The 57671-nt window shown below is 36.0% G+C and carries 29 protein-coding genes (2 of these 29 cut by a window edge); 21 read left to right on the top strand and 8 right to left on the bottom strand.

Annotated elements, in window-relative coordinates; translation table 11 throughout:
- On the bottom strand, window positions 1-8333 hold the 5' portion of the coding sequence (locus FND99_RS00490; protein ID WP_144336042.1) for a PKD domain-containing protein. 4465 nt of this gene lie to the left of the window's left edge; the window shows 8333 of its 12798 coding nt (coding positions 1-8333); the start codon lies at window positions 8331-8333; the stop codon falls past the left edge of the window.
- Window positions 8334-8940: 607 nt separating this feature from the next.
- On the opposite strand from FND99_RS00490, the gene FND99_RS00495 reads away from it, so the two are divergent.
- The 9 genes from FND99_RS00495 (at window position 8941) to FND99_RS00535 (ending at window position 20459) form a co-directional block, all read left to right on the top strand.
- Window positions 8941-9276 carry a hypothetical protein gene (locus tag FND99_RS00495; protein WP_246074141.1) on the top strand — a complete coding sequence of 112 codons (336 nt, stop codon included), beginning with the start codon at window positions 8941-8943 and terminating at the stop codon, window positions 9274-9276.
- Between the two features lie 105 nt (window positions 9277-9381).
- Window positions 9382-11037, top strand: coding sequence for a peptidase domain-containing ABC transporter (locus tag FND99_RS00500; RefSeq protein ID WP_144336044.1), 1656 nt, complete (start codon window positions 9382-9384; stop codon window positions 11035-11037).
- A 2-nt stretch (window positions 11038-11039) separates the two neighbouring features.
- Entirely contained in the window at window positions 11040-12395 is a 1356-nt protein-coding gene (locus tag FND99_RS00505) for an HlyD family secretion protein (RefSeq protein WP_144336045.1), read from the top strand.
- Window positions 12376-13794 (top strand): TolC family protein, encoded by a 1419-nt coding sequence (locus FND99_RS00510; RefSeq protein ID WP_144336046.1) that lies wholly within the window; start codon window positions 12376-12378, stop codon window positions 13792-13794. The genes FND99_RS00505 and FND99_RS00510 overlap by 20 nt, the downstream gene beginning before the upstream one ends.
- A 758-nt stretch (window positions 13795-14552) precedes the next feature.
- The gene (locus FND99_RS00515) at window positions 14553-16538 is read left to right on the top strand and encodes a GAF domain-containing hybrid sensor histidine kinase/response regulator (RefSeq protein ID WP_144336047.1); all 1986 of its coding nucleotides are present in this window, start codon (window positions 14553-14555) and stop codon (window positions 16536-16538) included.
- 73 nt (window positions 16539-16611) lie between these two features.
- Window positions 16612-16977 (top strand): response regulator transcription factor, encoded by a 366-nt coding sequence (locus FND99_RS00520; protein ID WP_144336048.1) that lies wholly within the window; start codon window positions 16612-16614, stop codon window positions 16975-16977.
- Window positions 16977-18191, top strand: a complete 1215-nt coding sequence (locus FND99_RS00525; RefSeq protein WP_144336049.1) for a YaiO family outer membrane beta-barrel protein — start codon at window positions 16977-16979, stop codon at window positions 18189-18191. Before FND99_RS00520 ends, FND99_RS00525 begins: the two co-directional genes overlap by 1 nt.
- Window position 18192: 1 nt before the next feature.
- A complete protein-coding gene (locus FND99_RS00530; RefSeq protein ID WP_144336050.1) occupies window positions 18193-19014 on the top strand; it encodes a hypothetical protein in 822 nt (273 codons plus the stop codon).
- 11 nt (window positions 19015-19025) lie between these two features.
- Window positions 19026-20459 (top strand): glycosyltransferase family 2 protein, encoded by a 1434-nt coding sequence (locus FND99_RS00535; RefSeq protein ID WP_144336051.1) that lies wholly within the window; start codon window positions 19026-19028, stop codon window positions 20457-20459.
- A gap of 286 nt (window positions 20460-20745) precedes the next feature.
- Here the strand turns inward: FND99_RS00535 and FND99_RS00540 are convergent, their stop codons facing one another.
- The 7 genes from FND99_RS00540 to FND99_RS20135 all read right to left on the bottom strand — a co-directional run bounded on the left by FND99_RS00540 (window position 20746) and on the right by FND99_RS20135 (window position 33513).
- On the bottom strand, window positions 20746-22689 hold the full coding sequence (locus FND99_RS00540; RefSeq protein WP_144336052.1) for a glycoside hydrolase family 97 protein: 1944 nt from the start codon (window positions 22687-22689) through the stop codon (window positions 20746-20748).
- Window positions 22690-23163: 474 nt separating this feature from the next.
- The gene (locus tag FND99_RS00545) at window positions 23164-24387 is read right to left on the bottom strand and encodes a sensor histidine kinase (RefSeq protein WP_144336053.1); all 1224 of its coding nucleotides are present in this window, start codon (window positions 24385-24387) and stop codon (window positions 23164-23166) included.
- A 20-nt stretch (window positions 24388-24407) separates the two neighbouring features.
- Window positions 24408-30782 (bottom strand): HAMP domain-containing protein, encoded by a 6375-nt coding sequence (locus FND99_RS00550; protein WP_211356610.1) that lies wholly within the window; start codon window positions 30780-30782, stop codon window positions 24408-24410.
- 134 nt (window positions 30783-30916) lie between these two features.
- A complete protein-coding gene (locus FND99_RS00555; protein WP_144336054.1) occupies window positions 30917-31348 on the bottom strand; it encodes a response regulator in 432 nt (143 codons plus the stop codon).
- Window positions 31335-32795: an ATP-binding protein gene (locus FND99_RS00560; RefSeq protein ID WP_144336055.1), complete on the bottom strand. Its 1461-nt coding sequence runs from the start codon at window positions 32793-32795 to the stop codon at window positions 31335-31337. Before FND99_RS00560 ends, FND99_RS00555 begins: the two co-directional genes overlap by 14 nt.
- A 76-nt stretch (window positions 32796-32871) precedes the next feature.
- Window positions 32872-33249 (bottom strand): response regulator, encoded by a 378-nt coding sequence (locus FND99_RS00565; RefSeq protein WP_144336056.1) that lies wholly within the window; start codon window positions 33247-33249, stop codon window positions 32872-32874.
- 105 nt (window positions 33250-33354) lie between these two features.
- Entirely contained in the window at window positions 33355-33513 is a 159-nt protein-coding gene (locus tag FND99_RS20135) for a hypothetical protein (protein ID WP_162615519.1), read from the bottom strand.
- Window positions 33514-34012: 499 nt separating this feature from the next.
- On the opposite strand from FND99_RS20135, the gene FND99_RS00570 reads away from it, so the two are divergent.
- The 12 genes from FND99_RS00570 to FND99_RS00625 form a co-directional block, all read left to right on the top strand.
- The gene (locus FND99_RS00570) at window positions 34013-36208 is read left to right on the top strand and encodes an alpha-N-acetylglucosaminidase (RefSeq protein ID WP_144336057.1); all 2196 of its coding nucleotides are present in this window, start codon (window positions 34013-34015) and stop codon (window positions 36206-36208) included.
- Between the two features lie 251 nt (window positions 36209-36459).
- Window positions 36460-39468, top strand: a complete 3009-nt coding sequence (locus FND99_RS00575) for a SusC/RagA family TonB-linked outer membrane protein (RefSeq protein WP_144336058.1) — start codon at window positions 36460-36462, stop codon at window positions 39466-39468.
- A gap of 19 nt (window positions 39469-39487) precedes the next feature.
- Window positions 39488-41098, top strand: coding sequence for a RagB/SusD family nutrient uptake outer membrane protein (locus FND99_RS00580; RefSeq protein ID WP_144336059.1), 1611 nt, complete (start codon window positions 39488-39490; stop codon window positions 41096-41098).
- 115 nt (window positions 41099-41213) lie between these two features.
- On the top strand, window positions 41214-43520 hold the full coding sequence (locus FND99_RS00585; RefSeq protein WP_144336060.1) for a GH92 family glycosyl hydrolase: 2307 nt from the start codon (window positions 41214-41216) through the stop codon (window positions 43518-43520).
- A gap of 46 nt (window positions 43521-43566) precedes the next feature.
- Entirely contained in the window at window positions 43567-45843 is a 2277-nt protein-coding gene (locus FND99_RS00590) for a GH92 family glycosyl hydrolase (protein ID WP_144336061.1), read from the top strand.
- A gap of 210 nt (window positions 45844-46053) precedes the next feature.
- On the top strand, window positions 46054-46617 hold the full coding sequence (locus tag FND99_RS00595; RefSeq protein WP_144336062.1) for a hypothetical protein: 564 nt from the start codon (window positions 46054-46056) through the stop codon (window positions 46615-46617).
- A gap of 84 nt (window positions 46618-46701) precedes the next feature.
- Window positions 46702-48498 (top strand): hypothetical protein, encoded by a 1797-nt coding sequence (locus FND99_RS00600; RefSeq protein ID WP_144336063.1) that lies wholly within the window; start codon window positions 46702-46704, stop codon window positions 48496-48498.
- 163 nt (window positions 48499-48661) lie between these two features.
- A complete protein-coding gene (locus tag FND99_RS00605) occupies window positions 48662-49432 on the top strand; it encodes a DUF4861 family protein (protein WP_246074142.1) in 771 nt (256 codons plus the stop codon).
- A 212-nt stretch (window positions 49433-49644) separates the two neighbouring features.
- On the top strand, window positions 49645-51474 hold the full coding sequence (locus FND99_RS00610) for a metallophosphoesterase family protein (protein ID WP_144336065.1): 1830 nt from the start codon (window positions 49645-49647) through the stop codon (window positions 51472-51474).
- Window positions 51475-51532: 58 nt separating this feature from the next.
- Window positions 51533-55570: a hybrid sensor histidine kinase/response regulator gene (locus tag FND99_RS00615; RefSeq protein ID WP_144336066.1), complete on the top strand. Its 4038-nt coding sequence runs from the start codon at window positions 51533-51535 to the stop codon at window positions 55568-55570.
- Window positions 55571-55853: 283 nt separating this feature from the next.
- Window positions 55854-56726 carry an inositol oxygenase family protein gene (locus tag FND99_RS00620; RefSeq protein ID WP_144336067.1) on the top strand — a complete coding sequence of 291 codons (873 nt, stop codon included), beginning with the start codon at window positions 55854-55856 and terminating at the stop codon, window positions 56724-56726.
- A 99-nt stretch (window positions 56727-56825) separates the two neighbouring features.
- A protein-coding gene (locus FND99_RS00625; protein WP_144336068.1) for a glycoside hydrolase family 2 TIM barrel-domain containing protein crosses the window boundary here: on the top strand, window positions 56826-57671 show its 5' portion. Its footprint extends 2292 nt past the window's final position; 846 of the gene's 3138 nt are visible here — the first part of the coding sequence; its start codon is at window positions 56826-56828; the stop codon falls past the right edge of the window.

The following is a 57671-nucleotide window of genomic DNA, read 5'->3' on the forward strand; positions in this document are numbered from 1 at the left end:
ACCTGAACACCAGTATTATTCTGCGGACCGTTATTAGTGATTACAATTTCAAAAGTAACAGGATCACCAATAACTTGGGTTGTGTTTTTAAATATTTTGGTTATCGATAAATCAGAACTTTGAGCCGTTGGAGTAACTGTAGCCGTAGCATAATCATCTTCGGTTGTAACACCATTATTTGGCGTAGAGTCAGGGTCATCAAAGTCTGCAGCCGTCACTTCAGCAACATTAACATAATTTCCAGTTCCATTTACAATTGCTGTTATTTGCAACGTTTCAGATTTGCCATTAGCAATGTCGCCAACAGTCCATATACCGGTTGCAGGTACATAAGTTCCTGTTGAAAGAGTATATCCTGAGAAAGTATAACCTGATGGAAGCAAATCGGTAACCTGAACATTTTTATTGTCATCTTTTCCGCCATTTGAAATCACAACTTCAAAAGTAACCTGAGAACCCACTAACGGAGTAGCATTATTTACTGTTTTAGTCAGAGATAAATCAGACACCGGAGGTGGAGGAGGCGTTTCTGCTCTAGTTCCTACTAATGCAGTTGCAAAATCATCTTCTAATATGGCTCCATTGTTTGGCGTTGAATCTGGATCAGGAAGATCTGCTGCAGTAACTTCGGCTCTATTAATAAAGTTTCCAATGGCATTGGCTATAGCCGAAATTTGCAAGCTTTCAGATTGTCCATTTCTTAAGTTTCCAATATTCCATAATCCAGTAGTTGCATTATAAGTTCCTGTTGAAACAGTGTATCTTGTAAAAGCAAAACCAGCAGGAAGCAAATCGGTTACTTGTACGCCAGTATTGTCCTGTGGACCACTATTGGTAACTATTAACTCAAATGTGATCTCTGTATTTACAATTGGATTAGAATCACTAACCGTTTTAGTCAATGACAAATCAGACTGAAGTGGAACAGGCGTAACAGTTGCCGATGCATAATCATCTTCTGTTGTGCTGCCGTTATTCGGAGTCGAATCTGGATCAGCAACACTGCTTGCGGTTACCTCAGCAAAATTAAGATAATCACCAGTCGGATTTACCGTTGCTGTGATCTGTAAAGTTTGAGAAGCGCCATTTGATAAATTTCCAATTGTCCATAATCCTGTTGCCGAATCGTAGCTTCCGGCTGTTGAACTGTAAGAAGCATAAGTATACCCGGTCGGAAGAAGATCTGTCACCGTTACACCACTAGTATCTTGAGGTCCAGCATTGCTTATCTGAACGCTGAAAATTACTTGCGAGCCTACGAGCGGAGTCGCATTGTTTACTGTTTTAGTTACAGATAAATCAGCTGATTGAGCAACAGGAACTGTTGATACAGTTGCATAATCATCTTCGGTGGTAACACCATTATTTGGAGTAGAATCAGAATCTGGCTGATCGCTGGCAGTTACTTCAGCAATGTTGGTATAATTGCCAGAAGCATTTACTGTTGCTCTAATTTGTATAGTAAACAGATCGTTTGCCTCCATTCTGTTTATATACCATTTCCCTAAAACAGGATCGTAAAGACCATCTGTTGCGCTATATGAAGAGTAGGTGTAACCAGATGGAAGTAAATCAGTAACTACTACGTTCTGTGTTTCAATTGGACCATCATTGTGTATTGCGATGGTAAAAGTGACTTGAGAGCCTACAACTGGTGTTGCATTATCGACAAGTTTAGTAATTGCTAAATCGGCTGTTAAATTAGGCGGAACAGGAACAGTCGTAGCTTCTGAATAATCATCCTCTGAAACATTTCCGTTTCCAGGCGTTGAATCGGGATCGAAGACATCACTAGATGTTATTTCGGCGCTATTTGTATAATTTCCTGTATTATTAACGGTAGCCGTAATCTGCAAGGATTCTACCTGATTGAGACCCATACTGCCTACATACCACAATCCAGTTAATTCATTATAAACTCCTGTTGTTGAGGTATAACTGTTGAAAGTATATCCAGACGGAAGCAAATCAGTAACGGTAACGCCTGTTGTATTTTGAGGTCCCTCGTTTGCGATCGCAATTTCAAATTTTACTTGTGTACCCATTATAGGGTTCGTATTATTTACTGTTTTAACCAAACTTAAATCAGCGGCTTGCTGTACAGGAACTGTGGTTGCCGTTGCATAATCATCTTCCGTAGCAATTCCGTTATTAGGAGTTGAATCAGGATCTGGGATATCGCTGCTGCTTACTTCGGCAACATTGGTATAATCTCCCGTCGGATTTACTTCTGCAATAATCTGCAAGGTTTCAGATTCGCTGCTTTGTAATATATCCAATGACCAAATACCTGTTGCGCTGTCATAAGTACCGCTGGTTGCATTGAAACTTCTAAAAGTATATCCAGAAGGAAGTAAATCGGTTACGGTTACATGCGCTGTATTTTGAGGTCCGCTGTTTGTTGTAATGATTTTAAAAGTTACCAAAGAACCCACTAATGGAGTCGCATTATCAACTGTTTTAGTCAATGACAAATCGGCTAGAGGAGAAATAGGGGTTGTTACCGCGTTATCTTCATCATCTTCGCTTTGGTCGCCGTCATCATTATTAGGAGCTGAATCAGGATCAGGAAGATCACTTGCTGTTACCTGTGCTGTATTAAGATAATTTCCTGTCGGAAGCACTTTGGCATCAAGAATCAATGATTCCGCTACTCCTACATCAACAGTTCCAACATTCCATACTCCGGTAGTTTCATTGTATAATCCCGCAGATGAACTGAAATTCACAAATTGATAACCCGATGGAAGCAGATCTGTCACTTGAACTCCTGTTGCATTATTTGGACCATCATTTTTGATAACAAGTTCAAAGGAAACTTGGCTTCCCACAACTGGACTCGTATTTCCTGCGACGACACTTTTAGTCAAAGACAAATCGGCTGTAGGGCCAATGAAAGTAAAAGGAGCATTCGATTCATCATCTTCACTTTGATCGCCATCATCATTGTTTGGCGTACTGTCAGGATCACGAAGATCACTGGCTGTAACTTGCGCAATATTCAAATAACCGCCTAACGGCGTTACGATTGCTTTAAAAGTTAAATTTAAAGTCGCTCCATTTGTTATGGTTAAATTTTGCCAAGTCAGATTAGCATTTGCAATATTATAAAAGCCTCCATTTGACACAGAGCCAGGAATCAAACTAAATCCAGGCGGAATAACATCTTGTACGCTAACTCCTGTTGAATTTCCGGGACCTTTATTAAGAACGGCAAGGGTGAAATTCACTTCATCTCCAGAAGCTCCTGTAGTTGGCGATACGGTTTTGGTTAATTCTAAATCGGCTGTTTTCAAAGTGATATTGGCACTTGCTTTATCATCTTCCGCTAATCCGTTGCCAGGCGTACTGTCTGGATCAAATTGATGCGAAGTTTGTACTTCGGCAGTATTTACATAATTCGCAGTGGTTGCTACATTTACTTTGGCAGTAATCTGCAAAGCAAGAGAGTTTCCGTTATTAAGATTGCCGATATTCCAAATACCAGTCGTATTATTATATTTTCCTCCGCCATTATCACTTACATATGTATAGCCGGGAGGCAAATGATCTGAAACTGTAACGCCAGTTGCATTATTTGGCCCACTGTTTGTAACTCTGATAGTGAAAATTACATTATCATTGATACTTACAGAAGTAGGGGAAACTGTTTTTTGAAGCGATAAATCGGCTGCATCAAGAATTACCGTAGCAGAATCTTGATCATCTTCAGAGGCAATCCCATTATTTGGTGCACTATCTGGGTCAAATTGATCAGAAGCAATAACTTCTGCAGAATTCACATAGGATCCTCCAGCTCGAATTGTAGCTTTAAAAGTCAGGTTCAAGATACTTCCACTCGGAATCGTAAGACCGGTCCAAGTAACAGTATTGTCTCCAACATTGTATTGTCCCGCAGAGTTTACAGATCCGGGTACAATTACAAATCCTTGCGGAATATAATCTCGTACGGCAACATTCGTCGCTGTAACAGTTCCGCCTTGAGAATTGTTATTATTGAAGACATTTATATTGAAGGTTACAACATCGCCAACACTTCCTGTAGTTGGTGTAACCGTTTTTGTCAATTCAAGATCGGCAACAGAAAGAATAGTAAGATTCATAGTATCTGTGGATGGTGCACAGTTTCCATTGTTGACATTCCATTGCAATGTATAAATTCCCGGTATGGTTCCGGTAACGGCAGTAGTTGGGCTCGAAGGATCTGTAAAACCTATCGTGCTAGGGCCCGAAACCTGAGTCCAAGAACCAGTACCAACAGTTGGCGCAACGGCATTTAAATTGATTGGCGTGAATTGTGGCACAATTTTATTTGGTCCCGCATCCGCTGTTGATGGATTTTGGTAGATGGTAACCAGAACTGTATCTTGTGAAGTACAGCCATTATTGCCAGGAGTCGTTGTTGTCCAACGAAATTCGTAAACGCCCGGAATAAGATTGAACATTAAAGAATTTCGAGTGTTTGGTGAGGCAATATTGGCAGTATTTGGTCCCGAAACCTGAGTCCATGTTCCTACTCCTGATGTAACTGGTACTGCATCCATTGTTGTACTTGTCACATTACACAATTCCTGATCTGGTCCTGCATTTGCAATAGAAGGAGGATCGGCATTAAATGTTATTGTAACAGTGTCTGATGATGGTTGACACAACGACGGATTTGTAAAAGGGCCATTCGTTACGGTCCATTGTAAAGTATAAGATCCTAAAACATTTATGTTAGATAATGTAGTAACCGGACTATTTGGATTGTCGATTACGGCACTTCCACCAGGTGGCTGCGATACAAATGTCCAAGTTCCAATACCAACTGTTGGCGGAACTGCGGCCGTTTTATACGTAGTCTGACAAGCAACAGTATCATCAGGCCCTGCATTTGCGGTACTTGGTGGCGCATTCATTTGAATACGAACAATATCCGACAGCGTTCGGCAATTATTGCTTTCAAACACCCATTCAAGAATATAAAGTCCGGGAACTGTCAAATTTGTAACCGTTGTCAATGGCGCCGATGGAGTAGTAATAACAGCGACACTTCCTGCGGGCTGATACACAAAGCGCCATTCAGCAGTTGTAACATCAGGAGGAGGAGTATTTCCGCTCATTGTCGTGGTTCCGCCAACGTCACTAATACATAAAGTTTGATCAGGTCCCGCATTTGGATCAATGCTTGCCCCGCTATAAATTGTAACATTTACATCATCTGATGTTCCAGGACAGGTGTTTCCACCTGAAGATGTTGCGGGAGTGGTAAAAGTGAAAACATAAGTATTTCCGGGCACGACCGTAGCATTTGCAATATAACTGTCTGCCGGCGATTGCGTAATGACTACATCATTGACATTGCCACTTGTGCTTTTAAGGGTCCAAGTTCCTTTTGAGTTTTCTCCTGCTTTAAGCTGTACGCTGGTAACGTCACAATTCGTTTGATCAGGACCAGCATCGGCCGCCGGATTTACAACTACTACCATATCATCAAAAGTGCCTTGGCACAAAAAGATGCTTTTTGCAGTGATTGTCCATCTAAAAGTATAAGTACCGGCAACAAGGCCCGTAATAAGCGTATTTGGATTAGAAGGATCAACAATCGTAGGCTGATTAGGAGCGCCAGTCAGTACAGACCATTGTCCGAGTTCAAAGAAGCTGTCATAGGTACTTCCGGCCATTGTAACTGTATTGTTGTTGCAAATATTTTGATCTGGTCCAGCCACTGCCTGATGAGGCGGAATTCCGATAGTTAAATTGATGTCATCAAATGCTTGACCGCAGACACTAGCATCTACCGTCCATCTAAAAATATAATATCCGCTATAATTAAAGGTAAAAACGGCGTGAGGATCGTGTATATCGCTTACAGTGTAATTTCCAACACCTGAAATTCTTGTCCAAGTTCCTACTGAACCTCCACTTTGCGTAGCAGCCATTGTAATTGTATTGCCGCAAATTTCTTGGTCGGGACCTGCATCTGCCACCGGAGGAGTTTCTGCCACCGTTACAGAAACACTGCTCTGACTCGGAATACAAGTTCGTATTCTGGCAATAATTGACCAAGTAAATACGTAGGTTCCGTTTCCGGGAACCGTAACCATTGTATTAGGGTCGTTTTCATCCGCGATCACAACTCCTGCAGACGGCACTACTGTCCATGTTCCTACATCTGTGATTCCGGGTGTATTACCGCTAAGGTTAAATGTGGTTGTACCCGAGGAATAACATGCATCGGGCCCTGCATCTGATTGCGTTGGAGCAAGAAGATTGCTGGTGTCTATGGTGACATTATCTGAAACAGCTCCACCACAAGAAGGGCCAGGATGTGTGTAGGTGACTGTCCATCGTAATTGATATGATGAATTTGTAGTCAAGAAACCAGTAGCAATGGCATTGGGATCATTGACATTTGAAAACACAACCGTATCAGGGCCCGAGACTTGGCTCCAAGTACCTATTTCGCCGGGATCTGGCTGGTTAGCCGAGAGCGGCACCTGAGAATTGGTACAAATTAATTGATCCGGTCCTGCATTTACATTCGTAATAGCACTATCAGAAACATAAACGGTAACAGTCGATACGGAAAATCCGCAGGTTGCTCCACCGCCCTTTGTAATATACTGAAATACATAAGTACCAGAAATAAGTCCGCTTACTTGTGTGTCAACAGCAAAATTATCGGCAATTACTGCTGTATTGGGCCCGCTGAGCTGACTCCAAAAATGCAAACCATCAGCTGTACTCACACCCGAAAGCATTGTTGAGGTATCACCGCAGGGCAAACTGACATCGGTTCCTGCGTTAGAAGGCGTCGGTTCACCGGAAACTAAAATATTTAAGGTATCAAAACCATAATCACATTCAACAGCTAATGATCCGGTTTGTCTTCTTATAAATTCTACCGTATAATCACCCGGTGCTGTAAGTGTCAAGGTCAAAGAATTGCCAACATCTTGCAAAGCTGTAGGGAATGGACCAAGCGGAGAAAGAGCAGGACCACTTACAATTCGGTATTGATTAGATCCTGTTCCTGTAACTGTCAGCGGAATTGTGAATACTGTTGCGTTACAGCTTCCCACAATATCATCGCCATTATTTGCTACTATGGTTCGGGTTGCGCCATTATATTGTACAATATAATCTTTAGTGAAAACGCAGCCCGTATTATTGTTGGTAAGCGTATAGCGGAAGCGGTATGGAGCTCCAGTTGAAGAAATACCAGTTACTAATGTTGTCGGGTTTGTTGGAGAATGGATAACAGCGCCCGCTCCGCCAGAAACTTGCGTCCAAAGAACTGTTTCACCTGCATATAAAGGCGTTTGTGCAACAAGAGTTACCTGATTTATGGTATTATCGCAAAAGAAAATATTTTCGTCTCCGCCCGGAAGTTGTGTTACATCCTGCGTTGCGGCTGGCACATTAATGACAACTAAATCATTGCCAGATGCGCAAGCACCAGTAACGGTCCATCTAAAAGTATACGTTCCTTGAACTAAATTAGAAATGCCTGTATTATTTGAATTGGGACTGGCAATTGTTGGTGTATTTGGCCCCGAAACAAATGTCCATGTTCCATTTTGACCATTAAGTCCGCAACCGCCATAGGTAGCGTTGAGGTTTGTTGATTGTGTAGTAGTATAACAATTGCTTAAAGTTTGGTCTGGACCAGCATTAACTGGTTTAACACCACCATAATTAGTAACTGTAATTTGAGAAGTTGTTCTACAACGTTGTCCCGGCGCAAATTCGGGACCTTCAATAACCCATTGCAGCGTTGTAACACCACAACTTGTGTCAGGTAAGGTAATTGTTGAGGTTGCCGAGTTTGGGAAATTGATGACTACTCCTGCATTATTTGCGCCCACTATTTCCCAATAACCATTTTCTCCAGTATTTTGAGGCGTGTTCCCAATAATTGCCAATGTACCGTTATTATTAGGACAGCTTGCAATATTTCCTCCTGCGTTGGCGATTGTTATAGGCTTAACATTGACCACTTTATCTTGATAGGACAAGATTCCATCAGTACAGGTGGCGCTGTATCTAAATGTATAAGTATTTCCACCGGTATACCCAGATATAGTAGTGCTAGGGCTTGTAGGAGAATTAATAACAACAGCAGGCCCTGAAATCTGTGTCCAATGCACAGTCCCTGTAATAGGAGAAGGAGTATTACCTGTCAAAACTAAAGCATCAGTTTCGCAAATTGTAACATTTAGCACTCCGGCATTTACAGTACAATTTTGGGCATTTAAGTTTACTGTACTTACGAGTATCAGAAGAATTGGCAAATACAGTTTTTTAAATAAATTGGTGACCGCAGAATAAAAATAAAATTGTGGCATAAGCAATCAGAATTTTAAAGGCGGCATAACGATATATGGCCACCTTAAATTATTAATTACGTTGTACGAATAAAATATTGAGCCGTATGATTTACAGCTTTGAGATTGAAATGTATTGGTGGGTATCCAAAGTTAAAAAAAGTAAAAGAGCAAACGGTCTCTTTTAATGTTTCAAATTATAAAATGAAACAATAAACTCGATGTTGCAACATGAAAAACGGCAATATTTTGCTCTTTTCTTAAATTTATGCATCCAATTGAGCTTTTTATTCAACAAAATCAGATGGCAGAAATATGCGTTCTGATTATGCTGAAATGTTAATTTTTTTATAAAAAAAGTCACTTAAAATTTAAAATTGAAAGAAAAAGCAACTGTTCAAATTTGATAGAAAAACATAAATAAAAGCAGTTTGAAGCAACGAATGTGAAGTGATTTTCCTTTAAGAAAAAAATAACAGCTGCAATTTCAATTCTAATGTTATTTTAATGTAGCACCAAAAATTTCGTCCTAACTTGCGCCCTAATAAATAGCAGAAAAATGTTGAGTAAAATTAAAAATAGTATTCTTTGCAAATGCGTTCACGCGTTGCTGATCGGCTATTTTTTAATGAATAGTGCAAACATTTCTGGAACACTTTCAAGAATCATAAACAACAATACAGAACAGTATTCTGTAAAAGGAATGACTTGCAATTTTTTGAAGAAAATATTCAAATGTGACAGAATTTCTGGGGAATTAGACGATTACGAAACCAAAGAAAACAAATCAACAAAACTAGGAAAAGGAATGCCTTTGTTTGAATATATTATTCCTTTTGATGCTGCAATTTCAAGCCTTTATTTTCAGGTAGATGCTAAGGGTAAAAAGTATCTAAATAATCCTATTTCTTCACTTGGATTTCACGGCAAAATTCATTTGCGCCCTCCACAAAATATTTCATAGACAGCATTTTTCTTTTTCTGAAGAAAATCACATACTAAAATCTATAGTATAGGTTTTTTCGTATGTAAACAATTATCTGTTAATGTAATATTTATAAATCATTTCATGACACCTTTAAAACGTTTTTACAATTTGCTCACGCTGGACAAGCGCGATGTCTATCAAATTATATTTTATGCGGCATTTGCCGGTTTAGTAAATCTTTCGCTTCCTTTAGGAATTCAAGCCATTATCAATTTTATTCAAAGCGGACAATTGAGTGTTTCTTGGATTGTATTGGTAATTCTGGTAACAATTGGAGTTGGTTTTGGTGGGGTTCTTACCATTTTGCAACTAAGAATTGTTGAGAATCTCCAACAGCGAATTTTTGTGCGTTCTTCGTTTGAATTCGCCTACAGAATGCCTTTAATCAAATTCAAAGAAATGTATTCAGAATACGCGCCCGAAAAAGCAAACCGTTTTTTCGATACGCTTATGGTTCAAAAAGGAACTGCAAAACTGCTTCTTGATTTTTGTACTGCTTTCTTGCAAGTAGGACTCGGAATCATATTATTAGTCTTGTATCATTCCTTTTTTATGGTAATTGGGCTTTTGTTCATGGTCATTTTATACATCATTTTTAAATTCTCCTATAAAGATGGTTTGGAAACGAGTCTTAACGAATCAAAATTCAAATATAAAGTAGCAGCTTGGCTTCAGGAAATAGCGCGAAATCGCGAAAGCTTTCGCAAAAAAAGCGGTTTTGAATATGCCTTGAAACGCAATGACGGCTATGTGACAAAATATGTTGATTACCGAGAAAAACACTTTCAGGTAATGAAAAAACAATACATTCAGCTTACTGTTTTTAAAGTAATTGTTACAGCTGCCTTATTGTCGATTGGTGGTTTTCTGGTAATTCACCATCAAATGAACATTGGGCAGTTTGTGGCAGCTGAGATTGTTATCGTTTTGCTAATCAATTCGGTAGAGAAAATCATTTTCGGATTAGAATCTTTTTATGATGTTTTGACTTCTGTAGAAAAAATTGGTCAAGTTACCGATATGGAAACGTCTTGTATTCCAGAAAAGTCTGCAATAAGTGAGGCCGGAATTACTATTGAAACCGAAAGTGTTGCCTACAATTATCCGGAACACAACAAAAAATCGCTTAAAAATATTAATCTGAAAATTAATCAAGGCGAAAAAATAATATTGCGAGGAACAAACGGTGCTGGAAAAAGTACATTGCTTCGAATGCTTGCTGGATTATTAGAACCAGAAAGCGGCGAAATGTATGTAACCGACAGTTTCATGAATCGTCTTGATGAAGACAGCTACAGAGCGCAGGCAGGAACTTATTTGCAAGGCGATACTCTTTTTGCAGGAACAATTCGAGAGAATATTCTTTTTGGAAATGAAGCACTTAACAACGACGATTTAAAATGGGCTTTAGACAGCGTGGGTCTTACGCCAGATATTAAAACGTTCCCAAATGGTCTAGATCATCAGGTTCATCCGGGCGGACATGAACTTTCGGCTTCTGATATTCAGAAGATTTTGCTAGCAAGAAGTATCGTTCATAAACCGAATATTTTATTTCTTGAAGATCCTGTTGATAAAATGGACGAACTGACTTCTGGAAAAATTGTTGATTTTCTACTTTCTGATGAAAATGACTGGACGGTAATCGTAACTTCTAAAAATGATATTTGGAAGAATAAATGCGGTCGTATGATCACCATCGACGACGGGAAAATTATTAACGACCTAAAGCTATAATCATGCTCAATATATCTAAAGATAATAACATACTTATAACTCCGGGAAAATACACGTCGATTACAAATGTGGCCCGAAGACCTCATTATAAATTTTTAAATAAAGTCATCATCGGATTTTTAGTGTTTGCTGTTGGATGCCTTTTTCTGCCATGGACGCAAAATATTTCTGGAAGCGGTGCTGTTACGACATTAAAACCGGACCAAAGACCACAAACTGTTCATAACGCCATTGCCGGAAGAATAGAAAAATGGTACGTGCAAGAAGGTGATTATGTCAAAAAAGGCGATACAATTGTTTTTATTTCTGAAGTAAAAGAGGATTATTTAGATCCAAATCTTGTTGGGAATACAAAACAACAAGTCGATGCTAAAAAAATGGCCGTCGAATCGTATGGCGACAAAGTAAATTCGCTTGAAGTTCAAGCAAAATCGCTTTCTACAGAAAGAGAATTAAAATTACAACAGGCGCAGAATAAAATAAGACAGTCACAGCTTAAAATCAAAAGTGACAGCATGGATTTAGAAGCTGTAAAAACGCAGTTGCGAATCGCTAAAACACAATTTGATCGTTCGACGGCTTTAAACAAAGAGGGCTTAAAACCAATGACTGATGTGGAGCAGAAAAGATTAAAACTTCAGGAATCTGAAGCATATATCATTACACAGCAAAACAAGCTTTTAAGCAGCAAAAACGAATTGATTAATGCAAAAGTAGAAATCAACCGAATCATCGCCGAATATTCAGAGAAGATTTCGAAATCAAACAGCGATAAATTCACCGCTTTGAGTACGCAATATGATACAGAAGCTCAGGTAAACAAGCTTCAAAATCAGTATGTAAATTACAGTCTGAGAAACGGTTTGTACTACATTACAGCACCACAAAGCGGATACGTAAACCGTGCTTTGTTGGCAGGTCTTGGAGAAACAATTAAAGAAGGAACTCCAATTGTGAGCATCATGCCGTCAAGTTATGACATTGCAGTTGAAACTTATGTTGATCCAATCGATCTTCCATTAGTGCATCGCGGTGCAAAAGTCCGCGTTTGGTTTGACGGTTGGCCCCGAATCGTATTTTCTGGATGGCCAGGATTATCTTATGGAACTTATGGTGGAAGAATCGTGGCAATCGAAAATTTCATTAGCTCCAATGGAAAATACCGAGTACTGATTTCGCCTGACGGAGAAGACAACAAATGGCCAAAAGAATTAAGTATTGGAGCAGGAGCACAGAGTATTGCTTTATTAGAAACCGTTTCTGTATGGTATGAAATATGGCGAAACCTGAATGGTTTTCCGCCAAATTATTATAAGGCAGATGAAAAAGAAGCAAAAAATGGAAAGGACAAAAAATAAATTGAAAAATGTTGTAATACTGTTTTCTTTCTTGTTTTTATTCGGGTTTTCGGTTTCGTACAGTCAGGATTTTCATAAAGAAGAATTGAGTTACAGCGAGTTTTTAGGATATGTAAAAAAGTATCATCCGTTGGTAAAACAAGCGAATCTTGAAATCAGCAATGCACAAGCTGCGCTGATGGTGGCGCGAGGCGGATTTGATCCAAAAATTGAAGTTGATTACAGTAAAAAAGAGTTTAAGGGAACCGAATATTATTCGCTTTTAAACAGCAGTTTTAAAATCCCGACTTGGTACGGAATCGAAATAAAAGCGGGTTTTGATGATACGGATGGACAATATTACAATCCGCAGAACAAAACTCCTGATGCAGGTTTGACTTCACTTGGCGTAAGCGTTGCTCTTGGACAAGGAATGTTTATTAATCAGCGAATGGCGGATGTTAGAGAAGGAAAATTGCAATTGAAATTAAGTGATGCACAACGAAAACTGAAAGCAATCGAGGTTTTATACAAAGCCAGCGAAGCGTATTTTGAATGGAGAAAAAGCTATAACGAAGCTGCACTTTATAATCGATATTTAGGTTTTGCAAGTACACGTTTTGCCGGTGTAAAAAAACTGATCGAATTGGGCGACGCTCCAGCAATTGACAGCGTGGAAGCTGGAATTACAGTCAGAAACAGACAGCTGAATGTTGAAAATGGAAATTTGAAATTGGCTAAAGCCAAATTGTATCTGTCCAATTATTTATGGATTGAGAATGTTCCGGTGGAATTAGACGAAATGGTAAAACCGGAAGAAAATCTGATTCAGACATTGGAACTAACTTTAAAAACAGATGCTATGATGGTCAATGTTGAAAGTTTAGAATCGCATCCAAAACTTCAAGCTTTGGAAACAAAAATGGATATGCTGGAAATAAACAGAAAATTGAAGGCAAATTCCTTGCTTCCTAAGTTGAATGTGGGTTACAATTATATTTCAGAACCTTCGTATTTCAGTTCTTTCAATGCTGATGATTATAAGTTTAACGTCGATTTCAGCATTCCGATTTTCTTGAGAAAAGAAAGAGGAAGCTTGAAAATAGCAAAATTTAAAATCCAGGATATAAAGTTTGATATTGAACAGCAAAAATTGGAACTTAAAAACAAAATTAAAGCACAACAGACAGAAATTGCGTCCTTGAAAAAGCAAAAAAATGTCATTGATAATTTGGTAAAAGATTATTTGACCATGCTGACATCAGAGGAAAAACTGTTTTCATTTGGCGAAAGCTCGATTTTCTTGATTAATTCCAGAGAAAATAATTTGGTTAGTGCAAAACTGTCACAAATCAGCATCGAAAATCAATTCTATATTTCAAATGCTGAATTGTATAAAATACTGGCGAATCCAGATTAAAAAAGTTTTTTTTGGTTGCTTAGTTGTTTGGTTATATTGAGGAAACAGCAGTAATTTATTTACTGCTGTTTTTGTTTTTTTATCCGTTGCGTGAAATTTAAACACATAGAAACATAGTTGCAGAATGCTTAAAAAAGGCGTTTCACTTCATCACAACAAACATAGTTGTCTATGTGTGAGAAACTTGTTTCTTTCCCAACTCTTTTTTTTTTAGATAAAGAAATGCTATGTTTCTATGTGTTTAAATTAATTTTTCACTTTTGAGAATGGCATACGGATCACACCGATTAAACGGATTTTATATAATATCAGTGAAAACCCGATTAACCCGCGTCATCTGTGTGCTTTATTCCGCTTAAGCCAATTTAAACACATAGAAACATAGTTCTGGAACGCTTAAAAAAGGTGTTTCACTTCATCATAACAAACATAGGTTTATTTGTTTCTCGCAGATTAGGCAGATGAGCAGATTTTTTATTTTTTATATCTCTTTTTTTTAAAGTTTCGTCTATGTGTTAGAAACTAGTTTCTTTCCCAACTCTTTTTTTTTTAGATAAAGAAATGCTATGTTTCTATGTGTTTAAATTAATTTAACCTTTGCCTATGTCACACAAATGGCACGGATGAAACGGATTCTATATAATATCAGTGAAAACCCGATTAACCCGCGTCATCAGTGTGCTTTATTATGCTTAAGCTAGAATTTATGCGGAATTTTGATCGAAATACAGTAACTTTATAGCCCTTACCATTAAGAAATGAGCATAGAAAACCCAGTTCCAGACAACGAATTTGAACGTTTAGCAGCCTTAAAACGTTATAACATATTAGACACACTTCCAGATCATGCTTTTGATGATGCAACAAAACTTGTTTCGTACATATGTGGTGTTCCAATTGCACATATTTCGTTTATTGACGAAAGCAGGCAATGGTTTAAATCTGAAATAGGAATAGGAGTTTCAGAAGTGCCGCGCGAAATCAGTTTTTGTAAATACACCATATTGGAATCAGAAATGGTCGAGATAAACGACACATTTTTGAATGAACGTTTAAAAGATGATCCAAATGTTACTGGCGGTTTCAAAGTACGATTTTACGCTGGAGTACCACTGACAACCCCAGACGGATTCAATATTGGAACTATCTGTGCGATAGACCACGTAACGAAAACACTTGATGAAAATCAGCGAAATGCGCTTTCGATTATTGCAAAGCACGTTATCAATCAATTAGAAATTCAGACAAAAAATATTGAGTTGGCAGCTCAGAAAAAAATCGCCGAAAGAGCCGTTTTTGCCAAAGACAGTTTTTTGGCCAATATGAGTCATGAAATCAGAACGCCATTAAATGCCATTATTGGTTTTACAGATCTTTTGGCACAAACTGAACTCGACGAAACACAACGCGATTATATTGACAGCGTGCAGATTGCGGGCGAAAACTTGCTTTTGATTGTCAACGATATTCTGGATTTGTCAAAAATCGAATCGGGAAATTTAGCTATTGATTCGGAGCCTTTTAATTTAAAAAAGACATTGAAACATGTTTATAATTTATTAAAAGTAAAAGTTCCGAAAGAGGTAGAATTTAATCTCTTTCTGGATGCAGATATGCCTGAAACTGTTGTAGGCGACCAAGTGCGATTAAATCAGATTTTGGTCAACTTGATAGGCAACGCATTGAAGTTCACGCACGATGGCGAAGTTACCGTTTCTGTCAAAAAAGTAGAGGAAACAGAGGATCATTATTCACTTCGATTTTCTGTAAAAGATACCGGAATTGGTATTCCGGAAGACAAACTCAAAACTATTTTTGAACGTTTTACACAAGCCGAAGAAAGTACAACTCGAAGATTTGGCGGCACCGGACTCGGATTAAATATCGTAAAACAGCTAGTTGAATTGCAAAATGCTCAAATTCAAGTAAAAAGCAAAGAGGGAAGAGGTTCAGAATTTTTCTTTATTTTAAATTATAAAAAAGCTTCGGCAATAGTTGCGCCTGTAAAACCTTTGTCAAAAAATGAACTTGGCAATCTAAAGATATTGCTTTGCGAAGACAATATTTTGAACCAAAAGTTAGTGCGAAGCGTAATTCAAAATTTTGGATTTGAATTGGATATTGCTGAAAATGGGGAAGAAGGAATTGAACTTTTATCTCAAAATAAATATGATTTGATTCTGATGGATTTGCAGATGCCAGTCAAAGATGGTTATCAGACAACGGAATATATCAGAAACGAAATGAATTTGAATATCCCAATTATTGCAATGACAGCACATTCGCTTGTTGGTGAGCAGGAACGCTGTTATAAAGTTGGGATGAACGCTTATGTGCCAAAACCGTTTAAACAGGCCGTACTTTTAAAAACAATAAAAACGGTAATGAGCCAAGATTTGGAACAGGAAAAAAAGCGAATTATTGATTTTTCTATTTTGGACGAAATGGCTTGCGATGATCCAAATTTCAGGAAAGAAATGATCAATCTGTTTATAGAAAAAATTCCGGCTCAAACAGAGCAATTGGCAGAAGCATTCAAAAACAACGAACACGATACGGTAAAAAAAATGGCGCATAACATGAAATCAAGTTTGGATATTTTCATGCTGAGCGATTTGACGAATTGTTTGTCGATTATTGAAGATGAAGCTGCAAGAGGTGAATTTACATCTGAAACGCCCGATAAGCTAAATATTTTAAAATGTGGGATCGAGGAGACCGTTAAAATCTTAAAGGAACTTTGATAAAAAAGAAATAAGCCTTAGCTTTACATATACGCCTATATAAATCGAATTTTGCCTCCAAATACAAGTACCAATGAGAATAGTTTTAGCCGAAGATAATGATATCCTACGCAAATCATTGTCTTTTTTTCTAGAGTCTAAAGGATTTACTGTTGACCAGTTTTCTGACGGAAAAGATGCGCTTGAAGCCATCGAAAAAAATAATTACGACCTAGTTTTAACCGATATAAATATGCCCGGCATCAGCGGAATGGAAATTACGCAACATGTCAGGGAAACCATCAATTCTGATGTTCCTATCATTATACTTACTTCTTCCGGCGTTGAGCAGACAGAGCTGGATTCTTTTGACATTGGTGCAAATGAATTTATTGCAAAACCAATAAGTCCCGCTGTTCTTTTAGTCCGAATTAATAAGCTGTTAAAAATCAAAGCTTAATGAAGTATTTATATTATTCAATTCTGATGCTTTTTGTTTCCGCCATTTCTTTTGGACAGGAAATAAATATTGACGCCGTTATGGCTCAAGCAAGGCAAGAAACCGAAAAAGGCAATTTTGATAAAGCTTTATCATTAATTGAGCCTTTGCGCGCAAAATTCCCTGAAAACGAAGATATTCAAGTTTTTGAAGGCCGAATTTACAGTTGGAAAAAAGAGTATCCCACGTCTATAAAAGTTTTATCGCCATTAGTCGATAAAACAAAGCCAAATCCGGATGCGCTTTTGGCAATTATCAATACGTATTTTTGGTCGGAACAATATGAGAAATGCATTTCGTACTGCGATAAATATTTAGCAATTGATTCAAAAGCAACAGAAGTTATAAAAATAAAAGCTTCTTGTTTAGAGAAACTTAATCGCGACCAAGAAGCTTTGGAAGTTATAGAAAAAGCGTCATTGGCAGACAACAGTACACAACCTTTTAGAAGCATTAGAACGCTTATTGGCAAAAAAGCTAAAAATGCCGTTTCGGTTTCTTATCTTAATATTTCGACTTCAAATCCTGGGCAATCACCTTTTCATTATGGTTATGTCGAATATTCGCATAAATTCAGCACTTCTGCAATTGTTGGTCGAGCCAATATCGGAAATGCGTACAATGATACAGAAGCGCTTTTTGAAACCGATTTTTATCAGACTTTCAAAAATAAAAGCTACTTGTACGCAAACGCGGGAGTTTCAACAGGCCAAACGGTTTTTCCTGTCGCAAAAACGGGTTTAGAATATTATTTTGCTCCGGTTAAAAAATTTGACTTTGCATTAGGAGTGAGATTTATGCATTTTGATTCTGATGATATCACATTGCTAACAGGGCAAGTAGCTTATAATTATGGCAATTATACATTTGCGTACCGACCTTATTATGACACCGGAAATGCCTTGTTTTCGCATGTTTTGAGTGTTCAAAAAATCAATGAAGAAAAAGAAAATTTGATCCGATTTGAACTTCAATATGGAACCGTTCCTTATTTATATCTCTACAATGGTTTTACACAGCCTTTAAAAGCGTATCGAGCAGGTTTGCAATATCAGCAGCGAATTGGCGAATCGTTTTTTGTACGACCTGTTTTTCTGTATGAATACGAAGAATATTTGCCAGATGAATACAGAAACCGATTCAATGTCCAGCTAATTGTAACAAAACGCTTTTAAGATGACAAAAGTTTGGGAACTTTATGAAAAAGGCGACTGGGTCGTTCCATTTCTGATTTTTTCGATCGGCTTGTTTGTCGTGGCTTCTTTTGTGCTGTATGTGATTATCATTTGGAGCCGAAATAAAAAAATCAAAAGAGACAGACTTAAAGCAAAATACGGTTTGTTGATTGAAAAAATGATGTCCGCTGTGGTTTTTGAAAATGTTGTGTTCGCTACTATTGCGAAAGATAATGAAGCCAATTTTCTCTTTAAAAAAGCTTTTTTTAGAGAAACAGTAATGGAAACGCTTATCAATTTGCATAAAAATTACGATGGAATTTATGCGCAAAAACTAGAACAGTTTTATAAAGATTCAGGTTTGATAAACGATTCTTTCAAAAAACTGAAAAGTCTGAGATGGGAAATAAAATGCAAAGGAATTACAGAACTTTCAGAATTTAATATAAGCGAAGCATTCGAAAAAATCATCACATTTTCTAAAGCCAGAAAGAAAACATTGAAAATCACGGCCTTAAATGCCGCTATCAAACTTGCCGGAACAAAAGGCATTGTAAACCTTGCAGAACATCAAGATCCTATTGACGATTGGACGCAGGTAAATATTATCAGCGCTTTCAAAAAACATGAAATTGGCGATACAAAAGGTGTTGAGCTTTTATTGGAATCAAAAAATACGACCGTTGTTGCACTCGGACTGAAGCTTATTAAAGAACTCAAGTTGACGCAGAAAATTCCGTATGTAGAAAAGTTGGCAGATCGTGCTCCGAATACAGCAATTCAATACGAAGCGCAGAATGTAGTGAAAGCATTAACCGTTTAATTACAAGAAAAATGGATTTTTTAAACAACGAATTGACATGGTTTCTGGATTTGTATATTGTCCTGATTTTGGGCTATGCGATCTTGATCATGTCTTCGTATCTAATATTGGCCTATCTTTCTTCAAAAGCGCTTACAAGTTATCTCAAAAAAAATAGTTTTGTTGATTATGATGTGCTTCTTGCCAGTGAATTTGCTCCTAAACTTTCCTTGATCGCTCCGGCTTATAATGAAGGTTTTACCATTGAAGAAAATGTAAAATCGTTGCTTTCTTTGAATTACAATAATTATGAAGTTATTGTTGTAATTGATGGAAGCAAGGATAACTCAATGGAAATCCTGATTAAAAAATACGATCTTGTTTTGACGGAACTTGATTTTCATGAACAGATCGAAACCAAGAAATTAAAAGGAATTTATACCTCTAGAAACGCTGCTTTCAAAAAATTAATTGTTGCCGACAAGGAAAATGGAGGCAAAGCCGATGCTTTGAATGTCGGTCTGAATATTGCGCAAAATCCGTATGTGGTTTGTATTGATGTAGATTGTATTCTTGATAAAGATTCTCTTTTAAAACTGGCAAAACCATTTTTAGAATCGCATGGAAAACGAATAATTGCGACTGGAGGTGTGGTGAGAATTGCCAATCAGTGTGTTATTAAAAACGGACGTTTGGTCGAAGTCAATATTCCGGATAATATGATTGCAAGAATTCAGGTTTTGGAATATTTGCGTGCATTTTTGTTAGGAAGAATGGCGTGGGGGAGACTTGACGGACTTTTGCTCATTAGTGGTGCGTTTGGTGCTTTTGATAAAGAAATTGCACTGCTTGCCGGCGGTTACAGCACAAAAACGGTAGGCGAGGACATGGAACTTGTTGTGCGAATGCGCCGTTATATGCTAAAAAACAAACTGCCATATTCCGTAAGTTATATTCCGGATCCGCTTTGTTGGACAGAAGCGCCAGAAGATTTCAAAATTTTCAAAAAACAAAGAAGCCGTTGGATGAGAGGAACGATAGAAACACTGAGTTTTTATAAAGGAATGTTTCTTAACCCTAAATATAAATTGTTGGGAATGTTGAGTATTCCGTATTGGACGCTGTTTGAATTTCTAGCGCCAGGAATTGAATTTATCGGACTTGTAATTACGCTTGTATTTATAATTTTTGGTTTGCTGAACTGGCATTTTTTCCTTTTGTTGGTGCTTTTTGTATATACTTTTGCGGTTTTTTTCTCGGTTTTGGCGCTTTTCAGCGAAGAACGTACTTTTCACAAATACCCAAAACACGCCGATTTTTTCAAATTGCTTATTGCTGCCTTTATTGAACCGCTTTATTTTCACCCGTTAACGGTTTATTCGGCATTAGTGGGGTATAAAGAAAAAGTAATGGGAACCAAAGGCTGGGGCGATATGACCAGAAAAGGATTTACTAAGAAAGAATAAGTCTTGAAGTTCTTTTTTTGAGAAAGGGCTTTTAAAGATTAAGATAAGCCTTTGGGCACAATATTGTCATTTCGACGAAGGAGAAATCTCCGCAAGTAACTCCGCAACGAATGTCCAATCTTTGTCGAGCTTCTTGCGGAGATTTCTCCTTCGTCGAAATGACAAACCTTTGTGGTTTTGTATCTTAGGAAGAGATTTGTAGTCATAAAATTGTAAATCTTCCCTTAATCAATGATGATATTTCTAAGTGTTAAAATGAATTTTTGCTTAAATCAAATCGAGAAATTTAAGGCATAAATAAAACCGTTCCGCCATTTGCAGAGAGTTCCAGATTATAAGAACTATTTTCCAGTTTTCTAGTGCTGAATTTTGATTCCTGACCTTCGCCATCACTAATTATAGAAATATCTTTACCTTTCAGCATTGGTAAATTTACTGTAATATTTTTCGTTTTATTTTCACCATTAATCGCAGCAACATACCATTTTGTATTTTTTCTTCTAGCAATTACACAATATTTTCCTGGGTAGCCGTCAATAAAAAGTGTTTCATCCCAAACTGTTGGGACATTTTTTAAGTACTCAAATAAATAAGACGGTTTTTCGGTTAGGTTTTCCGGAGTTAATCCCCAATGTTGTACAGCAGAAAAGAAAACCACTGCCGTAGCCATTTCGAAAGCATCTGTTGTTTTTCTAAAATTTCCCTTGTTTGGTTCACGATTAAGGCGTTTGTTTAGAAAAACAGGTCCAAAATCCATTGAAGCCACCGCATTTCTTGTAAAAGGATAAATTGTTGCCGTTGAAGGATATCGGTCACAAAATGCTTGTTGAAAAACTAAATTTTCAGAAGCTAGAACTGCTTCACTAGTCATATAATTGGGATACATGCGTTCCCAGCCACGTGGAAGCGTAGTGCCATGAAAATTGATATTCAAACCAAATTCTGCCGCATCTGTAAGGATATCATGATAGAGTTTCATCGTTTCCTGTTTATCGCCGCCAAAGAAATCAATTTTCAAACCTTTTACCCCAATTTGCTGCAGCCATTGCATTTCTGCTCTTCTTGTTTCTTGGGTGTTCATTTTGTTTTTTGGCGTTTGCGGAGCGGTATTCCAGTTTCCATTAGAATTGTACCAAAGTAAAACGCTCACATTTTTCGTTTTGGCATAATCAACTAATTCGGCCATTTTTTCTTTTCCAATATTTACATCCCAAAGTGCATCAATTAAAATATATTCACATTTCATGTCAGATGCAAGATCAATAAACGTTTTTTGATCTTTATAGTTGCAACTTTCGTCCTGCCAAACAATCCAGCTCCAGCTTGCTCGGCCTGGATTGAATATTTTTGATGTTTTCACAAGCGGTTTTACCACATCTGTTGATGCCGTTGATTCGACAATTGGTTTTAGAGTTGTTCCTAATGTTATGGTTTTCCACGAAGTCTGCATTGGCAATATTCCAGATGCTGTTACGGATCCGTTATGATTGTTTTCGCCTTCTTGCGGAAAAGCAACAGTATAAATTCCGTCTGAACTTGCGTCGCTCAATCGAGTTCCCGGATAATTACCACTGATTCCAGTTTCAGAAATTAAAAGCCAGCCTTTATCTTCGACATGAAAAAGTGCCGGAAATGTATATCCTAACCCATATTGCGATTTTGTTGCTACAGGCGTTTCTCTAGTATATTCTTCTTCATAAGATGGTTTTGTTTTCTCCCAGCCACTTAGCGGAGGAGCTTGTGGTGTAATAAAAGCGGTCGATTTTAATGGAAGTTTAAAACCTGTAATTTCTTTTTCGATAATACAATTTCCAGTATTTTTTTTGCTTTTTGGAATCAGATAACTGAAAGTGATATCTGTATTCGTAATTCTGAAAATAATATGCAATGTGTCATTAGCAGCATTAGTAAAAACGCATTTTGTTTCATTGGCTTTGTAATTCACCGAACTCACTTTTGAACGCTCTAATTTGTACGATTCCTGAATTGTATTTTTTGTATTTCCAACTAATTTAAGTCCTTTTGTAAAATCTCCAACAGAACTTAATAATCCTAAAGGTGATTGGTCTAGAAATTTATTTTCTTTATAAAATACTTGGTAAAAAGCATTCCCATTTAAGACAGAAACTTCAAGTTTAATGTTTTTATCAGGACTTGATGCGATATTTTTTTGTGCGTGTAGCGAATTCGAAAAGATAAACAGAAGAAAACTAAGAAAGAAATATCTCATTTTTTGCGGTTTTTTGGTCGGTTAGTAAAGTTTGTGGTCAAAAAAACAGTAATAAGTGTAAAAATAACACTATTTTTGGAAAGAAAAATTTTGAAAAGAAAAGTATTTGTGAAGTTTCAAATATTTAGAATGGAAAAGGAGGGAAATAGAGGGATAAAAGCTTAAGACAAACTTTTTATTTTAATAAAATACATCTTTTTAGCGTATTTTTTAAATCTGTAATTGAGCTATTTACGTATATACTAGTGAGTTAGGTTTTCTTTTCGAAATTTAAAAAGATAAATATGATGATAAATTATATACCAGAAAACAGTTTACTACTAGAGATCATTTTAATATCCCTTATTTTTTTAGGATTTTCGGTCTGCTTATTTATTGTAAAAAGTAAAGTCTTAACTTTTAAGAAAGAAAAAATAACAGACGAAGAAAATGAGAAAATTGGCGATACGCCAATATCAAATTTGAGAAAATAAGTTATTGAGGAATAAAAATGTCAAAAGTTGCACCTTTCATAGGTTGCGCCGAAGCCATAATAATTCCGTTATGATTTTCCACTATTTTTTTGACAATGGCAAGCCCAATTCCGGTTCCGTCATAAATATCTCGTGTGTGCAGACGCTGAAAAACACCAAATATTTTTTCGCTGTGTTCAGGTTCAAAACCTATTCCGTTGTCCTGAAAACTAATATGGCAATACGTGTCTAGCGGCACTAATTTGTCATTATGCAAATCTTTTCCAGTCGCAATTCGGCTTTTGATTGTAATTTGAAGCGGCACTTCTTTTTGAGAAAACTTAAGCGAATTATTTATCAAATTTTCAAGCAGCTGAATAAACAAAAACGGAATAATATTGACTTTTCCATGTAAATCAGTTGTAATATTCGCATTTTTCTCCTTAATATTTTCCTTCAGCGCTTCTTTTACATTATCAACAATAATTTCTAAATCTGTATTTTCATAAATACGATCAATGATATTAGTTCGTGAAAAAGCCAAAAGATCATTAATCAATTCACGCATTCTATTTGTCGAATATAAAATTCGGTCAAATTTCAATCTTCCGTCGGGACTTAAATTCTCGTATTCTTTCGCAAGAATAATGTTCGAAAAAGTCTGAATTTTTCGCAGCGGTTCTTGAAGATCATGACTAGAAATGTGCGTAAAAGCATCAAGTTCTGTGTTTTTTCGTTTTAGTTCATTTGCATATTTTTCAATTGCAAGATATTGTGATGCCAAGTCTTCATTGGCTTTTGTAATCTTGGCGTTCAGCGCATTAGTTTCTTCTTCTTTAAGCTGCAGTTCTCGGTTCTTTTTATACAAATCAGTAAAAACCATCACTTTTGCTTTCAGAATTTCAGCAGATAAAGGCTTGATCATATAATCAACAGCACCAGACTGATAGCCTTTAAAAATATAGTCTGAAGTGCTCATATTTGCCGTCAGGAAAATAATTGGGACATGTTTGAGTTTTTCGCTTTGCCTAATCATTTCTGCAGTTTCAAATCCGTCCATAAGAGGCATCTGCACATCCATCAAGATGATAGCAAAATCCTGATTTTTCAGCAAAATTCGCAATGCATCTTTTCCGGAAGTCGCCTCGACAAACTGATAACCCAAATCAGCAAGAACAACCTGCAGCGAAAGCAGATTTTCCTTTTTATCATCCACTAATAATATTTTAACAGGAGCTTGTTCCATTTTGTTTTTTATTTAAAATATTATTTTAACCAAACCCTCATTAATGAAGATAATTGTTCAACATTGACAGGCTTCGTGATATAATCTGATGCGCCAGATTCTATGCATCTTTGTCTGTCGCCTTTCATGGCTTTTGCAGTAACGGCAATAATGGTCAAATCTTTATGTCTGGCGTTTTGTCTAATGATTTTCATGGTTTCGTAACCGTCCATTTCCGGCATCATGATATCCATCAAAACAATATCCATTTTCGTATTTTGATTTAGAATTTCGATAGCTTCATGACCGCTTTCGGCACTTATAACATCTAATCCAAAACGTTCCAGAGCTGTTGTCAGCGCAAATAAATTACGCACATCATCATCTACCAAAAGCACCTTTTTATTAATGAGTACATCTTCTTTCAAATAATAAGTTTCAATTCGTTTTCGCATGTTTTCCGGCAAATCCTTGTGTACGCGATGAAGGAAAAGTGCCGTTTGATCAACCAATTCGTCTATTGAACTCGAACTTTTTGTAATAATACTGTGTGCAAAACGACTGAGTCTGCTGCGTTGTTTTTTGTTTACATCGCCTGCAGAATGAATGATGATTGCAGTTTCTTGTCCGCTGATATTGTTTTCCAAATCACTGATCAAATCCAATCCGTCAGCATCTGGAAGCACTAAATCTAAGATAATACAATCAAATGATTTTTCTTCAATAAGTTTAACAGCGTCTTTTGCAGTCAGCGCTGTTGCTATCGAAATATCATCAGCTTTCACAGCCTCGACAATGCGTCTTAATTCTGCTGGATTATCGTCAACCACCAATAAATTTTTCTCTTTTTTGTTTTTGAAATCATGAATATCATTAAAAAGAGCCGTCAATACATCATTTTTGACTGGTTTTACTAGGAAGTTTCGAGCACCGCGTTTTAATCCTTTATTTCGTTCGTCTTCGCCCGAAATAATGTAAACAGGAATATGTCGAAGTGTAAAATCCGTTTTTAGTCGATCTAGAATTTTCCATCCGCTTGTATCTGGCATATTGAGATCCATTGTAATGGCATGAGGCTGAAACTGATTGATGTAGTCAATTACATCATTTCCTTTAGTCGTCACAACGGCTTTAATATCATGCTGATGCGCTTTTTCAAGTAATATTTTGGCAAAAGTCAAATTGTCTTCGGCAATCAACAGAATTTTGTCATCGGGTTTGATGATGGCTCGGTCGTCGCCAACTTCATCAGCAAAATACAAATTAATATCCGATTTATTGAAGCTTGACGATGGAAGCGATTTTAAACGGCTTTTTCCCGCATGAAGTACATTTGTTTCTTCATTGACGTTCATGTCTTCAATTTCGGCAATATGAACAAATTTCAAAGGTAAGAACAAGGTGAATTTACTTCCAATATTGGTATCACTTTCCAATTCGATGCTTCCGCCCAATAAATCTGAAAGTCCGCGGCTAATAGACAAGCCTAAACCAGTTCCGCCATATTTACGGCTTGTAGAACCTTCCGCCTGTTGGAAAGCTTCAAAAATGATGTTTTGTTTTTCTTTTGAAATCCCGATTCCAGTATCTGAAATTTCAAAAGCAACTACAGCTTCAGCATTTTCTAAGCTAACATTTTTAGTTTTCCAATTATTATCTGCTTTATAAATATTCAATTTTACAGAACCTTTTTCAGTGAATTTGAAGGAGTTGGATAAAAGATTTTTCAGAATTTGATTCAATCGTTGCGAATCGGTTTCCATTACTTCTGGAAGATTCGCATCCATAAAAATCTCAAAATTAAGATGTTTTGCCTGCGAAATAGGATTGAAGGTAGATTCGACAAATCGGCTGATTTCTTCAAAGCTAATTGGATTATAATCGACAGAAATATAGCCAGATTCAATTTTAGAAAGATCCAGAATGTCATTGATCAACTGAATTAAGTCATCACCGCAAGAATTGATTGTTTTGGCAAATTGAATTTGTTTTTCAGATAAATTTCCGTCGCGGTTGGCAATCAATTCGTTCGCTAGAATCTGTAAACTGTTCAGCGGTGTACGCAACTCATGCGACATATTCGCAAGGAATTCCGATTTGTATTTTGAAGTCAGCGTCAACTGATCGGCTTTTTCTTCCAACGCTTTTCGGGCAACCTCGACCTCTTGGTTTTTAAGTTCCACTTCTTCTTTTTGATTGGCCAATAAAATTGCTTTTTCTTCCAATTCTTCGTTCGTATTTTTTAGCACTTCTTGTTGACTTTTTAGCTCACTTGCCAGAGATTGTGACTGAACCAATAATTCCTCAGTTCTTGAATTCGATTCAATCGTATTCAATACAATTCCTATACTTTCTGTCAAACCTTCAAGGAAATCTAAATGCGTCTGATTAAAGGTGTCAAGAGAAGCCAATTCAATAACCGCTTTAAGTCGACCTTCAAAAAGAACCGGCAGAATAATAACATCTTTTGGTTTTGCGTCGCCTAGTCCTGAATTAATTCGGATATAATCTTTTGGAACATTGCTCAAAATAATTCGTTCTTTTTCAATAGCCACCTGACCAATAAGTCCTTCGCCCATTGCATATGACGTAATAGAATCTTTGCGTTTGATGTAAGCATAAGAAGCGATTAAATTCAGTTTTGAATCCATGAATTCTTCGCCTTCTTCCAAAATATAGAAAAGTCCGTGCTGTGCTGTAACCACCGTTGCAAGCTCCGAAAGGATTTTTTTAGTAACGGCATTCAGCTCTTTTTGACCTTGAAGCATCTGCGTAAATTTGGCTAAATTCGATTTCAGCCAGTCTTGTTCCTGATTACGTAGCGTTGTAGCTTTAAGATTTGAAATCATCTGGTTGATAGTATCTTTAAGCGCTTCAACTTCGCCTTTAGCTTCAACACCAATAGTTCGCGTTAAATCTCCCTGCGTTACAGCAGAAGCCACCTCAGAAATCGCACGAACCTGCGTAGTAAGATTCGCTGCCAATTGATTTACGTTTTCTGTTAAGTTTTTCCAGGTTCCCGATGCTCCCGGAACGTTCGCTTGTCCACCCAGTTTTCCTTCGGCACCTACTTCTCGGGCAACCGTTGTAACCTGATCAGAGAAAGTAGCCAGCGTGTCAATCATTTCATTGATAGTATCTGTAAGTTGTGCAACTTCACCTTTTGCATCAATAGAAAGTTTTTGTTTTAAGTTTCCTTTTGCAACCGATGTTACCACCTTTGCAATTCCACGAACCTGACCCGTCAAATTGGACGCCATTACGTTAACAGAATCCGTTAAATCTTTCCAAGTTCCCGCAACACCTTTCACTTCAGATTGTCCGCCAAGTTTTCCTTCGGTACCCACTTCACGCGCCACACGAGTAACCTCAGATGCAAACGAATTCAGCTGTTCCACCATGGTATTGAACGTATTTTTCAAATCAAGGATTTCACCTTTTACGTCAACGGTAATTTGTTTTGAAAGGTCGCCATTTGCCACGGCTTTGGTTACATCGGCAATATTACGAACCTGTCCGGTTAAGTTCGATGCCATTTGGTTCACCGAATCCGTTAAATCTTTCCAAGTTCCCGCAACACCCGGTACAAAGGCCTGACCGCCCAGTTTTCCGTCCGTTCCAACCTCACGCGCCACACGCGTAACCTCAGAGGCAAAAGCACGAAGCTGATCCACCATGGTATTTACGGTTTCTTTCAATTGCAGAATTTCCCCACGAACGTCAGCTGTAATTTTTTTCGACATATCTCCGTTGGCCACAGCAATTGTAACTTCGGCAATATTACGAACCTGAGTGGTCAAGTTACCCGCCATTTGATTCACCGAATCGGTCAAATCTTTCCAAGTTCCGGCAACTCCGGGCACATTGGCTTGACCTCCTAATTTTCCTTCGGTACCCACTTCACGCGCCACACGAGTCACCTCAGAGGCAAATTCACGAAGCTGATCCACCATTGTATTTAAAGTTTCTTTTAATTGCAGAATTTCCCCGCGAACGTCAACCGTAATTTTTCTGGACATATCTCCATTCGCCACGGCAATCGCCACATCGGCAATATTACGAACCTGCGCAGTAAGGTTTCCTGCCATTTGGTTCACGGAATCTGTTAAATCTTTCCAAGTTCCGGCGACTCCGGGAACATTCGCTTGTCCTCCCAATTTACCTTCAGTTCCTACTTCTCGCGAAACCCTCGTAACCTCCGAAGCAAAGCCTCGAAGCTGATCCACCATTGTATTGATGGTATTTTTTAACTCTAAAATTTCTCCTTTTACGTCAACGGTAATTTGGAGCGATAAATCGCCTTTTGCCACTGCGGTTGTAACTTCGGCGATATTACGAACTTGTCCTGTTAAGTTGGATGCCATTTGGTTTACCGAATCCGTTAAGTCTTTCCAAGTTCCGCCAACACCTTCAACCTGAGCCTGACCACCAAGTTTTCCTTCGGTACCAACCTCACGCGCCACACGAGTTACCTCAGAGGCAAAGGAATTCAGCTGACCCACCATTGTATTGATTGTGTTTTTCAGCTCTAAGATTTCTCCTTTGGTATCAACCGTAATCTGGCGTGATAAATCGCCTTTTGCTACGGCGGTTGTAACTTCGGCAATGTTACGAACCTGACCGGTTAAGTTAGATGCCATTTGGTTTACAGAATCCGTTAAATCTTTCCATGTTCCGCCGACACCTTTTACTTTGGCTTGACCGCCGAGTTTTCCTTCGGTTCCCACCTCAAGCGCCACACGCGTTACCTCAGAGGAGAAAGAGTTCAGCTGATCCACCATGGTATTGATGGTTTTTTTCAACTCTAAGATTTCTCCTTCGGCTACAGCCGTAATTTTTTTCGATAAATCTCCATTTGCTACCGCCGTTGTTACCTCGGCGATATTTCTAACTTGTCCGGTTAAGTTGGATGCCATTTGGTTCACCGAATCGGTTAAATCTTTCCATGTTCCACCAACACCTTTTACTTTGGCTTGACCACCGAGTTTTCCTTCAGAACCAACCTCACGCGCCACACGCGTTACCTCGGCACCAAAAGAGTTCAGCTGATCCACCATGGTATTGATGGTATTTTTTAATTCGAGGATTTCGCCCTCTACGTTTACAGTAATTTTTTTAGATAAATCTCCTTTTGCTACGGCTGTTGTAACCTCGGCAATATTACGAACCTGACCTGTTAAATTGGATGCCATTTGGTTTACCGAATCGGTCAAATCTTTCCAAACCCCTCCGACACCTCGAACGCGCGCTTGTCCTCCCAATTTTCCTTCAGAACCAACCTCACGCGCCACACGCGTAACCTCAGAAGAAAAGGAATTCAGCTGATCTACCATCGTGTTGATCGTGTCTTTCAACTCTAGAATTTCTCCTTTTACGTCAACCGTAATTTTTTTCGAAAGATCTCCTTTTGCCACGGCCGTTGTTACATCGGCAATATTTCGAACTTGTCCGGTAAGATTGGATGCCATTTGGTTCACCGAATCGGTTAAATCTTTCCAAGTTCCACCAACACCTTTTACTTGTGCTTGACCTCCTAATTTTCCTTCGGTACCAACCTCACGCGCCACACGTGTTACCTCCGAAGAAAACGAGTTCAGCTGATCCACCATGGTATTGATGGTATTTTTTAATTCCTGAATTTCTCCTTTTACGTCAACCGTAATTTTTTTCGATAAATCTCCTTTTGCAACAGCGGTTGTCACATCTGCAATATTTCTAACTTGCCCGGTAAGATTCGATGCCATTTTATTTACAGAGTCGGTCAAATCTTTCCAAACCCCGCCAACACCACGAACTTTTGCTTGACCGCCTAATTTTCCTTCGGTACCAACTTCACGCGCCACACGTGTAACTTCCATAGAAAAAAGGTTCAGCTGTTTTACCATTCCGTTTACCTCTTTTGCAATTCGGAGAAATTCCCCTTGAAGCGGATTTCCCTCAATAGACAAAGGCATTTCCTGCGACAAATTTCCTTTTGCCACCGATGTAATTACATGCGCAATTTCGATTGTTGGGTGAACCAAATCTGAAATCAAGGTGTTTACCGAATCAACACAGGAACTCCACGAACCACGTGCACCATCAAGCACAACGCGATTGGTTAGTTTTCCTTGTTTACCAATGTTTTTACCCACTTTCTGAAATTCAAAAACCATTCTTTCGTTCAAATCGATGATTTCATTCAAAGTGTCGCAAATAGCTCTTTTAGTTCCATCTTGATCGGTTGGAAAACGCTGTGAAAAATTTCCGTTTTTGACTTTCAGCAAAATCTTCAAAAATTCGGCATCGCTAAGAATTGATTCTTCAGATTTGTTTTTCTTGCTTTTGCGATCAGCAGTTTTTTCATCTGTAATAACGGGCATTGCAATCAGCACGTCATTTTTAGAGGTTTTATTTTTATTTGTCTTATTTTTCATAATCGGTGGCGTTATGGCAGGTTTAGTTTTTGGTGATTGGAGGTTAATTATTGATTGTTAATTGTGAATGTGGATTTGAGTTTTTGGTTTTTCATTAACAATTAACAATTAACAATTCATAATTAATAATTGTTTTAAACGTTTTCATTCAGCAAGATCTTTCTTAAATGAAATTGGACAAAAGCATCCATAGAGTCTGATCTTTTTGTGTTATCAGTATAATTGAGCGGTTTTATGATATATCCTGAAATCCCTAAATTTTCGGCTGTTTCTCGGTCACTGCTTTCAGACGAAGTAGTCATGATAAAAACTTTAAGGTCTTTTAATTTTTCGTCAGATCTCAGAATCTGCAAAAACTCTATTCCGTTCATTTTCGGCATATTAATATCAAGCAGAATAACATCTGGAACAAGCGGATTTTCCTTATTTCGCAACATCTGAAGCGCTTCAAGACCGTTATAAGCCGTGTGAAGATCATATTTGATTTCCAGCTTTTTTAGCGAGCGCTCAACCGAAATGGTGTCCAGTTCGTCATCTTCAATCAATAAAATATTAGGCTTTCTCATATTGTTTATTATTTCTCCAGGTAAAAGTAAATTTGGTTCCTTTGCCCAGTTTTGATTCGACATGAATGCTTTCTCCTTGGTCGTCAATTATTTTTTTAACAATGGCAAGTCCAACTCCGGTGCTTTCCATTTCGTTTTTCTCTCTGAGTGTCTGAAAAATTTCAAAAATTTTATGATGATATTCTTCATCAATTCCAATTCCGTTATCAGCAACTGTAAACTCATAAAAATTGAGCACTTTAGTGGCTTTTATTTCGATAAATGGATTTTCAGATTTTGAATATTTCACTGCATTACTGATTAAATTCGAAAAAACCTGTTCCAGTTTCAAACGTTCTGTAACAAGTTCCGGAAGATTGATAATTTCGAGTTTAAATTCTCTTGGAACGATCGATTGTGCGATTTCATGAACAAGTGCATTGGTATCCACTACTTCTGGAGGCGTTTTCCTGTTTATTCTTGCGTATTCTAAGAGACCATTAATTAAAGCTTCCATGCGCTGTGTTCGTTTCGGAATAATATTCAGATAATTTCGAAGTTCAGGGGAGATTTCGCTTGACAAATCTTCTTCAATCCAGCTGATTACATTGTAAATTCCTCTCAACGGCGCTTTTAAATCATGAGAAACCACGTAAGCAAACTTGTTGAGTTCTTCGTTTTTGTTTTCCAGTTCCTGAATATTTTTTTCCAGACGGCGTGACATGATATTCAGCGACGAGGCGAGCGCACTCAATTCGTCATTTTTATAATCTTGGACAATCGTAAAACGTCCTTTTGAAATCGTATCAGCCACACGAACCATCGAATTGATTCGTTTTGTGATCATCACCACGATATACGCCGTACTGCAGATTCCGATGAAAATCGTCAGCGACAAAAAAACTAGCGAATACGTTCTGGCTTTGCTCAAAGAATGCAACAGCATTTCAGAATGATGCGCTCTTGTTTTGTATTCGATTTTATCAAATGTTCTGAACTTTTTGGTGATCGAATCATTGATGTTTTTGCCAATATGCTTTTTGAGTTTGTTGTCTAAAAGATATTGATAGGTTTTAGGATTCTCTTTTCTTGCCCGAATCAATTCAGATGTATAAATAAGCCATTCGTTGTGAAGAATGCTTATCGAATCTAAAATAACCGACTGAATCTTGTTGCTGTCAATAAGCGTATGCTGTTCGACAATAAAACCAGGGACTTTCTCAATACCGCTGTAATAAGGTACGAGATAAGTTGAATCACTTGTTAGAAGATAACCGCGCACGGCACTCTGCATTTGTAAAATAGCTCTATGAGTTTTGTTTGAATTGCGGATTACAGCTTCTGATTTAGAAAGAAACTGCGAATTTTGATTGACTTTAAGAGACAGTCTGTAATTGGTATACGAATCTGCAGCAGAAAGCAAAATGATAAGTGTGAAGGCCAAAATTATTTGAGTAGATAATTTCATTGTCTTTCTGTTAAGAAAACTGCATTAAAAAATAAAGTAGCTGCAATAGGGCATATTTTACATTCTGAAAAACACATTATATGGTAAAATCACTTATTATTTTTTTTAGTTCGTTAAAATCACTTGGCTTCGAAATAAATTCTTGTGCACCATAACTTCTTGCTTTCAATTTTGTCTCTTCAAATTGCGAAGTCGAAAAAACAACAATCGGAATATCTCGAATGATTTTTTGCGCTTTAATCGCCGTCAAAAATTCAAAACCCGACATAACTGGCATGTTGAGATCAAGAAATATAATGTCAGGGTTTAATTCCTGACGGATTAATTTATCGAGCGCTTCAACCGAATTGTGCATTGCAGTATAGTCTGCAGTTGATACCGCTTGTAAAGCTTCCATGAAAAATTCGCAATCGTCTATATCGTCGTCAATTTGAAGTATATTTTTATAAATCATAAATGTTTTCTTAGTGTAATTAGAAGAATGATTATTCTTTTCGCTTTAATTCTGTAAGTTGTTTAGGCAATTCAAGCCGTTTTTTCAAGGTAAAATTCAGAGAAATTAATAATCAATCTTGGCGCTTAAAGTATTAGTCTGATGATGAAGAGCCTCTTTAGGGCCGTGAGTATAATCTTCATCATCACAGTGGGGCGCACTGCCGTAATTTATAAGAAAAACTAAAAATACAGCAACAAGTATTTTAGAGTAAAGGTGTTTCATAGAATTGATAATTTTTGGAATTAAATCAACTATGAAAGTATAAATAAGATTTTCCTTCGGTTTACATTATTTCAGATTAATGTTATATAATTAAAATGTTTTCCGTTTTTATTTTATCCATTTTGTTCGGTTTTGGAAAAAGAAATTTTTAATTTGAATGCAGAATTGCATTTTATCGAATTTCCGATTATTCACATCATTTCTATACGCCAACTGTGGTTTTTTGGGCAAAATGTCTATAATGTTGAATAATGTGTCCATTGTTTAAGCCATCAAGATATATACTTTTACCTCAAGTAAAAATCTAATGAGTCTGCAGGTTACAGACATATAAGTGGCATTAGATTTTTATCTAAAAGATTAGGTTTGTTTATTTATGGTTTTATTAAAACGGGAGATTAATAGTCTCCTGTTTTTTTATAAGTATCGATCTGAAATCTGTTTTTTTTTGTAACCTAAATTATAGTTGCTTTTTATAAACGTAAAAAATATTTATTAAATGTATTGCAATAGGAGAACTAATGGTTCAAAAGGTAAAAAGAAAATTGCTTTAGGTAGTTCTTTTTCTTATTTTTTTGTAGTCTTTTTTTTGGTTTTTAATGTATATTCCAAAAACGGAGAAAATACAAAAAGTTCGTTTGCTGTAATCGAAAAACTGATTGGCAATAGAGCGAATGATTTTGAGTTGGAAATCATAGAAAATAAAGAAATAGCTGATGCTGATTGGTTTGAAATTGAGACAACACCAAATGCAGTAAAGATCAAAGCAACATCGAATACTGTAATTTGTTACGCGGCTTATAATTTTCTTAGAGATATTGGTGCTGTATTAGTAAGTTGGGAAGGAAACAGAGTCAATTTGCCTAAAACGTGGCCAGCATATTCAAAAAAGGGAGCAACACCGTTTAAATACAGAGAATATTTAAATGCCTGTACTTTTGGCTATACAACTCCATGGTGGGACTGGGAGCGCTGGGAAAAGGAAATTGAATGGATGGCATTGCATGGTATTAATTTGCCAACTGCATTAGAAGGACAAGAGGCGGTTTGGCAACTGCTCTGGAAAGAATATGGTGTAACAGATGCGCAATTACAAGAACATTTTGCAGGTCCTGCATTTTTGCCTTGGCAGCGAATGGGAAATATTAATAGTCTAGATGGTCCGTTGCCACAAGAGTTTATAAATAAAAAGGAAGAAGTTCAAAAGAAAATTCTGCAAAAAATGAGAGCACTAGGCATGCATCCAGTAGTGCCGGCTTTTAGTGGGTATGTTCCGAAAGTATTTGCCGAAAAACATCCAGATTCAAAGATAAGTGAATTAAAATCTTGGTCGGGTGGCGGTTTTGAGAGTACTTACTTATTAGATTCAAAAGATCCTTTGTTTAAAGAAATCGGTAAACGTTTTATTGAGATTTATACGAAAGTATATGGTGAATCTGATTTTTATTTGGCAGATTCTTTTAACGAAATAGTGCCGCCAGTTTCAGAAGGACATAAAAATGAAGAGTTGGTTGACTATGGAAAAACCATTTTTGAAGCGATTAATGCTGCGGCTCCAAAAGCAAAATGGGTAATGCAGGGCTGGCTTTTTGGGGATAATAAAGAATTTTGGACGAAAGAAGCAACAAAAGCTTTTCTTAGCAAAGTTCCAAATGATAGAATGATCATTCAAGATTATGCAAATGATAGGTATAAAGTGTGGGAAAATCAGGAGGCATTTTATGGAAAACAATGGACATACGGATATGTTCATAATTATGGAGGATCTAATCCCGTTTATGGAGATTTCAATTTCTACAGAAATGAACTTCTAAGTTTGATGAAAAATACAAGCAGAGGCAATGTTGTAGGTTATGGAGCCATGCCTGAAGGTTTGAATACTACCTCTTCGGTTTACGAATATATTTATGACTTGCCATGGACGCTGGGAAAAGAATCGGTAAATGAATGGCTGGATCACTATCTGAAAGCCAGATATGGGAAAGAAAATTCTGCTGGAGTTCTCAAAGCATGGCAATTATTGGTAGAATCGGTTTATAGCACAAAATATTGGGAAACTCGCTGGTGGAATGAAAAAGCAGGAGCTTATTTATTTTTTAAAAGACCAACTTTAAAAATAACAGAATTCAAAGGAAATCCGGGAGACAAAGAAAAACTGAAGCAAGCTTTGGTTATTTTGAATAAAGAAGCTAAGAACTTTGACAAAAAGAACCTTTTTCAATATGATTTGATCGATGCCTCAAGACAGTATTACTCGCTTTGTATTGATGATATGCTAATGGAATGTGTAGCAGCTTATAATGCTAAAGACTTGAAAAAAGGAGATGAATTGTTTAAAAAGATAGAAAAACAAGCTTTAGAGATTGATAATATGATGAAAGGACAACCTTTAAATAATTTAAAAAATTGGCTGCAGTCGGCATGGAATTATGGAAGCTCAGAATCAGAATCAAAATTGTATCTAAAAAATGCCAAAACGATTATAACGCTTTGGGGAGGTGAGGGGCATTTGAATGATTATGCTTCAAGAGCATGGGGCGGTATGTATAAAGGATTTTATTGGCCACGATGGAAAATGTTTTTACAGGCTCAACGAGAATCAGTTGTCAGCAACAAACCATTTGATGAAATAAAAGTGGTTGAATCTATAAAAGAATGGGAAACAAAATGGTGTGAAAGCACAAATATGAATTAAATAGAAAATTAAAAGAATTGCGACGTCATGAGCCGGCAGGATTTAGGAAAATTATAAAAGAATTATGATTTATTTTATGAACAGATTTGAATTTTTAACGAATTTGTTACGAAGAAATAAGCGCTTAAAGTATTGATTTTGCTGGAATAATTAAAAATATCCATGTTTATGAATAATCTGTCCATTTATTAAACAAAGCAATAGCTCTATTTTCGCTTAACAATTATTTAACTAACTAACTTAAATATAATATGGAAAAACTTAAACTATTATTATTAGTGTTTTTTGCAAGCCTCTCATTTAATAGCTGGGCGCAAAAAGCAGATGTGTCCGGAGTAGTTTTGGACGACAAAGGCATGCCATTACCAGCGGCCAATGTAATTGAAAGTGGAACTAAAAATAGTGCCATGACAGATTTTGATGGGAGATTTAGACTAACAGTTTCAAATAAAAATGCTACCCTTTTTGTTTCATTTGTTGGTTTTGTAGATCAAAGCGTCAAACTTAATGGGCAATCTAATATTACAATTAAATTAGCATCAACAACTACAAACTTAGAACAAGTTGTTGTGGTAGGATACGGAAAAGGATCTCGTAAAAATTTAACAACAGCCGTTTCATCAGTAAAAGCAGACGATCTAAATAATGGTGTAATTGCTGATGTTGGTCAATTATTACAAGGTAAAGTTTCAGGTTTGAATGTTTCAACAAGTGGCGATCCTACGAAAGCTTCTTCTGTGGTTTTGCGTGGAGCCTCGACATTAAACAGTTCTCAAGGTCCATTTTACGTAGTTGACGGAATTCCGGGAGTAGATATTTCGATCATCGCTCCAGAAGATATTGTTACAATCGACGTATTGAAAGATGCTGCAGCTACAGCGATCTACGGTAACCGTGCTGCAAATGGTGTTATCATGGTAACAACAAAAAGAGGAAGCAAAGACAGATCTCAAGTTAGCTACAGCAATTATTTTGGTTTTGAAAAAGTATCAAATCAGCTTGATATGATGAATGCTAGTCAATTGAGAGATTTTTTAAGCAAAAACAAGCTAAGTTTTACTCCTGAAAATGATAAAGGGGCTAATACAGACTGGCAAGATGCAATCCTAAGACCAGGTTATACGCCTTCTACAAGTCAAAATCTTTCAATGAGTGGCGGAGGCGAGCATGGCAATTATTTTGCGAGCGTTAGTTACATCAATAAAGAAGGAGTTTTGCAAGGAAATGAGTTTTCTCGCTTGATTGCACACTTAGCAATAGAGCAAAACGTTTTTGATGATCACGTTAAATTTGGTTTGAATGTTACAAACTCAAATAGTAAATACAATAATGTTCCGCAACGAAATGTAGTGCTTCAACAATCGATTAACCATCTTCCGGTTTCTCCAGTTACAAATCCAGACGGGTCGTATTATGAAAACTTCATTCAAACTGGTTATTTTAATCCAGTTGCAATGATGAATCATGCCGATGATGATACTAAAACAAATAACTTCGTTGGTAGCTTGACTACAGAAGTAAAACTTCCTTGGGGACTAACTTATAACTTGAATTTGTCTTACCAGCAATTAAACTCATTGCATGGTGAATATTATGACAGTTATTATCAGCAATATAATAGTTCAAATTTCTACAATAACCCAGATCCACCATTGGTAAAAACATTAATGAATTTTGGTGTAAACGGATCAGCATTAAGAAACTCATATCAAACAAATAATACAATTCTTGAAACTTTCTTGAATTGGGATAAAACATTTGGAAACCATAAGCTTAAAGCAGTAATTGGTTATTCATGGCAAGAAGATGTTTTAGGAGATGGATTCCAGGCAACAAATACAAATTTCCCAGTAGATAATGTAAGTTATAACAACTTGGCGTTGGGTAATTATGCTGCCGTTTCTGGTTATAGAGTTGATTTTGGAGATAGTAGAGCTTATCAGAAAAAACGCTTGATTTCGTATTTCGGACGTTTGAATTACAATTTCAAGGATAAATATCTTTTACAAGGATCTATCAGAAGAGATGGTGGATCTGTATTTGGAGCAAATAATCAATGGGGTTATTTTCCTTCAGTTGGTGGAGCTTGGAGAATTGACAAAGAAGGTTTCATGGCTAACCAAGAAATCTTTACAGACTTAAAACTTCGTGCGAGCTGGGGACAAACAGGAAACTCTTCTGGATTTAATGCTTATACAGCACAATTTATTTCAGGAAGTTTAGGAACATTTTATTACAATGGACAACAAGTTGGTGCTTATGGACCAAACCAAGCTGCAAATCCAGATTTGAATTGGGAAAAAACTGCAACAGCAAATATTGGTCTTGATTTCACAGTTTTAAAAGGAAAACTATCAGGTTCTGTCGAAGTATATGACAAGAAAACTACTGATATGATTTACAACTATTCTGTAAATCCAGTACTTGTACCAGTAGGAACAATCGTTGCAAATGGCGGAAACATGTCAAACAAAGGTGTCGAGGTGACTTTGAATGCTAACGTGGTTAAAACTAAAAACTTCAGTTATGCTACGAGCTTGAATTTTTCACACAATAAAAACGAGATTACGAAATTGACAAATCCATATTTTATTGGAGGTGACTCGATAAGAAGAGTGCAACCTGATGGAGGCGGACAAACAGGAAGTACTTTACAGATTTTGAAAGAAGGAAAACCTCTTGGACAATTCTTTACACTTCAATATGCGGGAAAAAATGCAGCAGGTATTTCTCAGTATGTTGCTAAAGACGGCAGCTTGACAACTAATCCTCAAATTGGTGTAGATTATCATTATGCAGGAAGTGCACAACCTAAGTTCATGATGGGATGGAATAACAATTTTACATACAAAAAATTTGATTTGAATATTTTCTTCCGTGGTGTATTTGGCAACAAAATTTTCAATGCAACGCGCGCAGATTTATTTAGGCCGAGTACAGCAATGTCTAACAACATCCTTGTAGATGCAGCAAATGAATCGCCAAATGATATCAATGCCTATAAATATTCAACTCGCTTTATTGAAGATGGAAGCTACATTCGATTAGACAATATGACTTTGGGTTATGATTTTGGAAAAGTAGGTAGATACATTAAGAAAATCCGTCTTTATGAAACAGTAAATAACCTTTTTGTTATTACAAAATACAGCGGAATTGACCCTGAGGTAGAACAAGGAGGAACAGCTCCTGGTGTAGATTCAAATAACTTTTATCCAAAAACCACAACATTTTTGTTTGGTATGAACGTGGTATTTTAAAAATTAAATTGTAAAAACTATGAAAAATATATTTAAATATTTAGGACTTCCTTTGCTGATAGCTGGTGGTTTATTCGGTTCTTGCGACAATCTCGATGTGCCGATAACGACACAATTAACACCAGATGTATTTCCTCAGAATTCGGCACAGTATGTTCAGGCATCGGGTGCGGTTTATGCCGCTTTTCGTGGAGATTTTGCATTTTCTTGGTGGTGGTCACAATCATTAACTACAGATGAAGCCATTATGCCTGCAAGAGGTGGAAACTGGTTTGACAACAGAGCTTATGCTTGTCAGCACTATCACGATTGGACTGCAGATAATGGAGTTGGTCCTTGGGATTGGGCAGAAAAAGTTATTGGAACAAGTAATCAGACCATAGCAATTTTAGATAAGACAATGCCAACTGGTGCAGAAAAATCAACAATGATTTCTGAATTAAAAACCATGCGCGCTATTAGTTATTTCATGATGATGGATTCTTATGGAGGTGTGCCATTAGATACTGTTTATGGTGAATTTAACTCTAAAGCGAGAGCTAGCAGAGTTGAAGTTTTTAACTTCATTGAAAAAGAATTAAAAAACGCTATTCCTAATTTGAATCCTGCTTCTGGAATAACAACATACGGTCGACCAAATAAACAAACAGCAAATGCAATGCTAGCTAAATTGTATTTAAATGCTGAAGTTTATACAGGAACACAACGTTACAACGATTGTATTGCTGCGGCTGATGCTGTAATTAATTCAGGTTTGTATCTTATTGAACCAAGAGCAACTTATTTACAGATGTTTTATCCAAATAATGGACCGCAAATGAAAGAATTCATTTTTGCTGTTCCTTTTGATCCTTCAGCTACATCAGTAGGGTTTAATGGACAAATGTATCATTCACGTTATGATGTGCCACGTTCTGAAAGAGCAAAATTTGGTCTTCCATTTACACCTAGTGCGCCTAGAAGTACCCTTGCTTCATTTTATGCTTATTTTAATGATGCTAATGACATCCGTAATAAACAATGGTTGACTGGTTTGCAATACATGAACGATGGTGTTACTCCAGTAATGGTTACAACAACAAAGAAAGGTTATGACCAATTCTACACAGGTTCAGATGGTGGTGCAACTTATACGTATCAAGTAAACTTGACTCCAGATGTCGTTCTTCGTCAAAACCCTGCACTGTTTGATTGTGGAAATGATGAAATTGCATGGAATATGGGGTATAGAAACATAAAGTTTTATCCTGACAATACTTCAACAAGCCGTAACCAAAATAACGATGTTCCATTTTTACGTTATTCAGATGTTATCTTGATGAAAGCTGAAGCGATTCTTCGTGGAGGAAATGCCACTTTAGGACAAACTCCAATTTCATTGGTAAATATGGTTCGTTCTAATCGTTCAACATCTGCAGCATGGACAAGTGTAACATTAGATGATTTGTACAAAGAAAGAAGCCGTGAGTTTGCTTGGGAAGCATGGCATAGAAATGATATGATCCGCTTTGGCAAATATGAAGACCAATGGGGCTTCAAAACAAATGCAGATAAAACGCGTCGTATATTTCCAGTTCCGACTTACGCAAGGGCTTTAAACCCTAAGTTAGACCAGAATCCTGGATACTAAAACAAACAGGAATTTAAAAAAAGAATAGTTATAAAAAGGAGAGGAAGAGCAAAAATTCTTCTCCTTTTTTATTAAAGCATAAAATCGAAAGCTCAAAACCTTTTAGGACAATATAATGGAATTAAGCAAAATTTATAAAATTGGATATTTAGGATTAAGTTTATGTCTTAGTTTTTTAGTATCGTGCCAAAGCGAGAAAACAGCTTATCTCCAAAAAAATCAATTGGTAGATAAGGTGTATCCTTTGCTTGATACTCAAAATTCAAGATGGTTTTACTTTTCATCCGCAAGCCGTCCATTTGGTATGGTAAATTTAAGTCCTGATACAGAAATTAAAGGAGATTGGGGTGGAGGCTATAAATTTGATACTGATACAATAAAAGGATTCAGCCATGTTCATGAATGGCAGTTGTCAGGACTTTCAGTAATGCCAGTTGCGATTTCTAAAGAAAATAAAAAGAAAATTTTTACAGATTTTTATTCGGCATTTAGCCACGATACAGAAAAAATTACTCCAGGTTATCATTTGGTTATACTTGATCGATACCAAATCACTTCAGAACTTACAAGTACAAAAAGAGTTGGTTTTCATCGATATACTTTTCCTGCCAATGCTCAAAAAGCAATTCTTTTAAATCTGAATACGATTTTGGGACCTTGCGATAATACAGATGGCACACTGGAAAAAAATAATGATAATGAACTTTCGGGATCATTGGTTTTAAGCACTAATTTCAGACGTCCAAAACCAGTAACAGTATTCTTTAAAATTAAATTAAATGCGCCTATAGTTTCTATAGAGAAAGATTCTAAAACAGGAAATTACTTGGTCGACTTTGGTAATTTTGATAAAAAAGTACTAATGAAAGTAGGTATTTCTTATACTTCGGTTGAAAATGCCTCAATTAATATTCAAGAAGAATTGCCAAATTGGGATTTTGATAAAACAGTTGAAGCATCTCGTGAAGAATGGAATAACTTGCTTGGAAGAATTAAAATAGAAGGCGGTTCTGAAAATGATCAAAGACGATTTTATACTGATCTTTGGCATGCTTTGCAGGGAAGAAAAATGATAAGTGATGCAAATGGAGCCTATCCAGACAATACTGGCGAAAAATTCAGAATTGGACAATTGCCAATTGACGCCAAAGGAAAACCAAAATTCAATCAATACAATTCAGATTCATTTTGGGGCGCTCAATGGACAATTAATACACTTTGGGGACTTGCTTATCCTGAAATTATGGATGATTTTGTACATTCACTCATGCAATATTACAAAGATGGAGGAATGATTCCGCGTGGTCCAGCCGGAGGAAACGATACGTATGTAATGACAGGAGCTTCGACTACGCCATTTATTGTCACAGCAATTCAAAAAGGAATTGTAAAAGACGATTTAGAATCGATTTATATCGCTTTGAAGAAAAATCACATGCTGAATGGTATTATGGGAAAAGCTGGTTACGAACATAATACAAATAGCGGTGGCGGATTAAAATATTATTTGCAGAAAGGATATGTTCCTTATCCGCTTCCTGATGGGCAGTTTGGAAGCCATCAGGACGGTGCCAGTCAAACATTAGAATATGCGTATCAAGATTGGACTTTGGCTCAATTGGCAAAGAAATTAAATCATAATGAGGACTATAAATATTTTTTAACAAGATCTCAGAATTATAAGAATGTTTTTGATACATCATCTGGATGGATGCGTCCTAAAAATGTTGATGGAAAATGGCTTGCAAATTATGATCCCTATAAGTATGAAAATGGTTTTATAGAAGCAAATGGAGCACAAGCAACTTGGTTTGTACCGCATGATATTGATGGTTTGGTTAAATTGATGGGAGGAAAAGAAAAAGCAGTTGAAAAATTAAATGCACAATTTCAAACGGCTAAAAAACAGAAATTTACGTCTGGAACTTCGCATGATGCAGAATTACATCCTGAGTTTAGCCGAATTCCAATTAACTTTGGAAATCAGCCTTCGATACAGACTTCTTTTGTTTTTAATTTTATTGGAAGACCGGATTTAACACAATATTGGACGCGAGAGGTTGTAAAAGAAACTTTTAGCGGTTTGTCACCAAAAACGGGTTATAATGGCGATGAAGATCAAGGTTTAATGGGAAGTTTAAGCGTATTGCTTAAAATTGGCTTATTTCAGATGAATGGCGGAACAGATGAAAATCCTGCTTACCAAATAGGAAGTCCTATTTTTAATAAAGTATCAATTCAATTGAATCCAGATTATTACAAAGGCAAAGAGTTCGTAATTGAAGCCGTTAACAACAGTCCAGAAAATATTTATATAAGCCGAACAAAATTCAATAATAAACCTGTTGAGAATTTTACAATTTCTCATAATGATATTACAGGCGGAGGCGAATTAATTTTAGAAATGGCTAATAAGCCGTAATATTAAATTTTAAAATAAAACAACAATTAAAGTATAAAAGAAGCAGATGAAAAAATATACTAAGACTATACTTTTTTTAGGAATATCATCATTTTTTGCCATTACCGTTAATGCACAAAATCAAGTTCATACCAACGTAGATCCCATGATTGGATCAGAAGGCGTGGGCAGAGTTTTTGTTGGCCCATCTTGTCCTTACGGAATGGTAAAACCGAGTCCAGATTGTACGGTAAATTCAAACAGCGGCTGGCTTGCTTTGCCTAAAGAGGTTACAGGATTTAGCCAAGTGCATGTTAGCGGCACAGGCGGAGGGCCTAAATATGGGAATATCCAAATTATGCCCTTTTCAGGAACCTTGGACAAACTAGATCAAGCTTCGCATAGAGCTGAAGAAAATGTAAAGTTGGGATATTATGAAACTGTTTTCAAAGAAAATAATATCAAAACAGAAATAACAACAGCCGAAAAAGCATCGTTTTACCGAATTACTTATCCTAAAAATACATCTAAAGATTTAAAAATCGATCCAGGATTTTTCTTGGGAGAATCGCCTGAACCAGACGGAAGAGAAGCACAGCAATTTGTAGGTTCACAAATCGAAATTGTTTCAGATCACGAAGTTCGAGGTTACAGCAGAATTCGTGGCGGATGGAATAACGGGCGTGCTTATACGGTTTATTTTTGGGCTGTTTTTGATCAGCCTATTGCAAAATATGTTACTTGGAAAGATGGAAAATTTTATAGCGACAAATCTTCTCAATTTGATTCAGGAAAAAAGACTGCTGCATTGCTTTCTTTCGAAAAAGAAGGAAAACAGGAATTGAATGTAAAAATCGGAATCTCATTCTTGAGTGAATTAAAAGCAAGAAACAATATTGAAGTTGAAATTCCGCATTGGGATTTTAATGCGGTATTAACAAGTTTAGAGAATAAATGGGAACTTTTGTTAAGCCGAATTACGCTTTCGCCAGATACATCTGAAGCGTATAAAAAGATGTTTTACACCGGTTTATACCACACCATGCTCGCTCCAGTAAATAGAACGGGTGAAAATCCATTATGGACAAACGACGAGCCTTATTATGATGATTTTTATTGTATTTGGGATACTTTCAGAAGCTCAAGTCCGCTGATTTCATTAATTGATTCCAAGCGTCAGGTTGAAATTGTAAATGCGATATTGAACATTTATAAGCGTGAAGGTTATATGCCCGAAGGAAGAAGCGGAAATGACAACGGACGTACACAAGGCGGTTCAAATGCTGAGGTCGTTCTGGCAGATGCTTTTGTGAAAAATCTAAAAGGAATCGATTATGAATTGGCATTAAAAGCAATGCTGAAAGATGCGACAGTACCTCCTGGAGGAAATGAAGAGAAAGAAGGAAGAGGAGGATTGATGGAATATCTGCGTTTGGGTTACGTGCCTTATAACGTTCCCAGAGCTGGAAATATGACGATTGATTTTTCATACAACGATTATAATATTGCTACAGTTGCAAAAGGTTTGGGATATACTGATTTATACAATCAATACATGAAGCAAGCAGATAGTTGGCAAAATCTATGGCGTTCTGATTATGAAAACAATGGAGCAAAAGGATTTATTATGCCAAAAGACGCATCAGGAAAATGGCTGGACGATATTGTTTTTGGAGAATCTAAAATTCAAAAACCAACATTTAAATATACTCCCGTAATTATTGAGTCGCCTTGGTATGTTTGTCATTGGTGCGTGTTTTTCTACGAAGCAACTTCTTGGGAATATTCTTTTAGTATTCCTCATGATGTACCAGAACTTGTTCGTAAATCAGGAGGTGACGATGCTTTCAAAAAGCGACTGGATATCTTCTTCGATTCAAAATTATACAACGTTGCCAATGAACCTTCATTTTTGACACCTTGTTTGTATCATTGGATTGGAAAACCTTATTTGAGCAGTGACAGAATTCACGAAATCATTACAAGTAATTTCAATACTTCGCATGAAGGTTTACCTGGAAACGACGACTCGGGAGCAATGTCTTCGTGGCTTGCTTTTCATATGATGGGATTATATCCAAATGCTGGTCAGCCGTATTATTTGCTGAACGTGCCATTTATTAAAGAAACAATTATTAAGCTGGAAAATGGGAATCAATTTAAGATTACAGCTAAAAATATGAATGATAAAAATAAATACGTAAAGACAGCTTTTTTAAACGGAAAACCATACAACAAAGCATGGATTTCCCATGATGATATTATGAAAGGCGGGGAATTAAGTTATGAAATGGATTCAAAACCTTCAGCTTGGGGAACAACAATTTTACCACCAAAGAAATAAAAAACCTGTTGGTGAAATAAAAAAAAACATTTTAACACATAGAGACATAGATTTTTGTGTTGAAAAAAGAGCTTAAAAGAAACAAGTTTCCACACAGAGATAAACTATGTGCATTTGAATTAGTGAAACGCCTTTTTTAAGTTTTCAAAAAACTATGTTTCTATGTGTTAAAAATAATTATAGCCAAAGAAAAAATAAAATATTCAGCATATGAAAAATACAATTTTAACTCTATTTTTTTGTGTCGTTTTTCAGATAGGTTCAGCACAAAGTTTTGTTCCATCGATTAAAAATAAGACCGAACTAAACTATATATGCTTGCTTCATGGACAAACAAGAACCTTGACGCTGACTACAAAAATGACCGCTGATACCTTGGTTTTTAATTTGGAAACGAGAGGCGTAAAAAGCGATATAATTATAAGCCAAAAAGCATTAAAAAATGGAAATGCTTTAAGTTTTAATCAAGGCGAATTTTCGAGTGTTACGAGACTGAAAGCAAATGAAACATTTTTTATGATTTCTCAGTCGGCTTATCAGGATGTAGTAAAAAATAAAAAGTTTGTTTATAACAATACTACGTATGTTTTAGACGAAAACGAAAAAAGCAATGTTGTTCTAGAAGGAAAATCAGTTGACGCTTATCATGTTAAAGCTCAAATTGATGAAACTGAGATGTGGATTATTAAAAATCCAGAATTTCCTTTAATCTGTAAAGTAACCAAAAATCCACTAGGAATAAATTTTACACTTGTAAAAATTGTAGATAAGTAATTTATCAAAAAAAAGAACCAATTGACCACTGGTTTATACAATTTAGCAGACAACTATTAACTATCACTACCAAAATACGATTTTATGAAAAATCAAATGAGCCGTGGAGAATTTCTTAGGCTAGGAAGCCTTTCTTTGGCAGGAACTTTAGTAAGTGACTTAACTTTTGCCAATGATTTTTTTTCAAATAATAATGCCGAGAAAGAGGATGCTTTATTAATGCAAAAGCTCATTTCGAGCAATGACGACAGAGCTAAAATCATTTTAAATAAAGAACTGACAGAACCGGGAATCAGAATCAGTAATTTTCGCCCAATTGCTGGAGCCATAACCGTATTAGCAGCTTCGATATCCAATTCAAAATCCGAATATTATAAATCTGAAGCTGCAGCTCAGAAATTGAATCAGGCTGTAGATATTTTGCTGAAAGAGCAATACAGCGATGGCACGCTAGATGCAGGAGGAAACAGGCAGTCGCCCCCGGATACTGCTTTTATTTTAGAATATATTTGTCCAGCGGCAGTTTTGTTAAATGCTGACAAACAAAGTGATCTTGCCGAGATAAGAAATAAATTGAAAAAGTTTATTTTGAATGCTGGCGAGGCAATGATAACTGGCGGTGTTCATACGCCGAATCACAGATGGGTAATTTCTGCGGCTCTGGCAAATATAAATTCGCTTTATCCAGATTCAAGATATGTGGCAAGAATTGACCAATGGCTTGCAGAAGGAATTTATATGAATGAAGATGGTCATTATTCAGAACGAAGCGGGATCTATTCTGCCGTAATTGATAAAGCACTAATTACAATGGCGAGATTGTTGAATCGCCCGCAGTTACGAGACATCGTAAATAAAAATTTGACGACTTACTTTTATTACACCGAACCAAATGGCGATTTGGTAACAGTTGATTCAAAAAGACAGGATCAATTTATGAATACCAAAGTAAACAAATTTTATCTGCAATACAGATACATGGCAATTCACACCAAGAATCCGATGTTTGCATACATGGTTGAATTAATAGAAAACCTACCAGAATTTACTAATGAAAACCTTCTAGATTCGTTGGCTTTTTTTATGGAAAATAAAGAACTTCAAAGAGAGATTCCTATTGAAGGCAAAGTTACTAATGATTTCGAAAAGTTTTTCGCAATTTCAAATTTAGCAAGAATCAGACGCGGAAAAGCTTCGATGACATTATTTGGAGGAAACGACAAACCTTTGCAGATTGTTTCTGGTAGATCTTCAAATCCAAACTTTTTAATGTATAGAAGAGGTGATGCAATTTTAAAATATATGCGACTTTCTACTTCATTTTTTAGACTAGGATATTTTAGTAGTGACGGAATTGTAAAAGAAGGAAACAAATATATTTTGAAAGAAACCAAAGAAGGCGATTATTATCAGCCTCTTGCTCCAGAATTTCGAAAAGCTGATGGGGATTATAAATTATCACCTTCGCCAGATGGTCGTTTTTGGAATAAAATGGATTTTGATTCACGAGTTAAAAGCAATGTGAAATTGCAAACTACTACAATAGAGATCATTGAGAATAATGGAACTTTAGATTTGGATTTTAAAGTAGATGGTCCGCCAAATGTTGAAGTTACAATTGAAATGTGTTTTAATGAAAGAACTACAATTAAAGGAACAGAACAAGACGGAAAAAAGAATAATTTCCTAAAATCTGGATCAGGAGAAGCTACGGTTTCAGGAGATACAATACAATTTGGTTTAGGTAAATGTGAACATTACAATGTCGACAGTTTAGATAGCGAAGAATATACCTATCATCAAGGCAGTCTGCGTACTAGCGGAGAATATGTTTATATCACAGGATTTACGCCATTTTATCACAAAATGACTATTTCTTGAGAAATCGTTTGCGTAATAGTGAAAGTATTAAAATGTTAGTTTAAATTTACGAAAATTAAATTTAAAACTATAAATAATTGAAATTATGAAATTATCATTGATGACCGCCCTTATGTTTAGTTGTGTTTGTTTTTCGCAAAATAAAACCGACACAAGTTTGTATATGAAGTCGGATAAAATTACCTATTTGACTGATATCGGCTCAGAATCAGGTGATTTGTATCAAACAATTGGACATCATGGACCAGCAGTCGAAAATGAATGGATGGCTTTGAGAATCTATTTTAGTGATAAAGTAGCAATCGATGTTTATTCAAAAGCAAAGCCAGGTTTAGAATTGAAAGCGGCGCATTGGTATCCAACTCCAGAACAACAAAAAGAAGGTTGGGGAGCTGATTATTATAAAGTAGCGTCAACTGTAGGATTAGGAGGTGTAAAATTGTGGGATGGAGAAAAATTAGTTCCACTAAATCCGGTAACGAATCGTTTGGCGCGCGTTGGCAAAACAGACACGACTTCATGGATGGAAATGATTTCAAAAGGAGTTCCGTACAAAGGGAAAAAAGTAGATATTTTAGTTCGTGTAACCGTATTTTCAGGAAAAAGAGAAGCTAAAGTTGAAGCTGTTAGTTTGACAGGAGAAAAAGTACAATTTGCTACAGGAGTAAATTATTTCAAAGATTTTCAAACTAAAAAAGGAGCAAATTACATTGCTGTTTGGGGAAAACACCCTGAAGATGTTGCTGCTGAAGTTATTGAAATGGGAGCTGCAATTAAATATAATCCTAAAGATTATGAAAAAACAACAGATGATGGAACACAGTATCTTCTAATTTCTAAACCAACTAAAAATTTAGAAACCCAAATCATTTCTTCAAGTGCCAGAGAGCAAGAATTAAATACTTTGGATAAGCTGGAAGCCTACATAAAATAGTGTAGTGATGTTTCGTTGAGCATAATTCATCATTTCTCTAACACATAGAAACATACATTTGGTATAAAAAAGATGTTAAAAAGAAACTAGTTTCTAACACATAGCCAACTATGTTTGTTTTAAACAAGTGAAACGCCTTTTTTGAGCATCTTAAAGCTATGTTTCTATGTGTTTGAAAAAATTATAGCCAACGTAAAAAAGAATAAAATTGTATGTTTAGAATATCGGGTTTAATAGTGCTTTTGTTTGCCTTTTATGGATGTAAAATAAAACAGACGGAACGAGGAAAATCGCAACAAATTGCTTTTATTGCCGATGTTCATTTAGGTGATATTTATGCAAAATTTCAAGATAATAATTATCAAGGAATCAAGAACCCTAATACTGGCGAATATGCCAATATTAGAACAATGAATTCACAATTGCATTCGACCCGAATATTCAATGAAAACTATTTTGCCTTTATTGTGGCTCTCGACGATATTGCAAAAAGAGGCATTAAACAAGTGGCGCTTCCGGGCGATTTCAGCGATGACGGACAGCCTGTTCATATAAGAGGATTAAGGAAAATTCTTGATCAATACTCAAAAAAGTATGGAATATCGTTTTTTGTAACAACAGGAAATCATGACGCACCAAAACCGTTTGCTCAGGATGCGGTGAAAACCGATTTTTTAGGAAAAGAAGGTAATGAACAAATTATCAGCAGTTCTAAAAGTATTTTAAAAGCAAAAGAAAATCAGTTAGAACCTATTATTACAGCTGATATAAAAAACGGAGGCTATAAAGAAACTTTGACTGAGATGGCCAGTTTCGGATTTTTTCCAAAAAAAGACTATTTGTATTGGGAAACTCCTTTTTCAAGTTATTCCTATGACAATTATAGTTTTGATAAAGCAGTACAAGAATCGGCTTTGGAAAAACGAATTTATCCTGTAAAAGACACTAATTTATTTCTTCCAGATGCAAGTTATTTAGTCGAACCAACAAAAGGAATATGGCTTTTGGCAATTGATGCAAACGCTTATGTTCCAAATGAAAAGTTATCTGGTTTACCTAATAATCCGAATGATTTTTCAGGAGCTAGTATTGGTTATAACAACGTTCTTATTTATAAAAAACATTTGATCGAATGGGTAAAAAAAGTTTCGGCGGAAGCCAAACAAAAAGGAAAAATTCTGATTGCTTTTAGTCATTATCCAATGGTTGATTTTAACGATAATGCTTCAGCAGAAATGAAGCAGCTTTTTGGTTCTGATAAAATGCAATTATCAAGAGTTCCTTCAGAAGAAGTGGCTCAGGCATTTGCAGATGCAGGTATTCAGATTCACTTTGGTGGACACATGCATATCAACGATACAGGAGTAAAAACATCGGTAAACGGAAATACATTATTCAATATTCAAACGCCATCTTTGGCAGCTTACAAACCTGCATACAAGATACTTACCATACATTCAAATGTTGATTTTGAGATAGAAACTGTAGTAGTTGGTTCTGTTCCAAAATTTAATAGTTTATTCCCTTTTTATGAAGAGGAATATGCTCATTTACAGCATATAAAAAGCCCAGCTATTTGGAATAAAGATATTTTGAAAGCCAAAGATTATAAAGATTTTACAGAATGGCATTTAAAAGAATTAGTGCGTCTTCGGTTTTTACCAGAAGATTTTCCAGTCCCATTTTTAGCTTCGCTCGCAAATCTTTCAGGTAAAGATTTACTCGAAATCAATAAAAATATTTCAGAAATAGAAAAAGAATTGTCGGCCAGTAATTTAAAGCTTGAAAATTTTGAATCATGGAAAGGACTTGATATGATTTTCGATTTTTACAGATTAAAAAATGCCGATGAATTAGCAGTTCCTGAAATTGGTTCTGACAGATTGAAACAATACCAGATCGTTTGCGCACAACTTGAAAAATCTAGCGACGAAAAACTGATTTTATGGGCAAAAATATTTTTAAAAACAATGAACAGCCAGCCTTCAAATCATTTTAAAATCAACTTAAAAAACAATACTATTGAGCGTGTAAAACCTTAAACGAATCTTAAGATTTTATATGTTTAAAAATAATTAGCTTGCATATTTAATTCAGTATATGAAACAGAATTCCTTTATATTATTCTTTTGTTTGATTTTTATTTATAATTCTCATTCTCAGAATATTAAATTTGATCATTATAACGACAACAATGGATTGTCACACAATTCTGTGCGACATATTGTTCAGGATAAAAAGGGTTTTTTGTGGTTTGGAACTTTCTCCGGATTGAATCGTTTTGATGGCTATCAGTTTAAAAAATACATGAGCTCTTCACCAAGTGAGAATCGATTGCATAATGATGATATTACAGCTTTAGACCTTGATGAAGATTCAAACATTTTATGGATTGGAACCAGAAAAGGGCTGACACGTTATAAAATCGATACCAACGAATTTATAACGTTTTTGCCTCAAGCGAACAATCCAAAAAGTTTACCTGATGAAGAAATTAGAGCGGTTCATGTAGATAAATTCAAGAGAGTTTGGGTAGGTACCAAAACCAAAGGAGTTTATATCTTTTTTCAAAAAGAAAACCGTTTTGAAAAAGTAGCCATTCCGGGATTTCAATATGTAAATGAAATTTTTGAAGACAAAAATGGCGGAATTTGGGTTGGAAGTTATGAAACGGGATCTGTTGCAAAAATCTCTTTAGATGCTAAAGGCGAAATTGTTCGCATAAATAATTATGCCTTAACAGTTCCTAATTCAACTGAGAAAAATCCATACATCAATTTTATTTACGAAGATGCAAAGGCGGATATTTTTATAGGAACTCGTGAAGGTTTGTATAAGCTTGATAAAGCTGCTGATAAATTTGTCAATCTTTACATAGAAAATAAAGAAATCAGGAATAATTTAGGACCATATTTCTTGTCGGTTGCTAAAGCTCCGGACGGGAAATATTGGGTTGGAACACTGGGAGGTTTATTGGTTTGCAATCAGTTAGAAGATATTCAAAAAGGGAATTATAAATGGTATTATTCAATATTGTCTGATGATTCTTCGATAGTTGACAATTTGGTATCAGCATTATATTTTGATGCGTCAGGTGTTTTATGGATTGGAACTGAAGATGGCTTAGACAAATATGATCCTTACGAAAATCAGTTTATTCTCAATAAAGATATTTCTCATTATATTGGAAATCAGTCTCCTAGAATTAGAGGTTTTGCAAAAACGTATGATGAAAAAGTAATCGTAGAAACAAGACACGACGGGCTTTTTATATCTACTGCAAAAGGTTTTGCACCCTTGTACAACAACAAAAAAGACATGGTAAGTATTTATTCTGATGACGGAAAAATATTTTATTGTGGTCTGTGGAACGGAAATATTTTGGTTTATAATTATGTGACCAATTCATCAAAAGAAGTAAATGTCGGATTTAAAACGGCACCAGTTTTTGCTTTTAGCAATATTGGAAATCAATCGATTATGATTGGTTCTTTTGGAGAAGGAGCAGTGATTTTAAATACACAAACTTTGCAGGTTCAAACTGCTGCAGGCAAATTGCTTCCAGGATTTCAAATTAATGCCATAGAAAAAGACAAAAACAATAATGTCTGGATTGCAACTGAAACAGGTATAGGTAGATACAATACAAAAACAGGTAATATAAAAATTTATAAATCTTTATACGCTAAAGAAAAAGGCATACCGCATGATGATAATATTAGCGATATTTTAATTGATATAAAAGGAAGAATTTGGGCTTCAACACGCGTTGGGTTATGTCTTTATTCGCCTTCAAAAGATAATTTTATTCCGCTTACAAATCCCAAAGAATTATCAGGAAACTGGATAACAGATATGTTGTCAGACAGTAAAGGTAATTTGTGGCTCAATATAAACAACAATACGGTTGCAAGACTTAATTCAAATTTAAAAGACGTAAATGTTTATCATGTAAAAAGCGGCAACAGGCTAGATGTTTTTAGTTCCAGCAGCTTTTTTAATTTTAATAGTTCTAATATTTATTTGGGGACCAAAAACGGTATTATCTATTTTTCTTTGGATAAAATAATTAATAACAAATGGTCGCCATCTCCTTTTATTACCGAATTTAAAATTCAGAACGAAGAGATTGTTCCGGGTACAGAAATTAACGGACAAACTCCGCTTTCCTCTGATTTGAATTACAGCAAAAAGATCGAACTAAGTTATAAAAACCGTGATTTTTCGCTTCAATTTTCGACACCTTCTTTTACAAACGAAAAACTGAATAAGTTTGAATACATGCTGGAAGGTTTTGATAAGGAGTGGATTTCGACAAATAGCAGTTCGAGAACGGTTCAATACACTAATCTTTATCCGGGTAAATACACTTTTAAAATAAGATCAAGCAATAGTGACGGTCACTGGAGCAAAGTTGTTTCGTATGAAATTATAATTCAGCCTCCTTTTTGGCTTACGCCATTTGCATTGTTTCTGTTTCTAATACTTTTGTCTATTATTTTTTATTTTGTTCGAAAAGAAATTAGAAACCGTATTCGCTTGAAACAAGAATTATTGACGGAAAAAATCAAGCGTGAACAAGATATTAAGCTTAACAATGAAAAGCTTCGTTTTTTTACCAATATTTCTCATGAATTAAGAACGCCTTTGACCTTAATTTTAGGTCCTGCTAAACAATTACTGGAAGATGAAAATGCCAGTGATTATCAAAAAAGCCGATACAATTTGATTCACCAAAACGCGAGCCGAATGCTGAATCTGGTAAATCAGGTTTTAGATTTTAGACGTGCCCAAGCGGGGGAATTAAAACTTAAAGTTTCTGAAACAGATATTATTTCGTATTCGAAAAACATCTTTGAATCATTCAAAGAATTGGCTTACAATAAGAACATTACATTAAATTTTAATACCGAAAATGAAAATTTAGTAGGCTGGGTTGATAATGACAAGTATGATAAAATTTTGTACAATTTATTATCCAATGCTTTAAAATTTACAAATAAGTTTGGAAATGTAGATTTGTTCATTAGGCTTAAAGATGGAGAAGAAGGCAGGTTAGTAATTGAAGTAAGCGATGACGGAGTTGGAATTCCTTTAAAAAGTCAAGAGAAAATTTTCAAACGTTTTTATCAGGTTAAAGGAAATAAGAATCAAAATACAGGATCAGGAATTGGTTTATCATTAGTAAAATCTTTGGTATCGCTTCATAAGGGAACAATTAAATTGGAAAGTACAGAAGGAGAGGGAAGTACTTTTACTGTCGAGTTGCCAATCGATCGCAGTTTTTATAGTGATAAGGAAGCTTTTGAATTTGTTTTGAAAAATGATAATCAGAGCATGTCTATTCCGGAAAAAACGGTGAAAAAGATTATGCAAAATACGGAACTGAAACAAAAAATAGTCGTAGTTGAAGATAATACAGAACTAAGAAAATATTTAGTTGATTATTTATCTGATTATTACAAAGTTTATGAAGCCGAAAACGGAATGGAAGGTCTCAAACTATGCAGACAAATTAAACCAATTCTTTGTGTGGCCGATGTTATGATGCCAGTAATGGACGGACTAGAATTTTGTGAGGAATTAAAGAAAGATGAATTCATCAGTCATATTCCGGTTGTTTTATTGACCGCACTTTCTGAAAATGATGATAAAGTCCGCGGTTATGGCGTTGGTGCCGATGGTTATTTAGTAAAACCGTTTGAGCCTTCATTACTTAAAACTGTTGTCGAAAATATTATTAGAACAAGGCTTGAATTAAAAGAGAAATTCTCTGGCGATGTAGAAAGCAAGGTTGGTTTACTGACACATTCTCCTATCGATGAGGAATTTATGGAAAAAATAACAGCTTTGATAAATGATAATTTAAGCGAGGTTGAGTTATCTACCGAATTTCTTTGCGATAAATTAGGTGTAAGCTCGTCAAAACTCTACAGAAAAATTAAAGAGCTTACAGATTTGGCTCCAAATGAATTTATAAGAACAATCCGTTTGAAAAAAGCAGCACAGCTTTTGAAAACAAAAAGATACAATGTTTCTGAAGTTACAGAATTAGTTGGTTTTAATGATCCTCTCTATTTCAGCCGATGTTTTAAAAAGCAGTTTGGTTTCCCGCCAAGTAAGTTAACTACGGGTTGATTTTGTAATATGACTGCTCGCTCGGACAGATAAGACAAAGCACACAGATAAAACAGATAAAACGGATTTTTACCGATTTAATATAAAAATCCGTTTTATCGGTTTAAATCTGTATCATCCGTGTGTCATTTTCATAATTAATATAAGTGAAAGATGGTTGATTTTGTAATATGTTGTAAATCAGTAGATGTGGTAAAAATCCATCCATGTTTTTGACGAATTAGTCCATTTAATTCTCTAGTTGATAATATATTTTTGTGTAGTAATCTTTAAATAAAACAACATGAAAAAGATAATAGACACAGATAAGCCACTAAAGAATTTGGATGAATGGGAAGACGATTTGCTAATGCGTTACCCTGATCCAACTGAAAATATAAAAGAAAAAGAGGAGTTTAGAAACTACGTCGATTCAGAAAGAGTAGAAACCGTTAAAGAGTTTTACAGAATGAATCATACGTATCAAACATATGATTTTGTTTGCAGCAAAGAAGAAGAGTTTTTGCAGTTTAACAAAAAGAGTTTGTCAATTTGGGAAGCTGTTGAATTTTTAAATACACTTGTTGACGACAGCGATCCCGATATTGATTTAGATCAGACACAGCACCTTTTGCAAACTTCAGAAGCTATTAGAGCAGACGGCCATGAAGACTGGTTTGTTTTAACTGGTTTTTTACATGATCTTGGAAAAGTTTTATGTTTGTTTGGAGAGCCTCAATGGGCTGTTGTTGGAGATACTTTTCCTGTTGGTTGTGCTTATTCAGATAAAATTGTTTATCCGGAATTTTTTAAAGACAATCCAGATTATACAGACAGCAGGTTTAATACCAAATTAGGAATTTATACTGAAAATTGCGGTTTAGATAAAGTAAAAATGAGTTGGGGACATGATGAATATTTGTACCAAATCATGAAAGATTATTTGCCCGAACCTGCTTTATACATGATAAGATACCATTCGTTTTACTCGCAACACAAAGAAAATGCTTACGCACATTTGATGAATGAAAAAGATGTAGAAATGTTTGAATGGGTTAAAAAATTTAATCCATATGATTTATACACAAAAGCGCCTGTTAAGCCAGATGTTAAAGCTTTGCTTCCATACTACAAAGAATTAGTTGCTAAGTATTTGCCGGAAAAATTAAATTTTTAGAATAAAAATCACATTTTTTTAGATTAAGAGCTTCTTCCTGCAAGGTTTAAAAAACTTTGCAGGTGCAACTCTTTTTGGTTTCATATAAAAGAACAATAAATGAGAAAAATTAGAACTAGAATAATTTTATTTAGCCTTTTTGCTATTTGGAGTTCTATTGTTTTTGGACAAGAAAAAAACAATAGAAACGATTGGGAAAACCCTGAAATATTTCAGATAAACAGGGAACCGGCAAGAGCTTCATTTCTGCCATATGCAGATGAGGCGTCGGCTATAAAAGATATTTATACTAGTTCTCCTTGGTATTTTTCATTGAACGGAAATTGGAAATTTTCTTGGGCACCAACACCGGATGAGCGTCCAAAAGATTTTTACAAAACAGATTTTAATACCGTAAATTGGAAAGAAATTCAGGTGCCTTCTAATTGGGAATTAAATGGCTACGGGATTCCTATTTATACTAATATCATCTATCCATTTCCTAAAAATGCGCCCTTTATAGATCATAAAGATAATCCTGTTGGTTCCTATAAAAAAGACTTTATTTTGCCTGAAAATTGGAACAACAGACATGTGTTTTTGCATTTTGAAGCAGGAACATCGGCCATGTATATTTGGGTCAATGGAGAAAAAGTAGGCTATACTGAAAACACCAAAAGCCCCGCAGAATTTGATATTTCCAAATATGTCAAAGCAGGAAAAAATAATTTAGCTGTCGAAGTGTACAGGTGGAGTGATGGTTCGTATCTCGAAGATCAGGATTTCTGGAGAATTTCGGGTATTGATCGAAATGTTTATTTGTATAGTACTGATGCGATTCGTATTTCGGACTTTTTTGCAAAACCAGATTTAGATTCAAATTATAAAAATGGCAGTTTGAATGTAGATGTGAGTTTGAAAAACTTGTCTTCAAATTCGATAAGCAACCACAAGCTGGAAGCCAAA

Origin of the sequence: Flavobacterium daemonense (genome assembly GCF_007341385.1) — a bacterium.
Lineage (GTDB): Bacteria > Bacteroidota > Bacteroidia > Flavobacteriales > Flavobacteriaceae > Flavobacterium > Flavobacterium daemonense.

What these genes read in the sequence shown, in the direction of transcription:
- FND99_RS00615 (WP_144336066.1), top strand. Translation starts at nt 51,533, where the DNA reads ATGAAACAGAATTCCTTTATATTATTCTTTTGTTTGATTTTTATTTAT.
- FND99_RS00620 (WP_144336067.1), top strand. Translation starts at nt 55,854, where the DNA reads ATGAAAAAGATAATAGACACAGATAAGCCACTAAAGAATTTGGATGAA.
- FND99_RS00515 (WP_144336047.1), top strand. Translation starts at nt 14,553, where the DNA reads ATGAGCATAGAAAACCCAGTTCCAGACAACGAATTTGAACGTTTAGCA.
- FND99_RS00590 (WP_144336061.1), top strand. Translation starts at nt 43,567, where the DNA reads ATGAAAAAATATACTAAGACTATACTTTTTTTAGGAATATCATCATTT.
- FND99_RS20135 (WP_162615519.1), bottom strand. Translation starts at nt 33,513, where the DNA reads ATGAAACACCTTTACTCTAAAATACTTGTTGCTGTATTTTTAGTTTTT.
- FND99_RS00560 (WP_144336055.1), bottom strand. Translation starts at nt 32,795, where the DNA reads ATGAAATTATCTACTCAAATAATTTTGGCCTTCACACTTATCATTTTG.
- FND99_RS00580 (WP_144336059.1), top strand. Translation starts at nt 39,488, where the DNA reads ATGAAAAATATATTTAAATATTTAGGACTTCCTTTGCTGATAGCTGGT.
- FND99_RS00535 (WP_144336051.1), top strand. Translation starts at nt 19,026, where the DNA reads ATGGATTTTTTAAACAACGAATTGACATGGTTTCTGGATTTGTATATT.
- FND99_RS00495 (WP_246074141.1), top strand. Translation starts at nt 8,941, where the DNA reads ATGAATAGTGCAAACATTTCTGGAACACTTTCAAGAATCATAAACAAC.
- FND99_RS00600 (WP_144336063.1), top strand. Translation starts at nt 46,702, where the DNA reads ATGAAAAATCAAATGAGCCGTGGAGAATTTCTTAGGCTAGGAAGCCTT.
- FND99_RS00605 (WP_246074142.1), top strand. Translation starts at nt 48,662, where the DNA reads ATGAAGTCGGATAAAATTACCTATTTGACTGATATCGGCTCAGAATCA.
- FND99_RS00530 (WP_144336050.1), top strand. Translation starts at nt 18,193, where the DNA reads ATGACAAAAGTTTGGGAACTTTATGAAAAAGGCGACTGGGTCGTTCCA.
- FND99_RS00520 (WP_144336048.1), top strand. Translation starts at nt 16,612, where the DNA reads ATGAGAATAGTTTTAGCCGAAGATAATGATATCCTACGCAAATCATTG.
- FND99_RS00540 (WP_144336052.1), bottom strand. Translation starts at nt 22,689, where the DNA reads ATGAGATATTTCTTTCTTAGTTTTCTTCTGTTTATCTTTTCGAATTCG.
- FND99_RS00555 (WP_144336054.1), bottom strand. Translation starts at nt 31,348, where the DNA reads ATGAGAAAGCCTAATATTTTATTGATTGAAGATGACGAACTGGACACC.
- FND99_RS00550 (WP_211356610.1), bottom strand. Translation starts at nt 30,782, where the DNA reads ATGAAAAATAAGACAAATAAAAATAAAACCTCTAAAAATGACGTGCTG.
- FND99_RS00575 (WP_144336058.1), top strand. Translation starts at nt 36,460, where the DNA reads ATGGAAAAACTTAAACTATTATTATTAGTGTTTTTTGCAAGCCTCTCA.
- FND99_RS00525 (WP_144336049.1), top strand. Translation starts at nt 16,977, where the DNA reads ATGAAGTATTTATATTATTCAATTCTGATGCTTTTTGTTTCCGCCATT.
- FND99_RS00500 (WP_144336044.1), top strand. Translation starts at nt 9,382, where the DNA reads ATGACACCTTTAAAACGTTTTTACAATTTGCTCACGCTGGACAAGCGC.
- FND99_RS00585 (WP_144336060.1), top strand. Translation starts at nt 41,214, where the DNA reads ATGGAATTAAGCAAAATTTATAAAATTGGATATTTAGGATTAAGTTTA.
- FND99_RS00570 (WP_144336057.1), top strand. Translation starts at nt 34,013, where the DNA reads ATGTATTGCAATAGGAGAACTAATGGTTCAAAAGGTAAAAAGAAAATT.
- FND99_RS00545 (WP_144336053.1), bottom strand. Translation starts at nt 24,387, where the DNA reads ATGGAACAAGCTCCTGTTAAAATATTATTAGTGGATGATAAAAAGGAA.
- FND99_RS00610 (WP_144336065.1), top strand. Translation starts at nt 49,645, where the DNA reads ATGTTTAGAATATCGGGTTTAATAGTGCTTTTGTTTGCCTTTTATGGA.
- FND99_RS00595 (WP_144336062.1), top strand. Translation starts at nt 46,054, where the DNA reads ATGAAAAATACAATTTTAACTCTATTTTTTTGTGTCGTTTTTCAGATA.
- FND99_RS00505 (WP_144336045.1), top strand. Translation starts at nt 11,040, where the DNA reads ATGCTCAATATATCTAAAGATAATAACATACTTATAACTCCGGGAAAA.
- FND99_RS00510 (WP_144336046.1), top strand. Translation starts at nt 12,376, where the DNA reads ATGGAAAGGACAAAAAATAAATTGAAAAATGTTGTAATACTGTTTTCT.
- FND99_RS00565 (WP_144336056.1), bottom strand. Translation starts at nt 33,249, where the DNA reads ATGATTTATAAAAATATACTTCAAATTGACGACGATATAGACGATTGC.